Annotated in this window: 62 protein-coding genes and 2 tRNA genes (2 of these 64 running past the window's edge); 27 read left to right on the forward strand and 37 right to left on the reverse strand. The window is 62.8% G+C overall.

The annotated features are described in order from the left end of the window. Positions 1 to 118 carry the 3' portion of an urease accessory protein UreH domain-containing protein gene (locus NKJ81_RS21270; RefSeq protein ID WP_352541628.1) on the forward strand. The gene continues 596 nt to the left of window position 1, outside the view, so 118 of the gene's 714 nt are visible here — the last part of the coding sequence; its start codon lies beyond the left edge, outside the window; the stop codon is at positions 116 to 118. 74 nt (positions 119 to 192) lie between these two features. Here NKJ81_RS21270 and NKJ81_RS21275 read toward each other — a convergent pair whose 3' ends face one another. The 5 genes from NKJ81_RS21275 to NKJ81_RS21295 form a co-directional block, all read right to left on the reverse strand. After that, a complete protein-coding gene (locus NKJ81_RS21275) occupies positions 193 to 2109 on the reverse strand; it encodes a multicopper oxidase domain-containing protein (protein ID WP_352501894.1) in 1917 nt (638 codons plus the stop codon). Between the two features lie 256 nt (positions 2110 to 2365). After that, complete coding sequence (locus tag NKJ81_RS21280; RefSeq protein WP_031212005.1) at positions 2366 to 3115, reverse strand: amino acid ABC transporter ATP-binding protein; 750 nt, start codon at positions 3113 to 3115, stop codon at positions 2366 to 2368. A 70-nt stretch (positions 3116 to 3185) separates the two neighbouring features. After that, positions 3186 to 4343: an amino acid ABC transporter permease gene (locus NKJ81_RS21285; protein WP_352541629.1), complete on the reverse strand. Its 1158-nt coding sequence runs from the start codon at positions 4341 to 4343 to the stop codon at positions 3186 to 3188. Between the two features lie 4 nt (positions 4344 to 4347). After that, entirely contained in the window at positions 4348 to 5535 is a 1188-nt protein-coding gene (locus tag NKJ81_RS21290) for an amino acid ABC transporter permease (protein WP_352472636.1), read from the reverse strand. Between the two features lie 63 nt (positions 5536 to 5598). Beyond that, entirely contained in the window at positions 5599 to 6627 is a 1029-nt protein-coding gene (locus NKJ81_RS21295; protein ID WP_254820740.1) for an amino acid ABC transporter substrate-binding protein, read from the reverse strand. A gap of 427 nt (positions 6628 to 7054) precedes the next feature. On the opposite strand from NKJ81_RS21295, the gene NKJ81_RS21300 reads away from it, so the two are divergent. The 4 genes from NKJ81_RS21300 to NKJ81_RS21315 all read left to right on the forward strand — a co-directional run bounded on the left by NKJ81_RS21300 (position 7055) and on the right by NKJ81_RS21315 (position 10103). Further along, complete coding sequence (locus NKJ81_RS21300) at positions 7055 to 8224, forward strand: cystathionine beta-lyase (RefSeq protein WP_352541630.1); 1170 nt, start codon at positions 7055 to 7057, stop codon at positions 8222 to 8224. A gap of 253 nt (positions 8225 to 8477) precedes the next feature. Continuing rightward, entirely contained in the window at positions 8478 to 9149 is a 672-nt protein-coding gene (locus tag NKJ81_RS21305; protein ID WP_352541631.1) for an RNA polymerase sigma factor, read from the forward strand. Positions 9150 to 9252: 103 nt separating this feature from the next. Then, on the forward strand, positions 9253 to 9777 hold the full coding sequence (locus NKJ81_RS21310) for a DUF4142 domain-containing protein (protein ID WP_352541632.1): 525 nt from the start codon (positions 9253 to 9255) through the stop codon (positions 9775 to 9777). Positions 9778 to 9788: 11 nt separating this feature from the next. Continuing rightward, complete coding sequence (locus NKJ81_RS21315) at positions 9789 to 10103, forward strand: cupredoxin domain-containing protein (RefSeq protein WP_352541633.1); 315 nt, start codon at positions 9789 to 9791, stop codon at positions 10101 to 10103. A 108-nt stretch (positions 10104 to 10211) separates the two neighbouring features. Here the strand turns inward: NKJ81_RS21315 and NKJ81_RS21320 are convergent, their stop codons facing one another. From NKJ81_RS21320 to NKJ81_RS21330, 3 genes are all read right to left on the reverse strand, one after another. Further along, positions 10212 to 11432: an anion transporter gene (locus NKJ81_RS21320; protein ID WP_352472631.1), complete on the reverse strand. Its 1221-nt coding sequence runs from the start codon at positions 11430 to 11432 to the stop codon at positions 10212 to 10214. Between the two features lie 59 nt (positions 11433 to 11491). After that, positions 11492 to 11568: transfer RNA gene (locus tag NKJ81_RS21325), tRNA-Arg, on the reverse strand. A 50-nt stretch (positions 11569 to 11618) separates the two neighbouring features. Further along, positions 11619 to 11924 carry an ETC complex I subunit gene (locus tag NKJ81_RS21330; protein WP_352472630.1) on the reverse strand — a complete coding sequence of 102 codons (306 nt, stop codon included), beginning with the start codon at positions 11922 to 11924 and terminating at the stop codon, positions 11619 to 11621. 160 nt (positions 11925 to 12084) lie between these two features. Between NKJ81_RS21330 and NKJ81_RS21335 the strand changes: the two genes are divergently transcribed. Next, positions 12085 to 12161: transfer RNA gene (locus NKJ81_RS21335), tRNA-Pro, on the forward strand. Positions 12162 to 12285: 124 nt separating this feature from the next. Here the strand turns inward: NKJ81_RS21335 and NKJ81_RS21340 are convergent. Next, positions 12286 to 13113, reverse strand: coding sequence for an alpha/beta fold hydrolase (locus NKJ81_RS21340; protein ID WP_352541634.1), 828 nt, complete (start codon positions 13111 to 13113; stop codon positions 12286 to 12288). Between the two features lie 130 nt (positions 13114 to 13243). Here NKJ81_RS21340 and NKJ81_RS21345 point away from each other — a divergent pair, with 130 nt between their 5' ends. Next, positions 13244 to 14245 carry a GlxA family transcriptional regulator gene (locus NKJ81_RS21345; protein ID WP_352492622.1) on the forward strand — a complete coding sequence of 334 codons (1002 nt, stop codon included), beginning with the start codon at positions 13244 to 13246 and terminating at the stop codon, positions 14243 to 14245. A gap of 200 nt (positions 14246 to 14445) precedes the next feature. Here the strand turns inward: NKJ81_RS21345 and hdaA are convergent, their stop codons facing one another. The 3 genes from hdaA to NKJ81_RS21360 are packed head-to-tail and all read right to left on the reverse strand — an operon-like array spanning position 14446 to position 16878. Then, the gene (hdaA, locus tag NKJ81_RS21350) at positions 14446 to 15147 is read right to left on the reverse strand and encodes a DnaA regulatory inactivator HdaA (RefSeq protein WP_352541635.1); all 702 of its coding nucleotides are present in this window, start codon (positions 15145 to 15147) and stop codon (positions 14446 to 14448) included. 5 nt (positions 15148 to 15152) lie between these two features. Beyond that, the gene (locus NKJ81_RS21355; protein ID WP_352501884.1) at positions 15153 to 16349 is read right to left on the reverse strand and encodes an AI-2E family transporter; all 1197 of its coding nucleotides are present in this window, start codon (positions 16347 to 16349) and stop codon (positions 15153 to 15155) included. After that, the gene (locus NKJ81_RS21360; protein ID WP_352469229.1) at positions 16321 to 16878 is read right to left on the reverse strand and encodes a CDP-alcohol phosphatidyltransferase family protein; all 558 of its coding nucleotides are present in this window, start codon (positions 16876 to 16878) and stop codon (positions 16321 to 16323) included. Before NKJ81_RS21360 ends, NKJ81_RS21355 begins: the two co-directional genes overlap by 29 nt. Before the next feature lie 201 nt (positions 16879 to 17079). Between NKJ81_RS21360 and NKJ81_RS21365 the strand changes: the two genes are divergently transcribed. From NKJ81_RS21365 to NKJ81_RS21405, 9 genes are all read left to right on the forward strand, one after another. Further along, a complete protein-coding gene (locus NKJ81_RS21365; RefSeq protein ID WP_352541636.1) occupies positions 17080 to 17724 on the forward strand; it encodes a glutathione S-transferase family protein in 645 nt (214 codons plus the stop codon). Between the two features lie 135 nt (positions 17725 to 17859). Next, positions 17860 to 18501, forward strand: coding sequence for an Imm52 family immunity protein (locus NKJ81_RS21370; protein ID WP_352541663.1), 642 nt, complete (start codon positions 17860 to 17862; stop codon positions 18499 to 18501). Between the two features lie 93 nt (positions 18502 to 18594). Beyond that, a complete protein-coding gene (locus NKJ81_RS21375) occupies positions 18595 to 19002 on the forward strand; it encodes a hypothetical protein (protein ID WP_352541637.1) in 408 nt (135 codons plus the stop codon). A 110-nt stretch (positions 19003 to 19112) separates the two neighbouring features. After that, a complete protein-coding gene (purM, locus tag NKJ81_RS21380; RefSeq protein ID WP_352472623.1) occupies positions 19113 to 20177 on the forward strand; it encodes a phosphoribosylformylglycinamidine cyclo-ligase in 1065 nt (354 codons plus the stop codon). Continuing rightward, positions 20174 to 20878 carry a phosphoribosylglycinamide formyltransferase gene (gene purN, locus NKJ81_RS21385; RefSeq protein ID WP_352501881.1) on the forward strand — a complete coding sequence of 235 codons (705 nt, stop codon included), beginning with the start codon at positions 20174 to 20176 and terminating at the stop codon, positions 20876 to 20878. Before purM ends, purN begins: the two co-directional genes overlap by 4 nt. A 59-nt stretch (positions 20879 to 20937) precedes the next feature. Beyond that, positions 20938 to 21225: a type II toxin-antitoxin system ParD family antitoxin gene (locus NKJ81_RS21390; RefSeq protein ID WP_352457662.1), complete on the forward strand. Its 288-nt coding sequence runs from the start codon at positions 20938 to 20940 to the stop codon at positions 21223 to 21225. Next, positions 21218 to 21511, forward strand: coding sequence for a type II toxin-antitoxin system RelE/ParE family toxin (locus tag NKJ81_RS21395; protein ID WP_352541638.1), 294 nt, complete (start codon positions 21218 to 21220; stop codon positions 21509 to 21511). The genes NKJ81_RS21390 and NKJ81_RS21395 overlap by 8 nt, the downstream gene beginning before the upstream one ends. 18 nt (positions 21512 to 21529) lie before the next feature. Then, positions 21530 to 21658 (forward strand): hypothetical protein, encoded by a 129-nt coding sequence (locus NKJ81_RS21400; RefSeq protein ID WP_352541639.1) that lies wholly within the window; start codon positions 21530 to 21532, stop codon positions 21656 to 21658. Positions 21659 to 21870: 212 nt separating this feature from the next. Next, entirely contained in the window at positions 21871 to 22386 is a 516-nt protein-coding gene (locus tag NKJ81_RS21405; RefSeq protein WP_352541640.1) for a SixA phosphatase family protein, read from the forward strand. A 110-nt stretch (positions 22387 to 22496) separates the two neighbouring features. On the opposite strand, the gene NKJ81_RS21410 is transcribed toward NKJ81_RS21405, so the two are convergent. The 8 genes from NKJ81_RS21410 to NKJ81_RS21445 all read right to left on the reverse strand — a co-directional run bounded on the left by NKJ81_RS21410 (position 22497) and on the right by NKJ81_RS21445 (position 31681). After that, a complete protein-coding gene (locus tag NKJ81_RS21410; protein ID WP_352541641.1) occupies positions 22497 to 22769 on the reverse strand; it encodes a DUF680 domain-containing protein in 273 nt (90 codons plus the stop codon). Between the two features lie 276 nt (positions 22770 to 23045). Next, complete coding sequence (locus NKJ81_RS21415; protein WP_352541642.1) at positions 23046 to 23279, reverse strand: DUF680 domain-containing protein; 234 nt, start codon at positions 23277 to 23279, stop codon at positions 23046 to 23048. Positions 23280 to 23651: 372 nt separating this feature from the next. Beyond that, entirely contained in the window at positions 23652 to 25874 is a 2223-nt protein-coding gene (locus NKJ81_RS21420) for a cation:proton antiporter domain-containing protein (protein ID WP_502904309.1), read from the reverse strand. A 187-nt stretch (positions 25875 to 26061) separates the two neighbouring features. Further along, positions 26062 to 26760 (reverse strand): DUF2270 domain-containing protein, encoded by a 699-nt coding sequence (locus tag NKJ81_RS21425; RefSeq protein ID WP_352472615.1) that lies wholly within the window; start codon positions 26758 to 26760, stop codon positions 26062 to 26064. Between the two features lie 56 nt (positions 26761 to 26816). Further along, a complete protein-coding gene (locus NKJ81_RS21430) occupies positions 26817 to 28925 on the reverse strand; it encodes a molybdopterin-containing oxidoreductase family protein (protein WP_352541644.1) in 2109 nt (702 codons plus the stop codon). 42 nt (positions 28926 to 28967) lie between these two features. Further along, on the reverse strand, positions 28968 to 29165 hold the full coding sequence (locus NKJ81_RS21435) for a hypothetical protein (RefSeq protein WP_352541645.1): 198 nt from the start codon (positions 29163 to 29165) through the stop codon (positions 28968 to 28970). Between the two features lie 4 nt (positions 29166 to 29169). Then, positions 29170 to 31047 (reverse strand): ABC-F family ATP-binding cassette domain-containing protein, encoded by a 1878-nt coding sequence (locus NKJ81_RS21440; protein ID WP_352541646.1) that lies wholly within the window; start codon positions 31045 to 31047, stop codon positions 29170 to 29172. A 454-nt stretch (positions 31048 to 31501) separates the two neighbouring features. After that, on the reverse strand, positions 31502 to 31681 hold the full coding sequence (locus tag NKJ81_RS21445; protein WP_023677659.1) for a hypothetical protein: 180 nt from the start codon (positions 31679 to 31681) through the stop codon (positions 31502 to 31504). Positions 31682 to 31813: 132 nt separating this feature from the next. Between NKJ81_RS21445 and NKJ81_RS21450 the strand changes: the two genes are divergently transcribed. The 3 genes from NKJ81_RS21450 to NKJ81_RS21460 all read left to right on the forward strand — a co-directional run bounded on the left by NKJ81_RS21450 (position 31814) and on the right by NKJ81_RS21460 (position 34630). After that, positions 31814 to 31987: a hypothetical protein gene (locus NKJ81_RS21450; protein WP_023677660.1), complete on the forward strand. Its 174-nt coding sequence runs from the start codon at positions 31814 to 31816 to the stop codon at positions 31985 to 31987. Positions 31988 to 32081: 94 nt separating this feature from the next. Further along, positions 32082 to 34163: an ATP-dependent helicase gene (locus tag NKJ81_RS21455; RefSeq protein WP_352541647.1), complete on the forward strand. Its 2082-nt coding sequence runs from the start codon at positions 32082 to 32084 to the stop codon at positions 34161 to 34163. A gap of 164 nt (positions 34164 to 34327) precedes the next feature. Further along, positions 34328 to 34630, forward strand: a complete 303-nt coding sequence (locus tag NKJ81_RS21460; RefSeq protein ID WP_023677662.1) for a DUF982 domain-containing protein — start codon at positions 34328 to 34330, stop codon at positions 34628 to 34630. Between the two features lie 12 nt (positions 34631 to 34642). Here the strand turns inward: NKJ81_RS21460 and NKJ81_RS21465 are convergent, their stop codons facing one another. The 3 genes from NKJ81_RS21465 to NKJ81_RS21475 all read right to left on the reverse strand — a co-directional run bounded on the left by NKJ81_RS21465 (position 34643) and on the right by NKJ81_RS21475 (position 36388). Then, the gene (locus tag NKJ81_RS21465; RefSeq protein ID WP_352472609.1) at positions 34643 to 35431 is read right to left on the reverse strand and encodes a GGDEF domain-containing protein; all 789 of its coding nucleotides are present in this window, start codon (positions 35429 to 35431) and stop codon (positions 34643 to 34645) included. A gap of 130 nt (positions 35432 to 35561) precedes the next feature. After that, positions 35562 to 35861, reverse strand: coding sequence for a hypothetical protein (locus tag NKJ81_RS21470; RefSeq protein WP_352541648.1), 300 nt, complete (start codon positions 35859 to 35861; stop codon positions 35562 to 35564). Positions 35862 to 35875: 14 nt separating this feature from the next. Further along, a complete protein-coding gene (locus NKJ81_RS21475) occupies positions 35876 to 36388 on the reverse strand; it encodes a DinB family protein (RefSeq protein ID WP_352541649.1) in 513 nt (170 codons plus the stop codon). Positions 36389 to 36461: 73 nt separating this feature from the next. Between NKJ81_RS21475 and NKJ81_RS21480 the strand changes: the two genes are divergently transcribed. From NKJ81_RS21480 to NKJ81_RS21500, 5 genes are all read left to right on the forward strand, one after another. Beyond that, positions 36462 to 37172, forward strand: coding sequence for a glutathione S-transferase family protein (locus NKJ81_RS21480; protein ID WP_352541650.1), 711 nt, complete (start codon positions 36462 to 36464; stop codon positions 37170 to 37172). Between the two features lie 313 nt (positions 37173 to 37485). Continuing rightward, a complete protein-coding gene (gene bluB / locus NKJ81_RS21485) occupies positions 37486 to 38121 on the forward strand; it encodes a 5,6-dimethylbenzimidazole synthase (protein ID WP_352472605.1) in 636 nt (211 codons plus the stop codon). 157 nt (positions 38122 to 38278) lie between these two features. Beyond that, positions 38279 to 38575 carry a DUF1905 domain-containing protein gene (locus NKJ81_RS21490; RefSeq protein WP_352472604.1) on the forward strand — a complete coding sequence of 99 codons (297 nt, stop codon included), beginning with the start codon at positions 38279 to 38281 and terminating at the stop codon, positions 38573 to 38575. Between the two features lie 244 nt (positions 38576 to 38819). Then, complete coding sequence (gene ndk / locus NKJ81_RS21495; RefSeq protein ID WP_023677669.1) at positions 38820 to 39242, forward strand: nucleoside-diphosphate kinase; 423 nt, start codon at positions 38820 to 38822, stop codon at positions 39240 to 39242. A gap of 257 nt (positions 39243 to 39499) precedes the next feature. Next, a complete protein-coding gene (locus NKJ81_RS21500; protein ID WP_352472603.1) occupies positions 39500 to 40108 on the forward strand; it encodes a class I SAM-dependent methyltransferase in 609 nt (202 codons plus the stop codon). Positions 40109 to 40183: 75 nt separating this feature from the next. Here NKJ81_RS21500 and NKJ81_RS21505 read toward each other — a convergent pair whose 3' ends face one another. The 7 genes from NKJ81_RS21505 to NKJ81_RS21535 all read right to left on the reverse strand — a co-directional run bounded on the left by NKJ81_RS21505 (position 40184) and on the right by NKJ81_RS21535 (position 45790). Beyond that, positions 40184 to 40453 (reverse strand): hypothetical protein, encoded by a 270-nt coding sequence (locus tag NKJ81_RS21505; protein ID WP_352501870.1) that lies wholly within the window; start codon positions 40451 to 40453, stop codon positions 40184 to 40186. A 193-nt stretch (positions 40454 to 40646) separates the two neighbouring features. Then, the gene (locus NKJ81_RS21510; RefSeq protein WP_352541651.1) at positions 40647 to 41414 is read right to left on the reverse strand and encodes a YbaY family lipoprotein; all 768 of its coding nucleotides are present in this window, start codon (positions 41412 to 41414) and stop codon (positions 40647 to 40649) included. 85 nt (positions 41415 to 41499) lie between these two features. After that, a complete protein-coding gene (locus NKJ81_RS21515; RefSeq protein ID WP_352541652.1) occupies positions 41500 to 41979 on the reverse strand; it encodes a molybdenum cofactor biosynthesis protein MoaE in 480 nt (159 codons plus the stop codon). Positions 41980 to 41982: 3 nt separating this feature from the next. Next, positions 41983 to 42240 carry a molybdopterin converting factor subunit 1 gene (gene moaD, locus NKJ81_RS21520; protein WP_023677674.1) on the reverse strand — a complete coding sequence of 86 codons (258 nt, stop codon included), beginning with the start codon at positions 42238 to 42240 and terminating at the stop codon, positions 41983 to 41985. A gap of 1 nt (position 42241) precedes the next feature. Further along, positions 42242 to 42838, reverse strand: a complete 597-nt coding sequence (gene pgsA, locus NKJ81_RS21525) for a CDP-diacylglycerol--glycerol-3-phosphate 3-phosphatidyltransferase (protein WP_023719790.1) — start codon at positions 42836 to 42838, stop codon at positions 42242 to 42244. 100 nt (positions 42839 to 42938) lie between these two features. Then, the gene (gene uvrC, locus NKJ81_RS21530) at positions 42939 to 45017 is read right to left on the reverse strand and encodes an excinuclease ABC subunit UvrC (RefSeq protein ID WP_352452952.1); all 2079 of its coding nucleotides are present in this window, start codon (positions 45015 to 45017) and stop codon (positions 42939 to 42941) included. Next, complete coding sequence (locus NKJ81_RS21535) at positions 45014 to 45790, reverse strand: SDR family oxidoreductase (protein WP_352472599.1); 777 nt, start codon at positions 45788 to 45790, stop codon at positions 45014 to 45016. Before NKJ81_RS21535 ends, uvrC begins: the two co-directional genes overlap by 4 nt. A gap of 419 nt (positions 45791 to 46209) precedes the next feature. Between NKJ81_RS21535 and NKJ81_RS21540 the strand changes: the two genes are divergently transcribed. Beyond that, the gene (locus NKJ81_RS21540) at positions 46210 to 46860 is read left to right on the forward strand and encodes an outer membrane protein (RefSeq protein ID WP_292662341.1); all 651 of its coding nucleotides are present in this window, start codon (positions 46210 to 46212) and stop codon (positions 46858 to 46860) included. A 77-nt stretch (positions 46861 to 46937) separates the two neighbouring features. On the opposite strand, the gene NKJ81_RS21545 is transcribed toward NKJ81_RS21540, so the two are convergent. The 3 genes from NKJ81_RS21545 to NKJ81_RS21555 form a co-directional block, all read right to left on the reverse strand. Beyond that, positions 46938 to 47534, reverse strand: coding sequence for a glutathione S-transferase family protein (locus NKJ81_RS21545; protein ID WP_352472598.1), 597 nt, complete (start codon positions 47532 to 47534; stop codon positions 46938 to 46940). Positions 47535 to 48018: 484 nt separating this feature from the next. Beyond that, positions 48019 to 48438 carry a hypothetical protein gene (locus tag NKJ81_RS21550; RefSeq protein WP_352493235.1) on the reverse strand — a complete coding sequence of 140 codons (420 nt, stop codon included), beginning with the start codon at positions 48436 to 48438 and terminating at the stop codon, positions 48019 to 48021. A gap of 494 nt (positions 48439 to 48932) precedes the next feature. Beyond that, a complete protein-coding gene (locus tag NKJ81_RS21555; protein ID WP_352541653.1) occupies positions 48933 to 49463 on the reverse strand; it encodes a DinB family protein in 531 nt (176 codons plus the stop codon). Between the two features lie 62 nt (positions 49464 to 49525). Here NKJ81_RS21555 and NKJ81_RS21560 point away from each other — a divergent pair, with 62 nt between their 5' ends. Beyond that, positions 49526 to 50161, forward strand: coding sequence for a TetR/AcrR family transcriptional regulator (locus tag NKJ81_RS21560; protein ID WP_502904308.1), 636 nt, complete (start codon positions 49526 to 49528; stop codon positions 50159 to 50161). Positions 50162 to 50199: 38 nt separating this feature from the next. Here NKJ81_RS21560 and NKJ81_RS21565 read toward each other — a convergent pair whose 3' ends face one another. Then, a complete protein-coding gene (locus NKJ81_RS21565) occupies positions 50200 to 50952 on the reverse strand; it encodes a sulfite exporter TauE/SafE family protein (RefSeq protein WP_352541654.1) in 753 nt (250 codons plus the stop codon). Positions 50953 to 51069: 117 nt separating this feature from the next. Here NKJ81_RS21565 and NKJ81_RS21570 point away from each other — a divergent pair, with 117 nt between their 5' ends. Next, on the forward strand, positions 51070 to 51429 hold the full coding sequence (locus tag NKJ81_RS21570) for a VOC family protein (protein ID WP_352472594.1): 360 nt from the start codon (positions 51070 to 51072) through the stop codon (positions 51427 to 51429). 36 nt (positions 51430 to 51465) lie between these two features. On the opposite strand, the gene NKJ81_RS21575 is transcribed toward NKJ81_RS21570, so the two are convergent. The 3 genes from NKJ81_RS21575 to NKJ81_RS21585 all read right to left on the reverse strand — a co-directional run. After that, entirely contained in the window at positions 51466 to 51918 is a 453-nt protein-coding gene (locus tag NKJ81_RS21575) for a hypothetical protein (RefSeq protein ID WP_023677684.1), read from the reverse strand. Positions 51919 to 52043: 125 nt separating this feature from the next. Continuing rightward, positions 52044 to 52892, reverse strand: a complete 849-nt coding sequence (locus NKJ81_RS21580; RefSeq protein ID WP_352541655.1) for a 23S rRNA (adenine(2030)-N(6))-methyltransferase RlmJ — start codon at positions 52890 to 52892, stop codon at positions 52044 to 52046. Beyond that, positions 52889 to 53302, reverse strand: partial view of a hypothetical protein gene (locus NKJ81_RS21585; RefSeq protein WP_352541656.1) — the 3' portion only. 198 nt of this gene lie beyond the right edge of the window; 414 of the gene's 612 nt are visible here — the last part of the coding sequence; its start codon lies off the right edge, out of view; it ends in the stop codon at positions 52889 to 52891. Before NKJ81_RS21585 ends, NKJ81_RS21580 begins: the two co-directional genes overlap by 4 nt.

Raw genomic sequence — 53302 nt, forward strand, 5'->3', positions numbered from 1 at the left:
GCTTGTTCAGTTTTTCGCGCGCCAGCCACGGCTGTTCGAAACCATCTCCCGGGCCATCGAGGGCGCCGCCGGTCTCGCCCTTGCCGGCGTCGCTGTCTGGCAGATCACCTCAGCTTGAGAGAAAATTTGGCCCCAGCCACTGCATGGCGTCCGGGCCGGTGCACCGGCTGGAACGAGCCTAGGCGACGCCGGTCATGTCACATCGATCACGACCATCAGTCCGCCGCCGCCCTTCTCCTCGACATTGTTGTTCGTGGTGTGATGCGGGATGTGGCAATGGATCAGCCATTTGCCCGGACGCTGCGCCTTCCAGATCACGTCGTAGCGCTGACCCGGCCCGACGTTGATCGTGTCGGCAAGGAAACGACCCGAAGCGGGGACCGTCTCGCCGTCGCGGGCAACGACCTCGAACGGTCCGCCATGGATATGCATCGGATGGATGAAGCCGTTGTTGGTGCCGATGAACCGCACCTTGAGCGTCTCGCCGACCTTCATCGGGATCGTCTCGGTCGAGGGATAGGCCTTGCCGTTGATGGTGAAGAAATTCGGCATGCCGCCATCCATCGGCATCGACGGGTAGGTCAGCCCTTCCCGCACCAGCCATTCCTGAAGCTCGATGACGTAATCATGGTCGGCCGCGACCTCGTCGGCGGGATTGGCGGGATCGATGATCAGCGCACCGTAGAGGCCGAGCGCCTGGGTCCGGTCCGGCTTGGCATGGGGGTGATAGAAATAGGTTCCGTGCTGGGTCGCGGTGAATTCGTATGAATAGGATTGCCCGGGCTCGATCGGCGGCTGCGTGATCTCGGCCGGCCCATCCATCTGGTTCGGCAGGATCAAGCCATGCCAATGCACCGTCGTTTCCTCAGGCAGGCCGTTGGTGACGTTGATCCTGACCCGATCGCCCTGGCGAATATGAATTCGCGGACCGGGAATCTGGCCGTTATAGGCATAGGCGTCGACCGCGACGTCCGGCAGGATCTGCCAGCGGACCACTGAAGGCCTGAGCTCGAACACCTTGATGCCGTTCTCCATCCGAAACGGCAGTTCCTGGTCGCCCCTTGCCGTCAGGCCATAAGAGGCGGCCACGAGGCGTGGATCGGTAGCCGCCATGTCGCGCATTGTATCGGCTGGCGTGTCGCGATCCATGATCATGCCTCGCGGCATGATCACCCCGCCGACATCGCGTGCCGACAGCGTCAGGTTCAGCCAGTTCGCCGGCGCGACCATGCCGATGGCGAGCGCCAGCAGGGAGACGGCACCCAGGGCAGCGACCTGCGGCGTCGTGGCATCCGTCTCCATGTGATGGCCGCCGCCTTTGCCTTTGTGGGAAACCATATCGTGGTGCTGCCCGCGATGGCCGCTGGCGTCGGCCTGCTGCATTTGTATCTGCGCATGTTGCCTCGTGGCAGGCTGCTCCCGGACATCGATGCCGGCTGCCTGCGCACGCTGCGTCATCAGCCCATGCTTCAGCCCCCGGGCGACCAGCCAGACATTGGCCGGATAGGCAAGCGCAAAACCGGCGATGACGCCGATCGACATCACGCCCCAGAACAGCAGCTCCGTCGGTTCCATCGCGCGCATGTCGCGGCCCATCATCAGGAAGCTCATGACCGGCGCCATGCCGGCCATCATGAAGTTCATGGAGATGAACTCGGGCAGGAAGCTCTTGCGTACGTTTTCCCAATAGGTGCCGCCCATCATCGATTTCATGAACAGCGACTGGAAGATGAACAGGCCGAAGGCAAAGCCGGCGAGATATTCGACGATCAGGTCGATCCACATCGGCAGGCCGAGCGCCGCCGTGACGGCGGCGGCAAGAATGATGCCGGTGGCATCGCCGGCGACGCAGTGGATGGTGGAGCCGACGCCCTGCTTCCAGAGCGGCCGGGTGAAGAGTTCATGATCGCCCGGCCGGGGCTCCTTGTCGGCGAGCACGTAGAGCAGCAAGCCGAGCGGACCCATATAGAGGGTGACCAGGATGAAGCCCCATTTCATCACCACCGGCTCGGGATTGTTGCGATATTGGTCGAAGCCAACGTAAAGCGTCGAAGCCAGCGCCAGCGCGAACCAGACGACGAGGAAATAATCGATCGGTTGGATGAGCATCAGGATGAACCCGTGACCTGCCGCCGCACGCGCCCACGCGGCTCGTTATACAACTCTCAATGGCAATGAACGCAGTCGGCGCGCTTATGATCCGGGCCGGCCTTAGTTATCAGGTTGCAACGTGACCACTCGAACGGCCTGAAGCACGCTTGCTATCTTCTCGCGCAGCGCACGGTCAGCGCTCGTCGAATACGCGCGAAGCCAGCAAGACAGAGAGGTTTGATCTGCCGGTCTTGTCCCGAACCGGGGTACAGGATCAGTGCAGGATCTGCGACAGGAACAGCTTCGTGCGCTCATGGCGCGGGTGGTCGAAGAACTCGGCCGGCGTGTTCTGCTCGACGATCTGGCCTTGGTCCATGAAGATCACCCGATTGGCGACTTTGCGCGCAAAGCCCATCTCGTGGGTGACGCAGAGCATGGTCATGCCCTCCTCGGCCAGCCCGACCATCGTCTCCAGCACTTCCTTGATCATTTCCGGATCGAGAGCCGAGGTCGGCTCGTCGAACAGCATGATGCGCGGGTTCATGCACAGCGAGCGGGCGATCGCCACGCGCTGTTGCTGGCCGCCGGAAAGCTGGCCGGGATATTTGTTGGCCTGTTCCGGGATCTTGACGCGCTTGAGGAAATGCATGGCGATTTCCTCGGCCTGTTTCCGCGGCATCTTGCGCACCCAGATCGGCGCCAGCGTGCAATTCTCCAGAATGGTCAGATGCGGGAACAGGTTGAAATGCTGGAACACCATGCCGACCTCGCGGCGCACCTCGTCGATCTTCTTCAGATCGTTGGTCAGTTCCTTGCCGTCGACTATGATCTTGCCCTTCTGGTGTTCCTCCAGTCGGTTGATGCAGCGGATCATCGTCGATTTGCCGGAGCCCGACGGGCCGCAGATGACGATGCGCTCGCCACGCATCACCTTTAGATTGATGTCCTTCAGCACATGGAATTCGCCGTACCATTTGTGCATGGCAATGATGTCGATGGCGACATCGGTGGTGGAAATGTGCATCTTGGCGGCATTGACCTTGATCTCTTCCGCGCTGACGGCGTTTTCTATGGCCATGACAAGGTCCCCTTTTTTAGCGTTTGTGGCCGGTGTCGAGACGGCGTTCCGTGTACATTGAATAGCGCGACATGCCGAAGCAGAACAGCCAGAAGATGAAGGCCGCGAACACCAGGCCGGATCTGGCCGTCTGCGGCGTCGCCCAATTGGCGTCGGAGAAGTTCTGCTTGACGATGCCGAGGAGGTCGAACATCGAGATGACGATGACTAGGCTGGTGTCCTTGAACATGCCGATGAAGGTGTTGACGATGCCGGGAATGACCAGCTTCAGCGCCTGCGGCATGACGACCAGGCCCATCTTCTGCCAGTAACTGAGGCCGAGCGAATCGGCGCCCTCATACTGGCCTTTGGGGATCGCCTGCAGGCCGCCACGCACCACTTCGGCCATGTAGGCGGCGGCAAACAGCGACACGCCGATCAGCGCGCGCAGGAACTTGTCGAAGCTGACGCCGGCCGGCAGGAACAGCGGCAGCATCACGCTGGCAAAGAACAGCACCGTAATCAGCGGGATGCCGCGTACCGTCTCGATGAAGATCACGCACAGCAGCTTGACGATCGGCATGTTCGAGCGCCGGCCGAGCGCCAGCACGATGCCGATCGGCAGCGACACGGCAATGCCGACGAAGGACAGGCTGAGCGTCACCAGCAGTCCACCCCAACGCGACGTCTCGACATGCGGCAGGCCGAACATGCCGCCGACCAGCAGAACGAAGGCGACGACCGGCAGTACAAAAAAGAGAAGAATGGCATTCAGCCCCTTGCGCGGTACGCGCGGAATGAGCAGCGGCACCAGCAGTGCCACGAACAGGATGGCCACCACGATCGGCCGCCAACGCTCCTCGATAGGATAGGTGCCGAACATGAACTGGCCGAACTTGGCGTTGACGAATGCCCAGCAAGCACCGGTCCAGCCATCCGGCTGGATGCCGCCTTGCGCCACGGTGGCGCAGACCGAGCGGTCCGGGCCGGTCCACTGGGCGTTGATGAAGGCCCAATTGATGATTTGGGGCAGGATCACAGCGACCAGCGCGATGCCAACGATGGTGAGAATGGTGTCGCCCGTGGTGGCAATCAGGTTCTTGCGGATCCAGGCGGTGAGGCCACGCTCGCTCGACGGTGCCGGTTGGGCCAGCGCCATCTCCGTCCGCACCCAGGACATGTCGTGTTCCTGCATGGCTCTACCTCTCCACCAGCGCCATCCTGGCATTGACGACGTTCATGATCGCCGACGTGATCAGGCTGAGCGCGAGATAGACAGCCATCATGATCACCACGCCTTCAACCGCCTGCCCGGTCTGGTTCAAGACAGTGCCGGCAGTCGCCGTCAGGTCCGGATAGCCGATGGCGATGGCGAGTGAAGAGTTCTTGGTCAAGTTCAGATACTGGCTGGTCAGCGGCGGAATAACGATGCGCATCGCCTGCGGCACGACGACAAGCCTGAGGATCGATCCCGAGCGCAGCCCGAGTGCCGCGGCCGCCTCGGTCTGGCCCGTGCTGACGCCCCTGATGCCGGCGCGCACGATCTCGGCGATGAAGGCGGCCGTATAGCAGGACAACGCCAGATAGAGTGACAGGAACTCCGGTCTGACCTGAAAGCCACCGACCAGGTTGAAAGTCGATTGTTTCGGGAATTCGAAGGTCAGAGGAAAGCCGCTCAGCGCGTAGGCCAGCAGCGGCAGGCCGACGATCAACGCTATGGATGTCCAGAGCACCGGGAACGGCTGGCCCGTCGCCATCTGCCGCTGCCGCGCCTTGCGGGCGACGAACCAGGCCATGGCAAGGGCGAGGAGCAGGGCGACCAGGATCAGCCAGGAGCCCTCGCCCCAGACAGCGCGCGGAAAATAGAAGCCGCGCTGGTTGAGAAAGGAGCCGAACGGCAAATTGATGCTCTCGCGCGGCGGCGGCAGCACGGCGAGCACGCCGGAATACCAGAAGAAGATGACCAGCAGCGGCGGGATGTTGCGGAAGACCTCGACATAGACCGTGCAGATCTTCCTGATCAGCCAGTTGCGCGAAAGCCGGCCGATGCCGACGATGAAACCGATAATGGTGGCGGTGATGATGCCGACGACGGCAACGATCACGGTGTTGATGAAGCCAACCAGGATGGCTCGGAAATAGGTCGAATCCGACGAATATGCGATCGCGCTTTCGCTGATGTCGAAGCCGGCGCGGCCCCTGAGGAAGCCAAAGCCGGAAGCGATGTGCAAGCGCGTCAGATTGACGATGACGTTGTGGGTAACCCACCAGACCCCCGCTACCAGCAGGACGAGGACCAGCGCTTGAAAGAATATTCCGCGGACACGAGGATCATTGATGAAGGAACCGCGGCTTGGCTCCTCGCGAAGAACTTCCTGCGATGCCATTCGACAGTCCCCTGGAAAGAGAGACCGGAAGGCAGACGATCTGCCTTCCGGATCCATTTTCGATCAGCGGATCGGCGGAGCGTACTGCAGGCCACCCTTGGTCCACAGCGCGTTGATGCCGCGCGCGATCTTCAGCGGGCTGCCCGAGCCGACATTACGCTCGAACATCTCGCCGTAATTGCCGACGGCCTTGACGATGTTGACGACCCAGTCGTTAGAGACGCCGAGATCGGTGCCGATCTTGGTGTCGGCTTCCTGGCCGAGCACGCGCTTGATCTCTGGACTGTCCGAGTTCTTCATCTCGTCGACATTGGCCTTGGTGATGCCGAGTTCCTCGGCGTCGAGCAACGCGAAATAGGTCCACTTGACGATGTGGTACCATTGGTCGTCGCCCTGGCGTACGGCCGGCCCAAGCGGTTCCTTGGAGATGATCTCGGGCAACACGACGTGGTCGGCCGGCGCACCGAGCGTCAGGCGGATGCCATAGAGGCCCGACTGGTCGGTGGTGTATACGTCGCAGCGGCCGGCGTCATAGGCGGCGTTAACCTCTTCCAGCTTTTCGAAGACGACAGGATTGTACTCCATCTTGTTCGACTTGAAATAGTCGGCAAGGTTGAGCTCGGTCGTGGTGCCGCTCTGCACGCAGACCGCCGCGCCCGAAAGCTGCAGCGCCGAGTTCACGCCCGGTAGCTTCTTGGCGTTGATCATGAAGCCCTGGCCGTCGTAATAAGTCGTGCCGATGAAGTTCAGGCCGAGTGCGGTGTCGCGATTGATGGTCCAGGTGGTATTGCGCGACAGGATGTCGATCTCGCCCGACTGCAGAGCGGTAAACCGCTCCTTGGCGCTGAGCGGCGTAAACTTCACCTTGGTGCCATCGCCGAACACGGCGGCTGCCACAGCGCGACAGAAGTCCGCGTCGATGCCTTGCCACTCACCCTTGTCGTCCGGCGCCGAGAAGCCGGCCAGACCGGTCGAGACGCCGCATTGGATGAAGCCCTTCGCTTTGACATCGTCGAGCGTGGCCGCCGAAGCCGCCGAAGCCGCGAATCCAAACGCGGCGGCGCCCAAAACGCCGATTGCAATGTGTTTCATGACCCACAGACCCTTTTCTGTTTTTTCCAGGCGAACCTGACTTTTTCCCGTGTGAACGCAGCTATGTATCCCGGCCCATTACCGGAATCCCGCATCGTAACCGACGCGCTGCCTCCCATTCACGAACAACATCGAAGGCGATTATTCCTGTGAGGTCAAGGGAAATGACCAAATCCGAAAGACTTTGAAAACCAACTGCCTGAAATGCCTGAAATTGCAGACAAACGCGCTCGCAAATCGGCCAGCGCGCCAATAAAGCCGGCAAAGTCCGACCGTGAGTTGCCAAGCGCACTTGGCAGCCTTCCCGCAGGTCCACGGCTCGTTGCTGAATTGGCATATTCAAGACCTTGGCCTGGCGACTGCGGTGCGGTTGCGCGGCCAATGCCGCCGCACTATGGCTAACGACCAACCCATGGGACGAAAAGCAATGGCAAAAGACGACAGCGAGATGGGCGTCAACACACGGCTCGCCCATTCCGGCAACAACCCGCATGACTATTTCGGCTTCGTCAATCCGCCGGTGGTGCATGCCTCGACCGTGCTCTATCCCAATGCGGCGACAATGGCGGCGCGCAGCCAGAAATACACCTACGGCACGCGCGGCACCCCGACCACCGATGCGCTGACCAGCGCCATCGATGCGCTGGAAGGCTCCGCCGGCACGGTCGCGGTGCCGTCCGGCCTGGCGGCCGTGGTGCTGCCGCTGCTCGCCTTCCTGTCGGCCGGCGATCATCTGCTGATCGTCGATTCCGTCTATCATCCGACCCGCAATTTCGCCGACACGATGCTGAAGCGGCTGGGCATCGAGGTCGAGTATTACGAACCGCGCATCGGCGCCGGCATCGCGGCGCTGATCAAGCCCAACACCAAGGTGGTGTTCACCGAATCGCCGGCCTCCAACACCTTCGAGGTGCAGGACATACCGGCCATCGCCAAGGCAGCGCATGCCGCCGGCGCCATCGTCATGATGGACAACACCTGGGCGACGCCGCTCTACTTTCGCCCGCTCGACCATGGCGTCGACATCTCGATCCACGCGGCGACGAAATACCCGGCCGGCCATTCCGACGTGCTGCTCGGCACCGTGTCGGCCAATGCGGACTGCTGGAAGCAGCTTTTCGAGACGTTCAACACGATGGGCTGCTGCGCCGGGCCTGACGACGTCTACCAGGTGCTGCGCGGCCTGCGCACGATGGGTGTGCGGCTGGAGCATCATCAAAAGAGCGCGCTTGCCCTCGCCGGCTGGCTCGAGGGTCAGCCGGGCGTAGCGCAGGTGCTGCATCCCGGGCTGCCCAGTCATCCCGACCACGCCATGTGGAAGCGCGATTTTTGCGGATCGAGCGGCATCTTCTCGATCGTTCTCGCGGGCGGCGGACAGAAGCAGCAGCACGCCTTCCTCGACGCGTTGAAGTTTTTCGGCCTCGGCTATTCCTGGGGCGGCTATGAGAGCCTTGCCGTGCCGGTATTCCTTGGCGACCGCACCATCGCCAAGGGCCCGTATGACGGGCCGCTGGTGCGCCTGCAGATCGGGCTCGAGGATGTAGGGGATTTGAAGGCCGACCTGGCGCGCGGGCTGGCGGCGGCCGCACAGGCCTGAGCCAAGCACCTTTCCAGGCTGAGTCAGGAAATCGGCGTAACAGCTTGGAAAAATTGCGATCCTGAGTGATGTCATGGCGACCGATCAGCCGATGACACGGCGTCTACAAAATAGAGACGCCGGTGTGGTGGAGGCGTTAGAATAGCCTCTGCCGGCGCTTGAAACGGATCGAGGCCGGCCGGCGGATCGGTCGGGAACCTTTTGTCGGCCGATTCATCCAATGTCCGATGAGAAGCCTATCAGGAGATCGGCCATGCCTGCTGCGTTGACGGCAACGCCCGCCGCTTCCGGCGACATGCAGCTTGTCGGCCGCGCGCTGGCACGTGATAGCGATGCATTCCGCACCATCATCAAGACGCACAACCAAAGGCTCTACCGCATCGCCCGAGGCGTCGTGCGTAACGACAGCGAGGCCGAGGACATCGTCCAGGAGGCCTATGTCAGTGCCTTTGCCCATCTCGAGTCCTTTCGCGGCGATGCCTCGCTCGCCACGTGGCTATCGCGTATCGTCATCAACGAAGCGCTCGGCCGTTTGCGCAAAAGGCGGCGAATGGTAGCGATGCCTGAAAACCCGCAAGCCGAAATCATCCGGTTTCCCCTCAACCCGAGCGACGATCCGGAGCGGACGATGGCGCAACGGCAGATCCTTGAGCTTGTCGAACGGGCAACCGACAGTCTTCCCGATGTCTACCGGATGGTGTTCGTGGCGCGCGTCATCGAGGGATTGAGCATCGAAGAAACCGCCGAACTGCTTGGCGTGCGACCAGAAACCATCAAGACCCGGCTGCACCGCGCCCGCGCGCTGGTGCGCAAGGCGCTGGACGACCAGATCGGCCCGGTGCTGCTCGACGCCTTTCCCTTCGCGGGCCGGCGCTGCGAACGGCTGACCAATGCCGTGATGCAGCGGCTCGGTGTTTCCGGATAGGCCGCGCCGATTTTCGCGGGAACGTTTTCCCGTGACCTGCATCCAATGAGCATCACTGAAACGAAGCCCGATGCAGTTCCGCGTCGGGGCGAAGGAGAGCATCATGTTCATTCGATCGACCACGGCACTGGCCGCATTTTTCCTGCTTAGCGCAGCGCCCTTGTCGCAAGCTGCCGACAAACCGACCGATCCGCAGATCGCACATATCGCCTACACAGCAGGCGTGCTTGACGTCGAGGCGGCCAAGCAGGCGCTGAAGAAATCGAAGAACAAGGAGGTCGTGGATTTCGCCAAGGACATGGTGCGAGATCACGAGGCGGTCAACAAACAGGCTCTCGACCTGGTCAAGAAGCTCAAGGTCACGCCTGAGGACAATCCGACCAGCAAGGCGCTGACCAAGGCGGCGGCCGAGGAACGTGCCAAGCTTGCCAAGCTCAAGGGCGCGGCGTTCGACAAGGCCTATGTCGCCAACGAGGTGGCCTACCACAAGCAGGTCAATGGCGCGCTCGAAACTCTGCTGATCCCGTCGGCCAGCAATGCCGAGCTGAAGAGCCTGCTGGAAACCGGTCTGAAAATATTCCAGGGCCACGAACAGCACGCCGAACACGTCGCCGGCATGCTGAAGTGAGGATCGAGCCAATGGCGTCGGGGCGGCATCTGTGGGTTGCGCTGGCATTGGCCATGGGTGCCCAGCCGGCCAAGGACGACACCATCGAGGTGACGATCGAGAAGCTTGTGTTTTCGCCGGCAGAGATCGAGGCGAAGGTCGGCGACACGATCAGGTGGGTGAACAAGGACGTGTTCGCCCACACGGCAACCGTCAACGGCGCCTGGGAAGTGATGATCCCGCCGAAGAAGGCGGCGAGCCTGACGGTGAAGAAGGCGGAATCGGTCGATTATTTCTGCCGCTTCCATCCCAACATGAAAGGCCATCTGACGGTGACATCGCCCTGACTGGCTGATGCATGTCGCGCAAAAGCGTGCAGCGGTTTTGCGATAACGACATGCATAAAAAAAGAGCCTGAAGCGCGCCGCACGAGGCCGGTCTAGTGCGACGCGCTTTTAGGCTGCCAGCCATGCCGTCCCTACAAGCAGCGTGACCAGCGTCAACGGCAGGCCGACCTTGAAGAAGGCGATGAAGCCCAGCGGTTTGCCGGAGATTCGCGCGTGCTCGGCAACGATCAGATTGGCGACCGAGCCGAGCAGCGTGAAATTGCCGGCCAGCGTCGAGCTCATGGCGACGACCAGCCAGGCCCGCTCGGGGTTTTCCAGTCCGGGCACGAACGGCTTCAGCGCCAGCACGGCCGGGACATTGCTCATGATGTTGGACAGCACCGCGGTGAAGCCGGACAGCCGCCAGACATCATTCAGTCCGAGGTCCTTTGCCGAGGCGACGATGTCGGGCGTCAGCAGCGTCTTCTCCGCCCCGGCGACGACGATGAACAGCCCGGCGAACATGAACAGCAGCGGCCCATCGATCTCGCGATAGATGCGCTCAGGTTTGATGGCGCGGGTCAAAAGAAGAATGGCACCGCCGATCAGCGCTGCCTTGGCGACTGGAACGCCGGCGAAGAAGGCGATCGCCAAACCGACACAGACGACCACCGCCTTCACCACCTGACCCGGCAGCATGCGGCCGCGGTAGACTTCGGGGCTGAGCTCGGCCTTGCGCGAAAATTCGGCGCGGTAGACGATGCGGATGATGACGATGACGGCGATGAGGCCGAACGCCGCGACCGGCGCCAGCGCCGCAGAGAAGGCCGGATAGGAAATCCCCGACAGCGCGCCGATGACCATGTTCTGCGGGTTGCCGGTGATGGTGGCGACGCTGCCGCAATTCGAGGCGGTGGCGGTGGCGATCAGATAGGGAACCGGGTTGCGGTTGATGACGCGGGTGACATGGACGACGATCGGCGCCATGACCAGGCAGATGGCGTCGTTGACCAGGAATGCGGACAGGAGGCCGGTCAACAGCGTCACCATCACCAGCAGCATGAACGGCGCATGCGCATGCTCGATGGCGAACCCGCCGAGCGCGCGAAAGGCGCCCGACACTTTAAGATGCGCCACGACGATCATCATGCCGAGCAGAAGCGTGATGGTGTCGAAGCTGATGGCGCGGTAGGCGTCCTCCATGTCGAGCGCGCCGATGGCGATCATCGCCGCACCGCCGAGCAGCGCGATCCCTGCCCGGTCGAGGCGCAGCCCGGGTATCCTGCCGATGGCGACGCCGGCATAGGTCAGGACCAGGATCAGCAGTGCCGCCGCGCCCATCGCTGTCATGTGTTGGAAATCCTGTGCGACTGGCGAGTGAACCTGTCCGGAATGGACCCTGAAAATATTGGCGATCCCGACAGGATTCGAACCTGTGACCATCGGCTTAGAAGGCCGGTGCTCTATCCAGCTGAGCTACGGGACCGCTGGCCGGCCGCATGACCGGCGGATTGTGCCGGCAGGGCCGGTATGGGATCAATGCGTCCAGGGCGTCCTGCGGTCATAGCGGAAATTCTCCGCATAGGAAATCTGGCGGCGCTTGATTTCCTTCGGCTCCTCGACGCGGAAAGCCAGCCCTTCCTTCTCAGCGTAGGCGACCGCGTCCTCTCTTGTGTCGAAGGTCAGCCTGATCTGGCTTCGCATGTCGCCGGACGTGGTGTAGCCCATCAGCGGATCGATCTTCTTGCGCTGCTCCGGATCGAATTCCAGCACCCAATAGCCGGTCTTGGCCTTGCCGGACTGCATCGCGGTTTTGGCTGGGCTGAAAATGCGGGCTGACATGACCACCTCATTGCTGGTTGCAAGCACACGACCCCGAGACCACATTACTGTTCTCTGGCCATGCACTAGCCCGTCATTACTGCGCAATGCCGCCGGCAGCAAGGCCGATGGCTTTTTACGCTTGCTTTGGCGGACTGAAATCACTAGGCAACAGACCGTTCGGAGTGTAGCGCAGCCTGGTAGCGCATCTGGTTTGGGACCAGAGGGTCGGGAGTTCGAATCTCTCCACTCCGACCATTCATCAAGCAAATCTCGTCGACAGGGCAAGCGGATCACGCTCGAGTGTGTCTCCCGTCGCCGGTCATGTTTAAGCGACGGACGGACACCACGAGCCCGCGCTGCCCGTCCGACATGTAAGCCGTCAGCCCTGGATGAAGGCCAGCAGATCCGGATTGATGATCTCCGGATGCGTGGTGCACATGCCGTGCGGCAGGCCCTTGTAGACCTTGAGCGTGCCGTGCTTCACCAGCTTGGCCGCAAGCAGCGCGGAATCGGCGATCGGCACGATCTGGTCGTCGTCCCCGTGCATGATCAGGACGGGCACGGCAATCTTCTTGAGATCGTCGGTGAAGTCGGTCTCGGAAAAGGCCTCGATGCAGTCGTAATGAGCCTTGGCGCCGCCCATCATGCCCTGGCGCCACCAATTGTCGATAGCCCCTGGCGAGACCTTGGCGCCCTCGCGGTTGAAGCCATAGAACGGGCCGGCCGGCACGTCCCTGTAGAACTGGGCGCGGTTAGCGGCCAGAGCCGCGCGAAAGCCGTCGAAGACTTCGATCGGCAAGCCGCCGGGGTTGCTGTCGGTCTTGACCATAATCGGCGGCACGGCGCCGATCAGCACCGCCTTGGCAACACGGCCGCCGCCGCCATAAAGCGCGACGTAACGCGCCACCTCGCCGCCACCGGTCGAGTGGCCGATGTGGATCGCATCCCTGAGATCGAGATGCGCCGCCAGCGCCGCAACATCGGCGGCGTAGGTGTCCATCTCATTGCCGGTCGCGGTCTGCGACGAGCGGCCGTGCCCGCGGCGGTCATGGGCGATGACGCGGTAGCCCTTTTCGAGGAAGAACAGCATCTGGTTGTCCCAGTCGTCTGAGCTCAGCGGCCAGCCGTGATGGAACACGATCGGCTGGCCCTTGCCCCAATCCTTGTAGAAAATCTCGGTGCCGTCATGGGTGGTGAATGTGCTCATCGTCCTACTCCTTAATGGAAAAGTTGGGGGTAACAGGGAAGCTTTTAGCCCCCTTCTGCTGGACAAATTATAACAGTGCGGCCAGGGTGAGCATTGGCAAAACGGACATTCAACGTGGCAAAACTGACAAATGGCGGCTGCGCTTGATCTGATCGAAATCGGCCTTGTCTTGTATCCCGGCGTGCAGGAAGCGGCCGTGCTCGGCCTGACCGATCTCTTTCTGCTGGCCAATCGGCTGGCGGCCGATCGGTCGCCGGACGCTTTGAGGCTTCGCGTCAGCCATTGGCAATTGGAGGACGCGGGCCAGACCGTAGTCTGCACTTTCGACAGCGACCCCGGCGCCGACAATGAACCAGCCATGGCTATCATCCCGCCAACCTTGGGAGATCCGATCGCTCGGGAAGCAGCCGCGCCCTATGCCGGCTGGCTCAGGGGCCGTCATGCGGCAGGCGCGACCCTCGGCTCGGTCTGCGCCGGCGCCTTCGTGCTTGCCGAGACCGGCCTGCTGTCGGGTCGTGCTGCGACCACGCATTGGGCTTATCGCGACGCGCTGGCGCTACGCTTTCCAGACATTCTGCTCGATGCCGACAGGCTGGTCATCGACGATGGCGACATCATCACCGCGGGCGGCTACATGGCCTGGACCGATCTCGGCCTCAAGCTGGTGGACAGGGTGCTCGGGCCGACCGTCATGATGGACACGGCGCGTTTCATGCTGGTCGACCCGCCGGGCCGCGAGCAACGCTTTTACAGCCCGTTCGCGCCGCGGCTGACCCACGGCGACGAAGCGATCCTCAAGGTGCAGCATTGGCTGCAGGCGAACGGCGCCCGCGACGTGACGCTCGGGGCCATGGCCGGGCATGCCGGACTGGAGGAGCGGACTTTCCTGCGCAGGTTCCGCAGCGCCACCGGCCTCAAGCCGACCGAATATTGCCAGCACCTGCGCGTCGGCAAGGCGCGCGAGATGCTGGAAACCACGATGCGGTCGATCGACCAGATCGCCTGGGAGGTCGGCTATGACGATCCCGGCTCGTTCCGCAAGGTATTCGCCAGGATAACCGGCCTGGTGCCCGGCGACTATCGCAAGCGCTTTGGCACGGAACGAGCGGTAATTGCAGGCGGAGAGAGCTGAGGCCTGCCGCGCAATGGCGCTATCGATTCGATGCTGCCAAAGGCAAGCTCGCCGGGCGAGAACCCCAACCACCCATCTCCCGGCGAGCCTACTACCTGATTTGATACGCAATCAGGACCGGGATTAGCCGGCAAGCTCGTTGCTGCAAGACAGATGCCAGCTTTTGTTCCCGAAATGGGACAGTGGCGGAACTGGAATCGTCAAATCTCGAACTCGCCCTGCCCTTCATCCATGGCGCTGACGGTCTCGGCGGCGAGCGCGCGGGTGATCGGCGTCTTGCGCTCGAGCGCGGTGCGGTCGAGCCGTTCGACCACCCGCATGGCAGTGGCCAGCGAGCGCTCGATGCGGCGCACCAGATATTGCACGACATGCGGCTCGACCTCGACCTGGCGGTCGGCGAACAGCTTTGTGATGACGCCGGCCAGCAGAAGATCGTCGGGTTCGTGGATCTCGACGGTCGCCGCCGCCTTCAGCCGCGACGCCAGGTCGGGCAGCCTGACGCCCCAGGCGGACGGGAAGCGCCGCGCCGTCAACAGCAAGCTCGAGCCGGCGCCGCGCACCGCGTTGATCAGGTGGAAGAGGCCGTGCTCATCGATCGGGCCGGCATCGACATCGTCGATCAGGGCCGGATGCGCGCCGAGATTTTCGATGCAGTCGCCGATGCGGCCGGCCTCCACCTTCACCACGTCGGCGCGGGTCCGCCAGATCGAGGCCAGATGGGTTTTCCCCGAGCCGGCCGGCCCGGCCAGCACAACGACCGGCGACGGCCAGTCCGGCCAGCGGTCGACAAGCGCCGCCGCCTGGCTGTTGGTGCTGGAGACGACGAGCTCGTCGCGCGAATAGCCGGTGCCGTGGCCTAGATCGAGCGGCAATTGACGCGGCGGATCGATCTTGTCCGGCATCTGGCTCAACCGCGCGCGCCCCCGCGGCGGCGCACCTGCAGCGGCGGCACCGGCTCGTCGGCGTGGCCCTTGTAGAGCGGCGATTCGAGATAGCGGGCGATGGCGAAGCGCACCAGAACGGCAACGGCGGCGGAAGCCGGAACGGCGATCAGCAGGCCGACGAAGCCGAACAGCGCGCCGAAGGCAAACAGCGCAAACATCAGCCATACCGGATGCAGGCCAACGCTTTTGCCGACCAGCCTTGGCTGCAGGATGTTGCCCTCGATGAACTGGCCGACGAAGAACACACCGGCCACCGCTGCGATCATGGTCCAGTCCGGCCAGAACTGGACGAAGGCGACGCCGACGGCCAGCACCAGGCCGGTCAGCGAGCCGACATAGGGGATGAAGGAGATCAGTCCGGCGAACAGACCGATGAGGATGCCGAAATTCAGGCCAGTCAGTGTCAGGCCGGTGGCATACATGGCGCCCAGCACCAGGCACAGCGTGCCCTGGCCGCGCACGAAGCCGGCGGTCGCCGTGTTGATGTCCCTGGCGATCGTCCTGACGGTCTTGACATAGTCGCGCGGCACCCAGCTGTCGACGATTGTCACCATGCGATCCCAGTCGAGCAGCATGTAGAAGGCGACGACCGGCGTCACGACGAACAGGCTGACCACCGAGACCAGCGCCACGCCGGAGCTCCAGATCGAGGTGAACACGGTGGTCAAGAGGCCGAAGCCGGAGGTCAGCAGCGAGTTCAGGCCTTCGCGCAGGCCGTTGGCGTCGACGCCGAATTTCTCTTCCAGCCATTTCGGGTCGAAGCTGGTGATCAGGCCCTGCAGCCGGGTCAGATAGTCCGGCAGCTTGCTGGCGAAATCAGCCATCTGCGAGGCGAGCACCGGAACCAGGATGACGAAGGCCAGTACCAGGACGACGATAAAGGCGATGAGGATGACCACCGTCGCCATCAGCCTGGACAGGCCAAGCCGCTCCAGCCGGTCGGCGACAGGGTCGAGGAAATAGGCGAGCACCATGCCGGCGACGAACGGCAGAAGGATGCCGCTGAAGACATAGAGGAAGACGGCGAGGATGATGGCGCTGACCAGCCAGAAGCGGATCTGGCGGCGAAACGACGCCGATGCCGCAGCTTCCGCTGCCGCAGCCTCAGCTTCAGCGTCGATGGACCGTTCGTCAGGTGCCGGGTGTGGAGCCTTCGCCATAGCCGCTCATATGCCTCAGCCAAGCCACGAGATAGGCCGCGGCCGAAGCCACGGTCAAGACCCCGGACAGCAATATGAGGGCCGGCCTCAGCGGATCGAGACGGATGTCGAAGGCGAGTTCGCCCAACACCACTGCCGCCAGCACGATCTGGATCGCGGTGTTGGCCTTCGACACCAGGAGCGGCTTCATCTCGACCGGATGCGCCATGACGGTGGATAAAAGCACGGCGCAGACGATCAGTGCGTCGCGCGACACCATGGTAACGACCAGCCACAGCGGCAGTTCGCCGCTGAAGCCCAGGACCACGAAAACCGAGACCAGCAGCAGCTTGTCGGCCATCGGATCGAGATAGGCGCCGAGCCTGGAAAACTGATTGAAATGGCGGGCGATGAAGCCGTCGACGCCGTCGGAAATGCCGGCAATGAGGAAGCCCGCAAAGGCCCAGTCCCAGCGGTCCTGCAGCATGGCCAGCACCACCGCCGGCACCAGCACGAAGCGCATGATCGTGATCATGTTGGGGATGGTCAAACGCATATCCCGTCGCTCTTGTTTGCCGATACATGATGGAGATGGAGGGTTACGGCAAGTGAGAAGCGACACAGAAGCTGCCAATCTCCCCACGAGGGCGCCAGCAATGAAATAGGTCAAGACAGATGTCGATTTCGGGGAGGCTCATTCGTCTCACGATAGGAAGCCAAGGAAATTTGCCCAGGCAAGGAAACGGACGCGATGACAATCACTATCACAGCATTTGAACGATCGCCCGATGGCGGCAAGGGACTGGCGCGTGATACGCGCGTTCGCTGGGCGCTCGAAGAAGTGGGGCAGCCGTATGAGGTTCGTCTTGTTTCCTTCGCAGAGATGAAGGCGCCTGAACATCTGGCGATCCATCCCTTCGGCCAGATCCCCACCTATGAGGAAGGTTCTCTCTCGCTGTTCGAGACCGGCTCGATCGTCTTTCATCTTGCTGAGCAGCATGCGGGATTGCTGCCGAAGGATCGCAATGCCCGCGCGCGTGCGATCACGTGGATGTTTGCCGCACTTAACACCGTCGAACCACCGATCCTCGAATTAACGACGGCAAGAATATTCGAACGTGACAAGCCTTGGAGCGAGGAGCGCTTGCCGTTGGTAAAGGACCGTGTTCGCGCTCGGCTGGACAAACTCTCGGCTCACTTGGGTGTCGCCGACTGGCTCGATGATGCGTTCAGCGCGGGCGATTTGTTGATGGTGTCGGTGCTGCTGCGACTAAGAATGTCAGGCATTTTGGACGAATATCAAAACTTGGCTGCCTATGTAGCGCGCGGGGAAGCACGGCCGGCCTATATCCGGGCTTTCGCCGCGCAATTTGCGATCAACGCAGAGGGGGCGTGAAGATTAGCCAGCATTGAACTAACCAAATGGAAGCGAGCCCGAAGCGCGCGCGCTCTCCTTTGGCGACGCCAGTCAAGAAAGCTGGTACGTCTCCCGTATTCGAGGGGACGCCATGTCGATCAACATCTATGTCTACTGGGGGCGAGGAGAAAGGACGCCGAAGAGCTGGTCCCGCAGCTGCAGGCGCATTTCCGGGCCTTGGACGAAGCCGACGACAGGTTCGCGAGGTGGGCCCCGCGCGGCAGATCGCTCAAAAAAGCAATCGCCTCCAAGCCGGTCAACACCTCGTCGTGCGAGGTTCTCCATCGCTGGCTGTTAAAGGGCCGGAACAAGACGGACATGCCTCCGAGACAGCCCGTTCCTGAACTGGGATACAATGTGTCGCTGTGGAACCAGCGCCAGGCAAATATAGAGGCGTCCACATCAGTCCATTGCAGTTCCTGGTCCAAATATCTGTCGGAAGACAGCCAGAACAATGCTTCGCTGGAGTTTAGCTACATAGCTGGAGCCGAACCGGTGAATACAAAGGTTTTGCTCGGCCTATTTCTCAAGTTCATTGATATCTGGGAACCCAGTTGGGGTTCGATCTGGCGGCACGTTCATGAGGGACATCCAGCCGGGGCGCGTTGGAACCCAAGACATGTTCAATATGCCTTCTTCCAGTCACCGGGAGGACGCGGGCACGATGAACGATTTATGGGACAGCAGCAGACCCTCCCCAAGGGCGGTCGCCTCTGGACGGACGAAACGGCGGTGCCTTTCCTGGAAGAGACGTAAGTGCCCGGTATTCCGCTGCCGTCCTTGCAAGACGCTGTTGCCCATGCGAAGAGCCCGTGAAGCGACAGCCTATTTCCCCACTGCTGAATGACGATGGCGCAGAGAATCACAATCGCTTGGCGAGTAACGCTTTGTTATCTGGCCGGACTGACAGAAAGTCTTTTGGTCTTCGCATTTTTGGGAGCCCCGCACCGCAAGGTGGCGACGCAAGATCTCCTGTGGGCCTTCGCTCTTGAGCTGGCCGTGGGCGTGGTCGTCTCTTGGCCCCTCTGGCTGACCGCCGCTGTCGTCGCGTTCGTTTTCTCAAGATCAGTCGTTGCAAATCCAGGTCTGTGGGCTGCCGCGGCGGCGTTGATCGCCGCCGGCTTCTCGTATGGGACCCTGCCCTTCGACGGTGAGATCAGGTCTCTTGCCACCGTCGGAGGCCTCGCCGCAATTCTGGCAGGGATTTCTTTTTATTGTTGGAGTGTATCGCGCCCAGTTCCCCCGGCATCCAACTGAAAACACCCTCATCGCGCGCTTGCCTTGCGGGGCAAAACCGTTCATGCGAAGAGCCCGCACGCGAATGAAACCAGCGACAGGCAAGCGCAACAGATGAGCAGGCGCCGGAAATGAGCAAGCGCAAGAACGGGCTCACCTATGCCGAAGCGGGCGTCGACATCGACGCCGGCAATCTCATGGTCGAGAAGATCAAGCCGCTGGTGCGCGCCACCCGCCGGCCGGGCGCCGATGGCGAGATCGGCGGCTTCGGCGGTTTGTTCGACCTCAAGGCCGCCGGCTTCACCGATCCCGTGCTGGTGGCCGCCAACGACGGCGTCGGCACCAAGCTGAAGATCGCCATCGATGCCGGCAAGCACGATACGATCGGCATCGACCTCGTCGCCATGTGCGTCAACGACATCGTCGTGCAAGGCGCCGAGCCGCTGTTCTTCCTCGACTATTTCGCCACCGGCAAGCTCGATCCCGACCAGGGTGCCTCGATTGTCGGCGGCATTGCCGCCGGCTGCCGGCAGGCCGGTTGCGCGCTGATCGGCGGCGAGACGGCGGAGATGCCCGGCATGTATCACGACAAGGATTATGACCTTGCCGGCTTTGCCGTCGGTGCCGCCGAACGCGGCCAGTTGCTGCCGACCGACGACATCGTCGAGGGCGACGTGCTGCTCGGCCTTGCCTCGTCGGGCCTGCATTCGAACGGCTTTTCGCTGGTCCGTCGCATCGTCGCCGTAAGCGGCCTTGGCTGGGGCGATCCGGCGCCGTTCAATGACGAGGCGACGCTGGCCGAGGCGCTGCTCGAACCTACCCGCATCTACGTCAAGTCGATCCTCAAGGCGATCCGCAACACCCACGGCATCAAGGCGCTGGCCCATATCACCGGCGGCGGCTTTCCCGAAAACATCCCGCGCGTTCTGCCCAAGGATTTTTCGGCCGAGCTCGATCTCGGCGCCATCGAGGTGCCGCCGGTGTTCTCATGGCTGGCCAAGACCGGCGGCGTCGCGCCGGAAGAGATGATGCGGACCTTCAATTGCGGCATCGGCATGATCCTGGTCGTCGCCTCCGGCCAGGCGGCGCAGGTCGCTGCCGTTCTGCAGGAGGCCGGCGAGACGGTGACGCCGATCGGCCAGATCGTGCCGCGCCGCGATGCCGGCGTCATCTATCGGGGCTCGATTGGCCTATGAGGAAACGGACGGTCGTACTGATCTCGGGGCGCGGCTCCAACATGACGGCGCTGGTTGCGGCGGCGAGCAACCCGGCCTATCCGGCCGAGATCGTCGGCGTCATCTCCGACCGCGCCAATGCCGCCGGCCTTGGCATCGCCGCGGCGCGCGGCATCGCCACCAGAGTGATTTCGCGCTCCGACCATGCCAGCAAGCAAGCGCATGACGAGGCGATCGATGCGGCCCTCTTGTCGTTCGGCGCCGAGATCGTCGCGCTGGCCGGCTACATGCGCATCCTCGGCGCGCGCTTCGTGGAGAAGTGGCAGGGCCGCATGATCAATATCCACCCTGCCCTGCTGCCTGCCTTCAAGGGGCTGGATACGCATGCGCGGGCCCTCCGCGCAGGCATGCGCATCCATGGCTGCACGGTGCATTTCGTCACGCTCGACATGGATGACGGGCCGATCATCGCCCAGGCCGCCGTGCCGGTGATGGTCGGCGACAATGAGGACACGCTGGCCGCGCGCGTGCTCAAGGCCGAGCACCAGCTCTATCCGCTGGCGCTGGGGCTGGTCGCCGAAGGCAAGGCGCGAATGGAAGGCGGCCGCACGGTGTTTTCGCGCTTCGCCGACGATGCCGACAACGCCACGTCGGTGGTGATCGCGCCCGACCCGCTGCGCGAAGAGACCGATCTCGAGCACCTGGCGCGGATAACGCCGTAAGAGTCAGTTCTTGAATTTGGTAGCAAATTTTGCTACCGTTTTCGTGAGGAGACGGCTTGATGGCGACAGTCGAAAAAGTCAGCGTAGCGCTTTCCCCGGAACTGCTGGACATGGTCAAAGGCGCGGTGGCCAGCGGGCAGTACGGTTCGGCAAGTGAAGTGATCCGCGAGGCACTGCGCGAATGGCGGCTTCGCCAGCCCTTGCGCGAGGCCGAAGCGGAGCGGTTGCGGAAAGCCTGGACGGAAGGGCTGGAGAGCGGTCCGTTTGCGCCGTTCGACATCGAGGACATAAAACAGAAAGCCCGCAGCCGGTTGGGCAACACCAGCAAAAACCGGCGGAATGGCTGACATCCGCATTGTCCGCAGCCCGGCGGCAGAAGACGACCTGATCGATATTTGGTTTGGCATTGCAAGGGACAACCCGCTTGCCGCGGACCGCTTTTTGGATGCTATTGCCGTGCGCATCGTGCAATTGGGCACATTCCCGGGATCCGGTCCCAAGAGGCCCGACATCGCTGCCGAGGTGCGGGCGTTGACGATCGGCAACTATCTCGTGCTTTATCGCCTGGCCGAACAGCGCGTCGAGATCGTCCGCGCCGTACACGGCGCACGCGATGTCTCGGCATTGTTTTGATAGATTGCGGACAAGCAAATGGACGTTTTCGACAGCGCGATCCGGCAAAAGCGTGATCTCGCCGGCGTCTTCGAGTACGACGCGGCGGACGATCCGAAAAGTGCACGGCATGTTTTTATCTCTGTCGGATCGAGGACGGAGGAGTAGGTCCCGTCGTCGGTGCAATTCACGTTCGATCGGGCGATTGGGCCATCACTGAAGCAGACATTTTGGTCAGATGGGATAAAGATGAAGGGCGTGTAGGCCTGTTCATCTTTGGTGCACTTTGGGCGAGTTTTGATACCGTCACAGGTGCAAGACATGACGGCGGATATGGGAAAGACTTTCAGCCCGACATCCCTTGGACTTGAGTTGAATCCATGAAGCAACTGCTGCTCCTGCGTCACGCCAAGTCGAGTTGGGACGATCCCGACCTCATCGACTTCGACCGGCCGCTGTCCGCGCGCGGGCTGAAGGCAGCACCACTGGTCGGGCGCGAACTGGCCCGGCGCGGCTGGCTGCCGGAGCTGGCGCTGGTGTCGCCGGCGCTGCGCACCCGCGACACGTGGCGGCTGGTCTCGGCGGAATTGCCGGCGAAGGTGCAGGCCAAATTTTCCCAGGCGCTCTACGAGGCAGCGGCGGCGGACATCCTCGCCAAGGTGCGGCAAGTAAAGGCGGGGACTGGAACGCTGCTGGTGCTTGGCCACAATCCCGGGCTGGAGGAGTTCGCGCGCGGGGTTGCCGGGGCTGGATCGGACCAAGCGGCGCTGAAGAAGCTGGCGGAAAAATACCCCACCGCGGGCCTGGCTCGGTTCGACGTCGACGGCGATTGGACCGGTCTCACCTTCGGCAGCGCCCGACTGACGCACTGCATTTGGCCGAAGGATATTCGCTAGCGACTGCCTGACAGGCCGGGGGATCGCCGACCTTTCGACCAAACCCGGCTTCGCGCAAACAAAAGCGGCGGGCCAAGCCCGCCGCTCTTCGTGCTCCGGGGTTTGAGGAACTATCGGCCCCAGTTGCCCCGGCCAGATTGGGGCACTACGGGTTGATCCGCGCCGAACCGGGTCGTCGCCTCGGTGTCGACAGCGTTGTGCTCGGTCGTCAGCGGCTTGCGGATGGAACCGGTAAACCCGCTGTCGATGCTGCCGACAGGCGCGTTGCCAACAGGCGCGGCCGGCTGGTTGACGCCGTCCGAACCATAGTGATCACTGCCTGCAAAGGCGCTGCCCGTGGCGACGAGGACGACGGTGGCGACGGTAAGAGCAATCTTGGTCATTTCAGGTACTCCAGTGTACTGGTCATTCGTGAGTTGTCGTTGCTTTCGACGCATTCGAGATGAGAGCGCTGTCCGCGCCGACGAATACGCACCCGGCTTTTTCCGATGTGCACGTTGCTGGACGATTTCAGCAACCGAGATTGTGGCTACAGATGAAACCTGCAAATCAAAGTATTCGATTGGCGCAGGATGCTATTCGGCGCACACGCCCGTTGATACGCGAAAGCAAGAGTAGCGGGCCAAGCCCGCCGCTCTATGTGTTGCAGGCCGTGATAATCAGCGGCCCCAGATGCCTTGGCCGGATTCAGGCGCCACCGACTCGGAGGTTATCTTGGCACCGGTATGCTCGGAAGTGACCGGCTTGCGGATCGAACCGGTGAAGGTGTTGTCGACGTTGGCAGCAGTAGCAGCCGGCTGGTTGACGTTGTCCGAGCCATAATGGTCGCTGCCGGCAAAAGCAGTGCCGGTGGCAACGAGGATGGCGGCGGCGGCAAGAGCGAGCTTGGTCATTTCGGGTACTCCGGTAGTTCTCTGGTCTGTCCGTCAAGTAGCGTGCCTCGGGAGGAATTCGCGTCGCTCGGACCACCCCGAGATGGGTCGGCAAGTCTGTCGTTTCCAATCACGAAAATTTTGTGCCGGTGCGCCAAATTGGCCGCTTGAAATCCGGCATAAGGTCCCCTTCTGCCACAATATTCTGTTTTATTTCAATTAGTTACGCGGTCAGTGGTGATTTGCCGCGCGAACATTCTTTGAGCCGGCGTTCACCCTTTCCTGTACGCTCTGTCAGCAGAACCGAACCGTTCGGTTCGAGTAGTTTTACGGTTGGCTGATCAGCGCTTTCAGAGGCTCGATCGACATTCCTGCCGACGGGCGCCGTGAAATTCACGCTGCCAGCTCAGCGCCGGCGGCATCGTGCTTGGGCCGCGCGCTGGCCAGAAGCACGACCGGGCAGTTGCAGGCGGCTAAAACAGCGCCGGCTGTTTCACCGAAGAACAGGTCCTCACCCGGACGTTGGGTGACGCCCATCACGACGATCGCCGCTCCTTTGGCCGCCTCCCGGGTGATCGCCTTGTCGGGTGTGACGCGGGTATGGAACGCTGTGTCGATATGCAGGCCGTAGCGGCCCGCCAGATCAGCGATGTCTTTCAGGACGGCCTCTTCGCGGCTATGCGACACCGATGTCGACCTGCGGCCCTTGGCTGCCTTTTGCGAGACGTAGAGAACCTTGATCCGCGCCCGGTTTGGACGGGCCAGCGCCAGCGCCAGGTCGGCGGCGCGACGCGCCACCTGGGTACCGTTGACGGGGACGAGAATGCTGGTGCCGGCCTTCAGCGTCGGCATCTTTTCGCCAGCATTGCCGCCGTTCAGGACCAGGCAAAGCGGGCCGTCAAATCCTGCGGCAATATCGTTGAGGGCCGGCGCGAAGGCGCCATCGGCGGTCAGCACATTGTCCAGGCCGACCAGCAACAGGCCGTATCCCTTGCGGGCCTCTTCGGCGATCGTCTCACCCGTGGCTTCCAATTCGGTGCGGGCCGTCAGATGGACTTTGTCGACAAGCGTATCTTCGGTCCGTTTCACCGCCTGAGCGCTCTTTTTTGCACCCTTTTTGATTTCCTGGAGGGCGCGCTCCTGTCCCTTGCTGTCGGTCGGCCTGTCAACTCGGCCGTCTTTCGGCTGAAGCAAGGTGGTGGGCAGGCGAAGCAAGGTGGTGGGCATGCCGCTGCCTCCGCCGACCAGTCCGGCGAGATATGCGGTGAACTTGCCGATCCTGCTGTCGTCGACCAGCACCAGCAGCCTCTCCAGCCTGGAAATGAAGCCGTATTCGTCCAACGCCTCGCGCTCGACACGCTGCTGCTCGTCGTGCCCAACCGGCAGCCGGCCGAGCGCCCAGCGCAGCATCGGCGGCATGGCCAAGGTGGTGATCACGGCCATGGTGACGATCATGGTGAAGAGATTGTGCGACAGGATGTTCATCGACAGGCCGATGCTGGCGACGATCACCTCGGTCGAGCCGCGTGCGTTCATGGCACTGCCGACGGCGATTGCTTCCTTGAGCGACATGGCGGCGAGCTTGGCGCCGATGAACGCGCCGCCAAACTTGCCGATGCTGGCGATGATCACGAGAGCGCCCGTCAGCATGGCAAGGGTTGGATCGGCGAGCACTGTGAGATCGGCGGAAAGCCCCGCCATGCCGAAGAAGATCGGCATGAACAGCGCGGTGATGACGCCGCGAAGCTGACCTTCGATATGGCTGGAGAGGATGGGCGATTCCCCGACCAGGATGCCGGCGACGAACGCCCCCAGCACGGTATGGACGCCTATCAGATTAGTGATCAGCGCCATCGCTCCCATGATGATGAGGATCATGGTGATCACCGCAAACTCGCTGCGGAATTGATCGTTGGTCCAGCGGATCAAGGTGAAGACAAGACGGCGGCCAATGGTGAAGGAGAACACCATGAACAGTGCCACCGCGGCGATGGTGGTCACCAGCGGCGCGAACTGTAGCTTGCCATTGGTGGCGATGCCGAAGGTTACGGCGATGACCAGCCAGCCGATCGTGTCCTCGATGATCGCCGAGGAAATAATCACCTGTCCGAGGTTGCGGCGCATGAAGTTCATCTCGCGCACCACCATGGCGACGACCTTGACCGACGAGATCGACAGCGCCGTGCCCAGGAACAGCCCGGCGACGGTGCGCTGCGTGGGGTCAGCCAGCAATGCGTCCGGCAGGAATTGCGCCAGCGCAAAACCGAAGATGAAGGGCACCACGACGCCGGTAGCCGAAATGGAAAAACAGGCCGCGCCAACCCGGCGCACCAGCCGCAGGTCCGTCTCCATGCCGGTCAGCAAAAGCAGCATCAGGATGCCGAGCTGCGAGACGGCGTCGATCATGCCCTTTTGCGCAGGATCACTGGGAAAGATCAGGTGCTGGGCCGACGGCCACAGCCAGCCGAACAGCGAAGGACCGAGCAGGATGCCGCCGATCAGTTGGCCCATGATTGCCGGCTGGCCATAACGCTGCAGCACTTCGCCCAAGCCGCGCCCGACAAGCAGCAGAAGCACGATCTCGGCGACGAAAGCGCCTTCGCCCGAACCACCCATGCCGGAGGCCCGGGTACCGGCAACGAGCGTCTGCGCTGCCCAGGCCGCCCCCGGGACGAAAGCGCAAACCAGCAGCGCCAGGCTGGAACGTGTCGGAGCCTGCCAAGCCATGAAACCCCCATCGCCCAATGCACGTGTCCAACAACGCGCGACAGGGCGTTGCGTTGCTAGACAGGGCGTTGCGTTGCTAGACGTGGACGTCACCGAAGGAGAGTTCGCCGTCGTCGCTCTCTGTCAGAAATGCTGTCACCAGCAGGCCCGCATAGAGGACGGCGACCAGCACGACGATGACGGCGCCCGGAATTGGACCCAAGGCAGCACTGGCGACCGCCTCACGCATCGACCCGACGAAGCCGATGCGGACACCTTCGGTCAGAAGACTGGGGGTCGACAGTTTGAGGATCCAGGCCAGCAGCAGGATCAGCAGCATGTAGATGTAATTGCGACGCAGGCGGCGCGCCAAAGCCATGCGTTGCGAAATCAGGAATTTCGGCGCGCGCAGGCTCTCGCCGACGATCAACAGCCAATCGGACGCGAAGTCCGGCTGCGGCGAGAATATCTGCGCGAAATAGTGCCGTTCGAACTGGCGCACGCGAGCCCGGTAGAAGTCGAAGAAGCGATATCGGCGGGCCTCTATCCACAGCAGCAGCAGAACAAGCAGCATGGCAAACAGCAGCACGCCATGGTGAGCGCTGGCTGTCGAAAGCGAAACGGACAGCATTGCTGCGACAACGGTTATCGCCCAGTTGCTCGTCCGGTCCAGGCGGTCACGCCACCCAGCCATGCGCGCAATCTCGGCGCGATGAAAGTGGGACATCGTGGTTACGAGTTCGCCGGACGACAGTGTCCTTCCGATGGGATCCGGCGCCGGCAACACTTCTGCCATGACAATGCCTCCACCCGCCACGCGAAAACGGCCGGATGGAGATATCGTTCCGACGCTCAATCCGCCGGGCGCAGCCAGACCTTGTTGTCGTGGAAGGCGGCGCCGCCATAGGGCGCCGGCGCATCGGCGCCGGTCAGCACGTTGATGCCCTCGCCGCGCTCATGGGCGCTGTTCGGCCAGATGCCTTCGGCGACGACGACGCCGCGCTTGATGCCGTCGAACAGCTTTGCGTGCAGCACCACCTCGCCACGCTGGTTGCCGACTTCGACACGGCCGCCGTCGGCGACGCCGAGTGCCGCCGCATCATCGGGATGCAAGAGCAGCTCCGGCCGGCGCTCTTTTGCCTGCGATACCGGCGTTTCGGCAAAGGTCGAATTGAGGAAATTGCGCGCCGGCGAGGTGGTCAGCCGGAACGGGTGCGCCTCGTCCGCCACTTCGATCAGGTCGACATGGTCGGGGAATTCCGGCAGGCTCGCCACCGGCCCGAACAGGCCCATGCTTTTCGGTGGCCGGTTGGGCGCGGCCTGGCCCGTCCAGTCGGCGCGAAAATGGAACTTCTTGTCGGCATGGCCGAAGCCGTCGAGGAAATGCGCGGCCGCGAAATCCGGCTGCAAATCGACCCATTTCTGCTCTTTCAGGCTCGAAAAGCTGCCCAGCCCGCGCTTGCCCAGAATGATGTCGATATGCTGCTGCTCGGTCATGCCGAAGCCAGGACGATCGGCGACACCGAGCCTTTTGCCGAGCTCCTCGATGACGAAATGGTTGGTGCGCGGACCTTCCGGCGGGTCGATCAGCTTCGGCCCGAGTGTGATGTGCTGGTTGCCGCCACCCTTGTAGACGTCGTCATGCTCGAGAAACATCGTCGCCGGCAGCACCACATCAGCGAGCTTGGCGGTGTCGGTCATGAACTGCTCGTGCACGCAGGAAAACAGATCATCGCGCAGAAAACCTTGCTTCACCAGCCGCTGCTCCGGCGCGACATTCACCGGATTGGTGTTCTGGATCAGCAGCGCCGTCACCGGCGGGCCGCCATAGAGCGCATCCTCAGCCCCGGTCAGCACCGGGCCGATGCGCGAATGATCGAGATGACGGATCGCGGGGTCGCGCATCCGTGTGCCTTCGAGCAGTTCCTGGTTGAGCTTGAAGATGCCCGAATTGGAATGGAAGGCGCCGCCGCCCTCATATTGCCAGCAGCCGGTAACCGCGGCGATCGCGGCCGCGGCGTGCATGTTGACCGAACCGTTGCGCTGCCGCGAAAAACCGTAGCCGAGGCGAAAGTAGGTCTTCTTCGTCGTGCCGACGAGACGGGCGAAGGCCTCGATTTCGTCGACGGAAAGCCCGGTGATGTCTGCGGCCCATTGCGGCGTCCGCGTATTAAGATGCGCTTCCAGACCGTGCGGATCGTCGGTGTATTTTTCCAGATAGGCGCGGTCGGCCATGCCGTCACGGAACAGCACGTGCATCACCGCGCAGGCCAGCGCGCCGTCGGTGCCGGGCTTCAGCACCAGGCCGAGATCGGCCTGCTTCATCGTTGCATTTTCGTAGACGTCGATGACGACGATCTTGGCGCCGCGTTCCTTGCGCGCCTTGATGGCGTGGGTCATGACGTTGACCTGCGTGACCACGGCGTTGGTGCCCCAGATCACCACGCAGTCGGACTTTGCCATTTCGCGCGGGTCGGGGCCGCGCAGCGCGCCGGCGCCCATCATCCAGCCGGTCCAGGCCAGATTGGTGCAGATCGAACCGAAGAAGCCGGAATATTTTTTGGCGTGCCTGAGCCGCTCTATGCCGTCGCGCTGCACCAGCCCCATCGTGCCGGCATAGTAATAGGGCCAGACCGTCTCCGAGCCGTATTTTGCCTCCGCCGCGATGAATTTTTCAGCGACCAGATCGAGCGCCACCTCCCAGCTCGCTTCCTTCCAGGCGCCGTCGCCCTTGGCGCCGGCCCGCACCAGCGGCTTCAGCAGGCGGTCGGGATGATGGACGCGATCGGCGTAACGGGCGACCTTGGCGCAGATGACGCCGGCCGTATAGCTGTTGGCCTTGGCGCCATGGACGCGGCCGATGCGCCTGGCGTCGAGCAGCTCGACCTCGAGCGCGCAGGTCGACGGGCAATCATGCGGGCAGGCCGAATGGCCGATTTTGAGCTTGGCATACTGATTCATGGGTGCAAACTAGCCGTTTATGGCGGCGGCGTGTAGGGCCAGTTACCCGCCATCAATGCGCTTGAGCAAGGCGTTGTAGGCGCCGCATTTCGGGCAATGTATGTGGCGCTCGACATGCGATGATCCGGCTCCGGCGTCGATGACCAGCAGATTGCCGTCTCCACACTCAGGGCATTTTACGACAGCTTCGGAATTGACAACCAAAACCTTGGCAGCTTCGATCCAAAGTTTTGTCGACATCGTCCTACTCCGCCGTGCCTTCCTCGTACTCCGCCGACATCGACAGCCATTTTTCCTCATGGCCGGCCAGCTGTTGCGCAAGTTGTGAGCGCTCCTTGGCCAGCCTTGTCGCGGTCGACGGGTCCTTTTCGTAGACGGCCGGGTTGGCGAGTTCGTCCTCGATCAGGTCGATGCGCTTGCGGAGGCGGTCCATCAGCGCTTCGGTGGCGCGGATTTCCTTGGCCAGCGGCTCGAAGGCTGCGCGGCGCGCGGCTGCGTCGCGGCGGCGGTCGGCCTTCGAGGCTTTGTCCGCCTCGCGCTTGCCGCGGCGGTCGCCGGAGACGCCGGTGACCAGCGTCTTATAATCCTCGAGATCGCCGTCATACGGATTAACCGCGCCGTCCTTGACCAGCCACAGCCGGTCGGCGGTCGCTTCGAGCAGATGGCGGTCGTGCGAGATCAGGATGACCGCGCCGGGAAAATCGTTCAGCGCATGGATCAGCGATTCACGGCTGTCGATATCAAGATGGTTGGTCGGCTCGTCGAGGATGAAAAGGTTCGGCCCCTCGAAGGCCGACAGGCCCATCAGGAGCCGCGCCTTCTCGCCGCCGGACAGATCCTTGGCCGCGGTATTCATCTTTTCGGTGGTCAGGCCGAACTGGGCGACGCGGCCGCGCACCTTGGATTCCGGCGCGTCCGGCATCAGCCGGCGGACGTGTTCATAGGCGTTTTCATCGGGCCTGAGGTCGTCGAGCTGGTGCTGGGCGAAGATTGCCACCTTCAGCCCGGGCGCCACGGTCATGGAGCCGGTCTCCGGCTTCAGCCGGCTGGCCAAAAGCTTGGCGAAGGTCGACTTGCCGTTGCCGTTGGCGCCGAGCAGCGCGATGCGGTCGTCGGCATCGATGCGCAGCGTCATCTTCTTCAGGATCGGCGCACCCTCGACATAGCCGACATTGACGTTGTTCAGCGCAATGATCGGCGAGGCCACCGTCTTCATCGGCTCCGGAAAGGAGAACGGCCGCACCGTGTCGTTCACGATCGCGGCGATCGGCTTCATCTTCTCCAGCGCCTTGATGCGGGACTGCGCCTGCCTCGCCTTCGATGCCTTGGCGCGGAAGCGCTCGACGAAGGATTCCATGTGCTTGCGCGCGGCTTCCTGCTTGACGCGGCCCTTCTCCTGCAATTCACGCTGCTCGGTGTATTGGCGCTCGAACTGATCGTAGCCGCCGCGCCAGAAGGTCAGCTTCTTCTGGTCGAGATGGACGATCGAATTAACGGCGCGGTTGAGCAGGTCGCGATCGTGCGAAATCAGCAGCACGGTATGCGGATATTTCGACACGTAGTTTTCCAGCCACAGCGTGCCTTCGAGGTCGAGATAATTGGTCGGCTCGTCGAGCAGCAGCAGATCGGGCTCGGCAAACAACACGGCGGCCAGCGCGACGCGCATGCGCCAGCCACCGGAGAAGGACGAGGCCGGGCGCCGCTGCGCGGCATCGTCGAAGCCGAGGCCGGCGAGAATGGTGGCCGCGCGTGACTCGGCCGAGTGCGCATCGATATCGGCCAGCCGCATGTGGATGTCGGCGATGCGGTGCGGGTCGGCCGCCGTCTTTTCCTCTTCGAGCAGTGCACTCCGTTCGAGGTCGGCCTTGAGCACGATCTCGATCAGCGGCTCCTCGGTGCCCGGCGCTTCCTGCGCCACCTGGCCGATGCGCGTGTTCTTGGGCAGGCTGATCGAGCCGGTCTCGGAGGCGAGATCGCCGGTGATCGCCTTGAACAGGGTCGTCTTGCCGGTGCCGTTGCGGCCGACAAGGCCAGCCTTGCTGCCGGCCGGCAAGGTCAGCGAGGCATGGTCGAGAAGCAGGCGTCCGGCCATGCGGAGCGAAAGGTCGTTGATGATCAGCATGGCCGGGCTTTTGCACGGGACAACCATGCTTCGCAAGGGCTTGAGCCCCGGTTCGCCGCATAAGCCGCGAAAACCGACAAGGCTGGTGATGTCGACCCCGCGCGCCGCGACTTCCCGCAAAACGCAAAAAGAACCCGCTATCCTGAGGGGGGACAAGGAGAGCGGGCTCTTTCGTGAACGGCGGCCTTGGGAGCGTCCGATCGACATCCAAACACGCAGCAGCTTGGTTTGTTCCATGGGAAGAACGAACTATGTGATGAACAAACGCTGCTGTGGCCGGCAGGTTTGTCCACAGGGGCGTGCCGTCTGTACGCTATCAACCATGACGCTGCGGAAAGACTCGGCTATCCTTGGATGTGCGGCGGGCCTGATCTCCGCCTGGCCGGCGCCATCAGCTTCCTCCCAAGCGGCGCCGGCCACCTTCCTTGACCGGCGCCGACGCCATTTGAGGCGGTCATTGTTTCGGCGGCGTGCCGGGCTGATCGCCGCCGGTCGTCGACTTCGGCACCGGATTCTTGTCGACCTGCGGGTTCTGATCGACCGTGTCGCCAGGGGCCTTGGTCGGCTGGATATTGTTGTCGCAACCCGCAACGGTCAGAGCTGCCATAAGCAGCAGGATTGAGCGCTTTTTCATCGCAGTCTCCTCTCGCCCGACAACGAGGCGTCGGCGATTTGGTTGCGCGGCCGGCGTCGTTCTCGCATTCGCCGAGGAGCCCGGGAACAAAATGCCGTGTCTCCGGTTGCTGCACAATCAATGGAGGATGGCATGATCCGTCTGCTCATCGCCGGGGCAATCGTCTATGTCGCCTATCGCGTCGCCAAGAAAGTGATCGACGAGGTGCCCGACGATTTCGATCCGCTGCTGCTGCCGCCGCCACAGGACGATCGCGAGGCGCTGCGGCGGCAATCGGCAAGGATGGGCGTCGAGCCCGAGCGTTAGTCGACAGGCCTGCCCGCAAGGCTTCTTCGTTCACGAGCCCTATTCCGGCTCCGCAAACCGTTGCGAACAAAGCAGAAACGATGCTTGATGGGCGATGAACCTCGCCGCCCGTGATTCGTCCTTCCAGCCGGCCTATCTGGCGAAGCTCAACGCCGAGCAGCGGCTTGCCGTCGAACATGGCGACGGCAAGATCGCCGGGCCGTTGCTGGTCATCGCCGGCGCCGGCTCCGGCAAGACCAACACGCTGGCGCACCGGGTCGCGCATCTGATCGTCAGGGGTGCCGACCCGCGCCGCATCCTTTTGATGACATTTTCGCGCCGTGCCGCAGCGGAAATGGCCAAGCGGGTCGAGCGCATCGCCGGCGAGGTGCTGGGGCGCGATGCCTCGGTGATTACCGATGCGCTGAGCTGGGCCGGCACGTTCCACGGCATCGGCGCCAGGCTGCTGCGCGATTATGCGCTGGAGATCGGTCTCGATCCGGCCTTCACCATCCACGATCGCGAGGATTCCGCCGACCTGATGAACCTCGCCCGCCACGAGCTTGGGTTTTCAAAGACCGAAGCCCGCTTCCCGACCAAGGGCACCTGCCTTGCGATCTATTCGCGCGCCGTCAACGCACAGGCGCCGCTCGGCGAGGTGCTGGGTTCGGTGTTCCCGTGGTGCGCCGGCTGGGCCGAACAGCTGAAGCAATTATTCGCACGATATGTCGAGGCCAAGCAGGCGCAGAATGTGCTCGATTACGACGACCTGCTGCTCTACTGGGCGCAGATGGCCGGCGAGCCGGAAATCGCCGCGCATCTGGGTGCACGTTTCGACCATGTGCTGGTCGACGAGTACCAGGACACCAACCGGCTGCAGGCATCGATCCTGACGGCGCTCAAGCCCGACGGATCGGGGCTGACGGTGGTCGGCGACGACGCGCAGTCGATCTATTCGTTCCGCGCCGCGGAAGTGCGCAATATCCTCGATTTTCCCAAGCAGTTCGCGCAGCCGGCGGAAGTCGTCATGCTGGAGCGCAATTACCGCTCGACCGAGACCATCCTGGCGGCCGCCAATGCGGTAATCGGCGAAGCGTCGGAACGTTTCACCAAAAATCTCTGGACCGAGCGCAAATCTGCGGAAAAGCCGAAGCTGGTCAGCGTGCGCGACGAGACCGAGCAGGCGAGCTATGTCTGCCAGGCGATACTCACCGAACGCGAGGCCGGCACTGTTCTCAAATCACAGGCGGTGCTGTTTCGCGCCTCGCACCATAGCGGCCCGCTGGAGATCGAGCTGACGCGCCGCAACATCCCCTTCGTCAAGTTCGGCGGGCTGAAATTTCTCGATGCAGCACACGTCAAGGACTTGCTGGCCGTGCTGCGCTTTGCCGAAAACCCGCGCGACCGCGTCGCCGGCTTTCGCGTGCTGCAACTTCTGCCGGGCATCGGCCCTTCGGCCGCCAATGCGATCGTCGAGACCATGGCAAATTCGCTTGACGAGACGATGGGGCTTGCCCGCTATCGGCCGCCGCAGCGTGCCGCCGACGACTGGCCGGGCTTTGTCGCGCTCTATAGCGGCCTGCGCGCCGGCGCGCAAAAATGGCCGGCCGACATCGAACAGGTCAGGCTCTGGTACGAGCCGCATCTGGAACGCATCCACGAGGATGCAACGACGCGCCGGGCCGATCTCCTGCAGCTCGAGCAGATCGCTTCCGGCTATGCGTCGCGCGAGCGCTTCCTTACCGAGCTGACACTCGATCCGCCGGACGCGACCAGCGACGAGGCCGGCCCGCCACACCGCGACGAGGATTATCTGATCCTTTCGACGATCCATTCGGCCAAGGGCCAGGAGTGGAAGAACGTCTTCGTGCTCAACACCGTCGACGGCTGCATCCCGATCGATCTCGGCGTCGGCAGCAAGGAGGATGTCGACGAGGAGCGGCGGCTGCTCTACGTGGCGATGACGCGGGCCAAGGACAGCCTGCACCTGGTCATGCCGCATCGCTTTTTCGTCCATGGCCAGGCGGCGCGCGGCGACCGCCATGTCTATGCCTCGCGCACGCGCTTCATCCCGCGCTCGATCCTCGGCGCCTTCGAGCAGGTGGCATGGGCCAGCGTCCAGGCCAGAGACGATCCGCGCCGCCAGCCGCAGGTACGTGTCGACCTCGGCGCCCGCATGCGCGGCATGTGGAAATAGGCACCCGCCTCGACGTCGGCGCTGCTCGCCCGGCGACCGCTCCCGGAGCCGGCGAAAAAACAATCCCGGCAACATGGAACCTCGCGCCGTGATCCGCGTTTCTGCCCGACCCCCAGACCGGAGAACGGCGTCCGCCGTGACCTCCGCCCATTCGAGAGGCCAGAATGCACGACAGGACGTTTTCCACCCCGGTCGCCCTAACCGTTGGCGCCGGCTACAAGCGTACGATCGCTTCGTTCTCCGAGATGCACGAATTCCTGACCGAGTTCCCGCCTTCGCGCCGCCGGCTGAGCTATGGCGCCGCGGTGAAGGCCTGCGAGGCGGCACGTGCCGGCGATATCTCGGCCGAAGCGGCACGCGACGCCCTGATCACCTTTGCCGTAACGGCAGGCATCCTCTGGCCGGCCGCCCAGCCGGCGGTCTCGGTCAAGCCGGTCGCCCGGGGCCTCGGCGGCTACGCCGCCTGACAGAAACGACCATCAATGGACCGTCATCGGGCCGCCGCCCGGCGGGTCGCCCGCTGCCGCGGTTTCGAAACTGACCTGATCGCGGCCGTTCGATTTGGCCTTGTAAAGGTGCTTGTCCGCCACCACGAACATCTCGGCGTAGGTGGTCGGCCCGCTGAAGGCGACGCCGCCGATGCTGACCGAGAGAGGACAGGGCCGGCCGCCAGGCGAGAACTCCGCCTCACGGACGCGCCGGCGAATTGTCTCCGCCACCAGCCAGGACTGCGAAGGATCTGCGCCGGGAAGGAAAACCGCAAATTCCTCGCCGCCGATCCGGCCGACGATGTCGGCGCCGCGCAGCTGGCCCTGGATTGTCCTGGCGATCAGCTTGAGCGCCTGGTCTCCGCAGTCGTGGCCGAGGCGGTCGTTGACGGATTTGAAATGGTCGGCATCGACGATCAGCAAGGCTCCGGCATTTACGACGGAATGGCTGCGGGCCTGTTCGAGATAGGCCTCGACGAGCATGGAAAATGCACCCCGGTTGAATACCGCCGTCAGGCTGTCGGTCGCCGCGACGACGGCCAGTACCTTCTGCGCGATCGCCAGCTGGCGCATTTTCCACATGAGGAAGAAGAAGAACGAGCTGGCCAGGACAAGCGGCAGCAGCAGGTCTGTGAGCTGCGCCCGCCACAGCGCTTCCGGCGACAAATATGGGAAATTAAAGGAATCGACGAGGAATGCGGCTGCAATGCAGACCGCCGTGCCCGCGACGGTAACGGCCACGACCCTGCCCCAGCTCGTTGGGGACAAATCGATCTGCATGCTTTTGCTCCTGCTTCAGCAGGCTACCTTGAAGCAACAGCGCAAACGAAGTCCTAAGACTTTGCTTTCAATTCGATCGCAGTCGAAGCGAACCAGCCGTCGAGATGGCGGCCAGATAAGAAGATCGGTCCTAAATCAGCTGCCGTCTGATGCTCATCCGGGTGACCGCGGTCACAAGAATGGCGCCGATCATGAAATAGATGGTCGCGACGATGTCGCCCTGGTGGAAATAATAACCGGAGTTGAGGAGCGCCAGGACCACGGCGAAGAACGCCACGAGGCGCAAGGGTTCATTGGGCATGCGTGCCAATTCTCGCTGTTGCTGCTGAATGCTGCTGAAGCGGCCGCCCTCACGACCATCCGCTCCATAAAATGTTTCGGTGCGTTTTGCAATCTCGGCAGATCGTCCTCTATCCTCCGTCCGCTTCACCAGCCGCCCCAGGTTCAGGCGAAAGCCCTGCCCTCCTCGCTGCGCTGGAACATCGTCAGGTCCAGTCCGAGGCTTGGCTTGCCCAGAATGGTCAGGATCGCATGCGCCTGGCCGCGGTGGTGGGTCTGGTGGTTGAAGAAGTGGTCGAGCGCCGGCGCCAGCCGCTGCGAGACGGTGCGCATATCCGAGACGGTCATGTAGGAGAAGCGGCCCGACAGCGCCTTGTCGCTCAGGCCGTCGACCCAGTCGATGATCCGTTTGTCCTCGGCCTCGCGCGCCAGCCGCAAGCCTGGCAAGGCGCGGTGCAGGATCGTGTCGAGCCTTGCCGGCGCGTCGCCCTCGCCGGTGAAGCGTTTCATCCAGATACGGTCGGCTGCCAGGAGGTGGTTGAGCGTTCCCATCATCGAACCGAAGAAGACGCCGACATTGCGGTCGAACTCTTGCTCGTCGAGATCGGCGGCGGCATCGTAGATGCGGCCGTTGGCCCATTGATTGTAGGCCGCAAACATCCTGAAATGCTGTTTCATTTTCTCCCGACCTGCGAGACCCCCTGCGCGGGTCTGTTTCGGGCATAGTTAGACTGCAAGGACGCTGCCGCCAATGACCATTCTGCTCTATGACCTTGTCGGACGCGATGCCGCCCGCCCATTCAGCCCACATTGCTGGAAGGCGGCGATGGCGCTGGCCCACAAAGGGCTCGACATCACCAGCGTGCCGACCCGTTTCGTCGAAGTGCCGAAGGTGGAAGGCGGCGTCTCGAAGCTCGTTCCGGTGATCCGCGACGGCGAGACGGTGGTCGCCGATTCCTTCGCCATCGCGCTCTATCTCGAGGAGACCTATCCCGAGCGGCCGACATTGTTTTCCGGCGACGGCGGCAAGGCGACGGCGCGCTTCATCGAACGCTGGTCGCAGCTGACCATCCATCCCTACGTCACCACCGCTGCGATACTGGACCTGCACGCCATGCAGGACGAGGCGAACGCCGCCTATTTCCGGCAGAACCGCGAGCAGCGCTTCGGCAAGCCCCTGGAGGCGGTTTACGCCACCCGCGACGCCGGGCTCGCCGGCTTCCGCGCCTCGCTGGAGCCGCTGCGCTCGATGCTTGGCTATCAGCCCTTCATCGGCGGCCGGTCGCCGCTATTTGCCGACTACATCGTTTTCGGCGCGCTGCAATGGGCGCGCATCGCCACGCCCTACCGGCTGCTCGACGACAGCGATGTCATGGCGCAATGGTTCGAACGATGCCTCGATCTGCATGGCGGCCTCGGCCGCACGGTTGCGGCCGCAGCGATCGCCCCGCTCGAGAGTTGAAATCGGCAGTTTTTATCGGAGGCGCCACATTTTGTTCTTGCTTTGTGCCGGCAGCTATGCTACTAATCTCGATATGGTGATGTTTCGCACCGACGCCCGCCCGGCCTGCCGAGGCGGGTTTTGTTTTGCCGATCGAGGTCCAACGGCGTTGCCGGCAGGGATGTCGTCCGGCCTTAGCTGCAAGTTGCCAGCCGGCGAAATGCGACAATGCGGGTAGACGAAGTGTCGCTCGAAGCGCCTCATCAGCGCCTGGATCGAAGCAAACAAGACGAACATCCGGCGAACCGGGCAATCACAACAAAGGCAACGCGCCATGACGGCAAACCCAGAGTTCCCGGCCGATTTTCGCGCTGCGCTCGCCAACCTTTTCCTGTGGCGGCGCGACGTCAGGCGGTTCAAGCCGACGCCGCTCCCCGATGGAGCGCTGGAGCGGCTGCTCGAGCTTGCCAGCGCCGCGCCGTCCGTCGGGCTGAGCCAGCCCTGGCGCTTCGTCGTCGCCGAGAGCGAAGCATGCCGCGCCGCCGTCAGGGCCTGCTTCGAGCGCTGCAACGCGGAGGCACTCCAAACCTTTTGCGGTGAACGCGCCGCCCTGTATTCGCGCCTGAAGCTTGCCGGCCTGAATGAGGCGCCCTGCCAGCTTGCGGTTTTCGCCGACCGCGCAACCGAGCAAGGGCATGGGCTTGGCCGCCTGACTATGCCAGCCACCATAGACTATTCAGCTGTCATGGCGGTCCACACGATGTGGCTGGCGGCGCGAGCCGAAGGAATAGGCATGGGCTGGGTCTCGATCCTCGATCCGGCCGAGATGGCGACGATCCTGGACGTGCAGCCGGAGTGGACACTGATCGGTTACTTCTGCATCGGCTACCCCAGCGAGAACCACAGCGTGCCGGAACTGGAACGGGAAGGCTGGGAGGTCCGGCGCGCTTCGATCGTGATAAGGCGGTAGTGCAATGGCGGCGCTGCCATCCTCTTTGCGCTGAAGAATGACTCCTCCCCCTGCAGGGCTGTGGATGTCATGGATGGTTTCGCCGATCGTCATCATTGCCAGCAAGACACCATGGCAAAGCCAGTCGTGACGGCCTTGACCTGAGGAAGGGCATAGAATGTTTCGCTACGACATGCAGGCCGAGATCTGGGTCTATCCGGGCAAGGGCGGCTGGCATTTCGTGACGCTGCCGCCGGAGTGTGGGGCCCGGATCAAGACGGCGACGGTGGGGATGGCAAGGCCCTGGGGCTCGCTTGGCGTGGAAGCCGTCATCGGCCAGACCAGATGGCGGACATCGCTGTTTCCCGACAAGAAATCCGGCAGCCTGCTCTTGCCGATCAAGACCGCGGTGCGGGTTCGCGAAGGCCTCGGGGCTGGCGACACGGCCAACCTGACGATCGAGATGCAGTTATGACGACGTAGTCTCAGGCTGGCGACGACGCGCTATAGGGCGGCCAGTCGATCGGACCCAAAGTGAGTACGGTTTCTGGAAAATCCGATGCTCAGCAAAAAGATGGAGCGGCGGCATGGTTCGACTTGAAAGTCCGCCGCCCCAGCGCAGAAATGCGTGCCGGGCCGGCCTCCCCTTGGCAAGGCAGCGGGCGGCTTGTATAGAGCCCGCCACCCTCAATTCCACTCTCCATCACAAGGACGATCCCATGGCGCTCGAACGCACCTTTTCCATGATCAAGCCCGACGCGACCCGTCGCAATCTCACCGGCGCTATCACCAAGATACTGGAAGATGCCGGCCTGCGCGTCGTCGCTTCGCGCCGGGTGTGGATGAGCCGCCGCGAGGCGGAAGGTTTCTATGCCGTCCACAAGGAGCGTCCGTTCTTCGGCGAGCTGGTCGAGTCCATGTCGTCGGGCCCGACAGTCGTGCAGGTACTGGAAGGCGAGAACGCCATTGCCAAGAACCGCGAAGTGATGGGCGCAACCAATCCGGCAAGCGCCGCCGAAGGCACCATCCGCAAGCTGCACGCGCTGTCGATCGGCGAGAATTCCGTGCACGGTTCCGATGCGCCGGAAACCGCCGCGCAGGAGATCAAATACTGGTTCTCGGACACCGAGATCGTCGGCTGAGCCGGCATCCCGAACCCCATCAAAGAGGCCGGCGCAACGCCGGCCTTTTTTGCTAAAGCGCGTCGCGTTCGACCGGTCTCATGCGACGGGCTTCAGGTTCTTGTCTTGATGCATGTCGTTATCGCAAAACCGCTGCACAGTTTTGCGCGACATGCAGTGGCGGACATTTTCAGCTTCAGGCTCCTCGACGGGTCACGGGTGCGTTAAGCTCGGAGGGGCGGATCAAACGCGGTCCCGACAATGGAGCCGACCAGGCCATGACCAGCACCATTCCCGGTTTCTTCCAAGGCACCGAAATGCCAACCGGCGGCTGGTGGGAAGCGCTGTGGCCCGAGCCTGCCAGTGTCCTGGCGGCAGTCGGCATGAAGCCCGGCACGGACGTGGTCGACCTCTGCTGCGGCGACGGCTGGTTCTCGCTGCCAATCGCCAGGGTCGCCCGTCATGTAATCGCTATCGACATCGATGCCGATCTGCTCGAAGTCGCCAGGCGGCGGCTGGCCGAAGGAGGCGCGAGCAATTGCGAGTTTTTGGCGGGCGACGCCTATGAACTTGCCAGGCTGGTGCCTCAAACCGTCGACTTCGTCTTTATCGCCAACGCTTTCCACGGCGTTCCGGATCGGCCGCGGCTTGCCCGCGCCGTGCGCGCGACGCTTGGCCCTGCCGGTCGTTTTGCCATCGTCAACTGGCACCAGTATCCGCGCGAGCAGACCACGGTCCTGGGCGAGCCGCGCGGGCCAAAGACCGAGCTGAGGCTGTCACCCGAACAGACCACCGCGTCGGTGGAAGCGAGCGGGTTCAAGCTCGCCGAGCTGGTTGATGTGCCGCCCTATCACTATGGCGCGGTATTCAAACTCGCGACGAATTGAGAAATATCGCATGAGATGCGGCATCGTCGCCCGATACATGTCGCCCGCCGCCCCCTAGCGGCGGGTTCTGCCAGTCTATTTCGCCTCGCGTTCCTTCACGTTCGCATGTTCATTCGCCGCTGCCGTGTCGGTGGACGGGGTCTTGGTCTCTTCACCTGAAAACGGGCTGCCCTGCCCCGGTGCGAGATCGCCGCTATGGCCGGCCTTGTTGGTCTGGAACGGTTGGCTGTCCGCTTTGAGACCGTGGTCAAGAGCATTGACGAGATGGTCGTCCGCCTTGGCAAGGCCGGTAAAGGCAAGGAGCGATGCACCGGTGGCGGCAAGGATAAGCGTGTGCGTTTTCATGTCTGGACTCCTTTGAGTTAAGGCCAGAACGAGCCGCAGCCATTCTGGCGGCTTCAACGAAGGGACAAACGTCCCTTTTGCCTTACCCGCCATTCATGAAGAACTAACGCGCCCCCTGCCCGGCCTATTCCCGCTGAAACACAACGTGATCGGCATGCGGCTGCCGCGCGGGCCAATCGGCGCGGACTAAGCGCTAGCTCGCGGCGTTGAAGCGCAGGATGTCGCGGCCGTCTCTGTCGGCGATGACAAGCTTGCCGGCGTCGACGTGGTAGGATGCTGCTTTGGCCAGCGCCTCGAACAGCGCCTTTTCCTCGGCCATGACCTGAGGCGCGCAGGCCTTGAAGGTCGAGCCGATGTCGCTGATGGCGATCGTCGAGCCGTCTACCTTGGCAGTGGCAAAATAGACGTTGCAAGGGCCGCTGCCGCCGGCCTTGCCGGCTTCGCTGATCCGGAATGTCGCCCGCGGCTCGGCAATCACGCCGACACCGTCGATATATTCGACCAGCCAGCTTTGGCCGAACACCGAGGCTGCCGCCGGCGCATCGCTCGGCGCCGCCATTTTCAGCATGATGGTCTGTGGCGCGTCGCTGAGCGGGTCGACCTGATGGCGCGTATCGGTGACGAATAGCAGCCGGTCGTCGACAGTGATGCGCGCCTGCAGCGCGTAGGTCATATCAGGCCGGATCACCCGCGGATCGAAGCTGATCTCGAACTTGATCGGCACCTGGCCGGCCGGCACCACCTTGCGCTCACCGATGATTGCGGCCGGCGCGTCGGCCAGCGACACGTCGGCAAGCTGCACGGAAAGCACGGCATTGGGCGGCAGCGCGATGCGCTCGCGATACATCACCTCGCCCTTGAGGGTCTTTTCGGCAGCCGCGGAATGATCCGGAACGGCCAGGATGCCGACGGCCAGCGGCACCAGTCCGAAGATGAAGAACTCGGCGATCCTGTCCAGCATGATCCTGTTCCCCTTCCGGCCAAGGGTCTCGCAGGATTGCGGTCAATGAATGGCCGGCCGGGTATGGGATGGCTGTCGCAGGGATTTATTTGGACGGCGGCTGCCTCCAGCGGCCCGCCGCCTTGTCGTCGGCCTCCTTGGCATCGACCCAGCCGCCCTCGGAACCGTCGCTATGGTGTTCCTTTTTCCAGAACGGCGCGCGTGATTTCAAATAGTCCATCAGGAAATTCGCGGCCTCGAACGCCGCTTGCCGGTGGGCGGAAGCCGCCACTACCAGCACGATGTTTTCGCCGGGCGCGATCTTGCCGTGGCGATGGATCGCGGTGAGCCCCTGCAGCGGCCAGCGATCGATTGCCTCGCCGGCGATGCGGGATATCTCGGCTTCCGCCATGCCGGGATAATGTTCGAGCTCGAGCGCCGAGAGCCTGCCTTGCTCGTCGCGGCAAAGGCCGGAGAAGGTCACCACAGCGCCGATATCGTTGCGACCCCTGGTCAGCCTGGCGATCTCGGCGGCGACGTCGAAATCCTCCGCCTGGATGCGCACGACCGGCACCACCGCGGACATGGTTCAGCCACCGGTCATCGGCGGGAACAGCGCGATCTCGCGCGCGCCGGCGATCTTCTCGCGGTGCTCGACATGTTCCTGGTTGATGGCGACGCGGATCACGTCAGGATATTGCAGCGCGTTCTCGTACTCCTCGCCGCGCGATTTCAGCCAGCGCAACAGGTCGGCGACCGTTTCGATGCCGGCCGGCAGTTCGACCTCTTCCTCCGGTCTGCCGATCCGCTCGCGCACCCAGGCGAAATAGATGAGCTTCGTCGACATTTTATTCATCCATGATGTGCTTGAGGCCGGCGCGGAAATAGTCGTAGCCGGTGTAGAGCGTCACCAGGGCTGCGATCCACAGCAGCACCAGCCCGGTCTGGGTGGTCAGCGGGAAGATCTTGTCGCCGGCGGGACCTGCAAGCAGGAAGGCGATGGCGATCATCTGGATGGTGGTCTTCCATTTGGCGAGCTGCGTCACCGGCACCGAGACCTTCAAGGCCGCCAGATATTCGCGCAGGCCCGAGACCAGGATCTCGCGGCACAGGATGATGATCGCCGCCCATAGCGACCAGCCGGCGATGCCGGCATGGCGGTCGGTGTCGGCGGCAAGCAGCAGCAGGCAAGTGGCGACCAGCAGCTTGTCGGCGATCGGGTCGAGCATCTTGCCGATGTTGGAGGTCTGCTGCCAGGCGCGCGCCAGATAGCCGTCGAAGTAATCGGTGATCGAGGCGAGCAGGAAAATGATGAGCGCCGACCAGCGGGCGAAGTCGCTCGATTTCAGATGCCCTTCCAGGAAGAAGCACAGCACCACCAGCGGCACCGCCAGGATGCGGGCGTAAGTGAGCATGTTGGGCAGGTTGAATGCGCGCTGGGACATGTTTTGGGAACTCTTTCTGCCTGCTTAGTCAAATCAGAAGCGAATGTGGGGGGTCAACAGGCCAGAATCGATTAGCCAGCCGAAATATCGGCAATAGGTCTTAGCTCTCGTGAAAATGATTGTAGACCAATTTCGCCACCTGCTCCGAAATGCCGTCGACCTTGACCAGGTCCTCGACGGCGGCACGGCTGACCGCCTTGGCCGTACCGAAATGCATCAGCAGCGCGCGCTTGCGGCCGGGGCCGATGCCGCTGATCTCGTCGAGCGGGCTCTTGACCATCTCCTTCTTGCGGCGGGCGCGGTGCGAACCGATGGCGAAGCGATGGACTTCGTCGCGCAGCCGCTGGACGAAATAGAGCACCGGATCGCGAACGGGCAGCGAGAATGGGGCCTTGCCCTTGACGAAGAAGCGTTCGCGGCCGGCATCGCGGTCCTGACCCTTGGCGATGCCGATGGCCACGACGCGGTCCTCGATGCCGAGATCGGCGAGAATCTTGCGCACCGCCGTCATCTGGCCCTGGCCGCCGTCGATGAGGATGACGTCGGGCCAGGCGGGGAAGCCGCCCGCGTCCTCGATATCGTCGCCCGGTTCGGTAGGGCTCGCCTCGTCCGCGCCCTCGGTTTGCGGGGCGTCACCATGTTCCTTCAACAGCCGCGAAAAGCGCCGCTGCATCACCTCGCGCATCATGCCGAAATCGTCGCCCGGCGTGATCTCGGTCGAGCGGATGTTGAACTTTCGATACTGGTTCTTCACAAAACCTTCCGGCCCAGCGACGACCATGGCGCCGACGGCGTTGGTGCCCATGATGTGCGAGTTGTCATAGACCTCGATGCGCACCGGCGGTTTTTCCAGGCCGAAGGTCTCGGCAAAGCCAGTGAGCAGCCGCGCCTGGGTCGAGGTTTCGGCGAGCCGCCGGCCGAGCGCCTCGCGCGCGTTCTGCAGCGCGTTGTCGGTCAGGTCCTTCTTCTCGCGGCGCTGCGGCACGGAGATCGACACCTTGCGGCCGGCGCGGGTGGAGAGGGCCTCCGCCAGCAATTCCTGGTCCTCGACGCCATGCGACAACAGGATGGTGCGCGGCGTCGGCTTGTCGTCGTAGAACTGCGCCAGGAACGATCCCAGCACCTCGCCGGCTTCGAGCGCCGGATCGGCCTTGGGAAAATAGGCGCGGTTGCCCCAGTTCTGGCCGGTGCGGAAGAAGAACACCTGGATGCAGACCTGGCCGCCCTCCTGATGGATGGCGAAGACATCGGCCTCGTCGACGGTCTGCGGATTGATGCCTTGATGGCTCTGCACATGCGACAGCGCCGCCAGCCGATCACGATAGATGGCGGCGCGTTCGAAATCGAGGTTCTCCGAAGCCTGCTGCATGGCGGCGGAGATCTCCGTCTTCACCTTCTGGCTGCGGCCGGAGAGAAAATCCTTCGCCTCGGCGACAAGCCTTGCATAGTCGCCGTGCGAGATTTCGCCGGTGCACGGGCCGGCGCAGCGCTTGATCTGGAACAAAAGGCAAGGCCGGGTGCGGTTCTCGTAGAAGGAGTCGGTGCAGCTCCTGAGCAGGAAGGCGCGCTGCAGCGAGTTGATGGTACGGCCAACTGCGCCGGCCGAGGCGAAGGGGCCGAAATAGTCGCCCTTGCGCGAGCGCGCGCCGCGGTGCTTGTAAATACCGGGCGAGACATGGTCGCCGGTCAACAGGATATAGGGGAACGACTTGTCGTCGCGCATCAGCACGTTGAAGCGTGGCCGCAAGCGCTTGATGAGGTTGGCTTCAAGCAGCAGCGCTTCGATCTCGGTGCGGGTGACGACGAACTCCATCGTCGATGTCTCGCGCACCATGCGGCCGATACGGCTGGTGTGGAACCGGCCTTGCGCGTAGCTGGTGACCCGCTTCTTCAGGCTGCGTGCCTTGCCGACATAGAGGACGTCGCCGGCGGCATTCATCATGCGGTAGACGCCGGGCGCATTGGGCAGCCGCTTTACCAGCGTCTGGATCACCTCGGCGCCGACCATGCCGTCGGCGTCGCCGGCATGCGGGGTCCAGTCGATGGCGGTGAAGGTAACGTCCGGACCGCTGGCTGCAGGCTCGACGACCTCCTCGGCCGCCTCGTCCTCGAGGTCGATTTCGGGCGGCAGGTCGTCGGCGCCACCGCGCGTTTTTTGTTTCTGGTCCATGGGGCTCATTCCGTCATGCCTGTCACATCGGGCGTCTGCCATGCAAGATGCTGGCCGCCGTCAAGCGCGATCATCTGGCCGGTGACCGAGCGTGCCGCCCAGAGATAACGGATAGTGGCACCGAATTCCGGCAATTCCGGGCCGCGTTTCAGGATCAGCCCGGCAATCTGAGCATCGAAATCGCTGTCGTGCTGGCGCGTGTTCTTCAAGGTCGGGCCAGGACCAATGGCGTTGACACGGATGCGGGGACCCAGCGCCTGCGCCATCATCTCGGTCGCCGCCCACAACGTCGACTTCGACAGCGCATAGGAGAAATAACGCGGCGTCGGCCGCCAGACGCGCTGATCGATCATGTTGACGATCAGCCCCTCACTGTTCTGCGGCAAGGCCCGGGCGAAAGTCTGTGCCAACAGCGCCGGCGCCTTGACGTGCATGGCGAAATGGCGATCCCAGGCCGGCCAGTCGAAATCCTCAACGCTGTCGTGCTCGAACAGCGAGGCGTTGTTGACCAGCAGCGACACCGGCCCGAGCGCCGCCGCCGCGCGACCGACCAGGTTGCTGACGGCGTCCATCTCGGTCAGGTCGGCAGCAATCACTGCGGCCCGGCCATGTCGACCAAAATGACCACTGTTGATTTCGGCCGCCAGTGCCTCCGCCTCGGCCAGCGAGCGATTGCAGTGAATGGCGACGGCAAAACCATGCGCGGCAAGATCTTCGACGATCGCCCTGCCGATCCGTTTCGCACCGCCCGTCACCAGTGCCGTCGCGGCGACCTTGCTCATCTGTCAATCCTTAATCCGATGCCGATTCCGGCCTGCCGGGATCGCGCCGGCAAATTATGGCCCGCCAAGCGTTAAATCCCATTTCCACCTGGGGCAGGATTGTGGCAAAGTGCCCGGTGGGCGTTTTGGCTCGACCGGAATTCGGGCCAGCCCGCCCGCAATATAGGGCTCTGGAGCCCTTACACCAAGCCGTGTGCAGTGCAGCACGGCGAACCTGCTGACATTCGCTGTTGCGAAGATGCAACGTCAAGGTTCTGCCTCATTCGTGCCAGGGAATGACCCAAGTTCAGGTTCGCTTCAGCCGCATTTCCACACGACATTTGGAACCGTTGAACGCCGGATCCGTTTCATCCCCCGGACGGGTTGAGGGCGCTCATAAACAACAAGCCTGTGTCCTGTGGCTTAAGGAGTAAAGAACAATGCAAGCCAATCTTAAATTTGCGCGACCGCTCGCGGTGGCGTTTGGGCTGTTCGCCCTCGGCGGAACCGCCTATGCCGCGGACGTGGTTCAGGAAGAGCCGCCGGCACCTGCCCCGATCGCAGAACTTCCGGTCGCATCCTGGGCCGGTCCCTATGCCGGTGTGAGCGTCGGCTACGGCTTCGCCGGCCACGCCAAAGCCAAAGACATTGGTGTCGACGTCGACACCAAGGGTTTTGTCGGCGGCGTCTTCGGCGGCTATAACTGGCAGCAGGAGAACTTCGTCTACGGTGCCGAAGCCGATATCGGCTACAACGGCGTCAAGGGCGACGATGCCGGCATCGAGGCCAAGGGCGGCTTCGAGGGCTCGCTGCGTGCCCGCCTCGGCTACGCTGTCACCCCGGACATCCTGCTCTACGGCACCGCCGGTGGCGCGCTGAAGAACCAGAAGATTGAAGCTGCCGGCGTAAGCGATACCAACACGCAGTTTGGCTGGACAGCCGGCGTCGGTACCGACATCAAGATCACCGACAATGTGTTCGGCCGTGTCGAGTATCGTTACACGGACTTCGGCAGGAAGGACTTCGACGGTATCGGCAAGGTCAAGTCGACCGACAATCGCGTCACTTTCGGCGTCGGTATGAAGTTCTAAGTCGTCCAAGCCACGACACGAAAAAGCCGGGCCTCGCGCCCGGCTTTTTTTGTGGCACCGGTTGAGGCCGCCCGCCCTCAAGCCGGGATGGCGGGCTTCAGCTCCGGGAATTTCTCGTCGAAGCGTGCCGCCCAGCGCGTCAGCCGGCCGCGGCCCTTTTCCCATTTTCCAGCGAAGCGCAGCGAGAGATAGCCGAGGCAGGCGCGCAATGCGATCTGGCCGAGGGTGATTTTCTTCGGCAGCTTCGGCGGGTTCGCGTTGAGCAGATCGAGCGCGTCCGAAATCTTCGTCCACTGGCGCTCGAGCCAAGGCTGGTAGACCATCTCTTCCGGCCGTGTGCGCCGCTCGTAGACCATCGACAGCGCGCAGTCGCAGATGCCGTCGGCCAATGCCTCCAGCACCTCCGCCTCGAGGCGCTTGTCGGGATTGCGCGGAAACAATGCGTTCTTCGACATCCGGTTGAGATGCTGGGTGATGGCGCGACTGTCATGGACCGAGCGGCCGTCGTCGAGCACCAGCACCGGGATCTTGCCGAGCGGATTGGCGCCGATCAGCGCGGCCGGTCTTTCCTCGGTCTTTATCGGCACGAGATCGACCGCGATGCCGGCATGAAGTGCTGCCATGCGCACCTTGGAACTGTAGGGAGAAGTAGACGCGTAGAGCAGTCTGGGCATTGTCGATTCCTGTTTGCCGGCTACAGCTCCATATGCCCCATTGGACGCGCAAAGGATGCGGTAGCATTGTGACTTCGTGCATGACCCTCATCGAAAATCGATTCCGACAGGGGCTCGTGCATGGGCACCGTTGACCGATCATGCAGGGTTCATCAACGGCCAGAGGCGGAAAACCGCGCCGCCAGCGTACAACCATTGTCTCGCGTTCGGATGCGATGAATCGGAGGTGCGTCGGCAGACGCGAGCGCGTCGGACAATCCAGATCCGAGCAACTACCAACTAGGCCTTGCACCGAAGGTTTGGTTTTGGCAGCCACGAAAATCCCACCGGACTTCGCCGCACGGCGAAGTCCGGGAGCTGCGAAAGATGTCTTCCTCCCGCCTCTTTCTCGTCCTGCCCGACCGTCAGCCAGCAAGCGAGGCGCCTATTAGGCATCCCGCCATGGCTGTCTTGAGTACTGTCCCCGGCGATCGGAGAACGGCGACTACTTCTTGGCCTTCGCCTTTGCGGGCGCTGCCTTCGGCTTGGCCGCGGGCGCTGCTTTCTTCACTGCTGCGGAAGATTTCGCAGCGGCGGCCTTTGCCGGTGCTGCCTTCTTCGCAGCGGGCTTCGCCACGGCCTTTGCAGCCGGCTTCTTGGCCGGTGCAGCCTTGGCCTTGGCCGGTGCTGCTTTCGCCTTGGCAGGTGCTGCTTTCTTCACGGCCGGTTTTGCCGCGGCCTTGGCGGCCGGCTTTTTGGCCGGCGCTGCTTTTGCCTTAGGCGCAGCGGCCTTCGCTTTGGCCGCGGGTGCTGCTTTCTTCACAGCAGTTGCGGCCTTTGCCGCGGCTGCTTTTGCCGGTGCTTTCTTTGCCGGTGACTTTGCCGGTGCCTTGGATGCCGGCGCTTTGGATGACTGCTTAGCCATATCATGCCCCTTCCGTTGTGCCGACGGCCGTTATTGACCCGGCGCGCATTGCATATCTGACTCGCGGCTTGCTAGCCAGCGAAGCATTAGAATGATTTTTGCAGCTTAAGTTTCGGTTACGGCGAGCGCGCGACCATTTTACCCGCGCAAAAACCGGCTGCGAATCTTTGTGTCCCGCAGCGAAGTTCTGCGACAGAAATTCTGCTCGCTCTATCTCGACCGGTCTTCTCGTCAAGCTCAGGACCTTTTCGACCAGCTTTGCGCTTCAACGTCCGACGCTCAGCGCGAACATTGTCAAGAGCGAAGGCGGTCGCCCGCCTCGTCTTGTTCGAAACGATAAACTACAGGTAAGTAGGAAGCAACGCGACGAGCACGCCGCTGCACTATCTTGCACGACGCGATGAAAGTAAGCAGACAGCTCGCATTTCTGAAGGACAGGATATCGTTCGATAGATCCGGTCGAGCCGACCGCGTGATCGAATGCGCTCGGCCGTTCAGGCGCCGAGCGGCTCACGGCTCATCTGCAGCCGGCGCGAAGGCTCGGCCCTGTGGAGATGGACGGCGAAGGTATCCCATGGCGGCATGACCGAAATCTGCGCCAGGATGCGCCCCGCTTCACCGCGATGATAGCCGCCGTGGAGTACGACGTGGGTCAGCATTTCCTGTCGCGACATCAATGCTTTATCCCCGTCGGTGAACACGAATGCGACGGGCTCGGACAGCTGCCGCGACGAGACGGTTTCGAGATAATCGAGATACCAGCGATCGGTCGCTGCGACTGCGGCGCGAAGTTCGTCGAACGCCGGCGTGTCCTCGGTGGTGTCGGCGGAGTAGCCATGGCTTGCGTCAACCAGGTGCGCCGAGAATATCCGCGACACCACATGGCTGTGATCGACGAGCCGTATCACGGCCTGCCGTTCCTTGCCGTGAACATGCGGGTCGAGATTCGCGAGCTTTTCCAGCAGTTCCTCATTGGCCCAGACCTGATAGGCAAACAGGCTGCGAAGCAGAGCGAGCGCATTCATGGTCGGTGTCCTTTTCCGGAAATGCGAGTATGTTGTTTATATTTTCAGGAGAATGGGCGAACGTGTCTACTCGCATTGCAAAACCGCATCCGCGCATGCGCAAACAGCCGCGCCAGGCGCGTTCCAGGGCAACCGTCGAGGCGATCATAGAGGCGGCGGCTCATGTTCTGAGCGGGCTGGGGTGGGCCGGCTTCACCACCAACAAGATTGCCGAGACAGCAGGTGTAAGCATCGGCACGCTCTACCAGTATTTTCCCGACAAGCTTTCCCTGCTCGCTGCCGTCCGGCGCCGTCACTTCGATCATGTGCTGTCGGTCATTCGCGATTCGGCGGAAGACCAAAAGCCGCTTAGGAAATTCGCGCAGGAGCTGGTGCGCGGCATGATCGCGGCGCACAGCATTCACCCGACACTACACCAGGTGCTGCTCGACGAGGCGCCGGGCGATCGCGGCTCCAGGGCCGCCCATGCTTCGTTCCAGGCACAATACCTCAACCACTATGCGACTGCTGTCGCCACTTATCGCAAGCCAAGGAAAGGCGCCGACACGGAGACCGTGGCGCGCGTGCTATCGTCAGCGATCGAAGGTGTGATCCACAACGCGGCACGCCGGAACATGCTCGCCGCGCCGGAGCTGCAAAAGCAACTCGTCGAACTGATCTGCGCCTACCTATCGGGAGCAGGCCGCATCGGTCGATAGCGCATGGCACGGCGGAAGTCGGGATTTCTGTGTGTCGTTCAAACCCGGTCTATGAGGTGCGGCAAGGACGATACCAACAATGCCCCACCTGATGCGGCCAAGAGTGTGAGGACGATCTTTCGAAAAGTCGCTTCGCTAACGCCGACGTAGAGTCTCGCGCCAAGGAGCGTCGGTATCAACATCGCCGGCGCGACGACGGCAAACATCGGCAGCATTTCGAGCTTGATCTTTCCGGCCGCAAGATAGGCAGCCATCGTCATGGAGAGGGTCACCAGGTTGAAATTCTGGATGACAATACGCTGCCTGTCCTTTTCCCATTGGCGCAGCACGCACCACAGCGTTGGAACCGGGCCGGTGAAGCCGCCAAGTCCACCCATGATGCCGCCGACCAGACCTATTGCGCCGTCTGCAACAGGACCTCCGACCGTGATGGGAGGGAGGCGACGCGCAAAGAGCATCAAGGGACACCAAACGACCAGCAGCGCGCCGAAGACCAGCTTGAACAACTGCACATCCAGCAAGGGCAGGATGGCGACACCGACCGGAATCCCTAAGGTCCCGCCGATCAGGAAGGGCAGCAGAAGCCTGAGATCAAAACCCCGGCGGACGGTGACGGCGGCGATGATCTGGCCGGTGAGCGCCCCAAAGACCGCCATGGCGGCAGCAAGCTGGGGCTCCACGGTCCAAACCCAAATGGACATGGCAACCAGGCTGAAAGCGAACCCGGAAAGCCCCTGGACGAAGCCTGCAACGACCGCGCCGAGAGTAACAATATAAACAAGCGAATCCATGTGGTGCTGTTTCCCCCGCAAAATGATCGATGTGGTCGGTTGGCGTTGACATGCATGGAAGTCTCCGATTTTCGCAACCTCGTCCGACCTTGGACCCTCAACACCAGAGAGGTATGAATGTCCTCCTTGCCGAGCTTGGCATTTGTCACATGGTTTTCGGCTGATCCCAGATCAGCCGCGGCTTTCTACGCGAATTTTGGAATTGTCTTCAGGCAAGAGCAGCATGGCTCCGGTCCGATACATTTCGCGTTCCAAGGTGAAGGGCTTGCGATCGAACTCTACCCGGCAGAAGCAACGACGCCGGAAGGAGCGGGAACGATGATCGGCTTCGAAGTCGCCAACGCAGATGAAGCTGCTTCTGCCGCCAAGGCCAACGGCTTTGGAATCATTGCGGACGTCAAGGCGACGGCTATGGGCCGACGTGTGATCGTCCGTGATCCTGATGGCCGTCAGGTGTTCCTTTTCTCGACCACCTAAGTGACGCAACAATCCGTCGGGATCGGAAAGCGCTGGTCAGCGCAGGACGCGGCAGCGGCCGTTGTAGACCATCCAGCGGTCGAAGCCCGAGACGCAGAATTCGACATTGTCGCCGATCGAGGCAAAGCCCTGGCCTTCTTCGATCAGGTACCAGATGGTGCGAGCGCCGCCGTCGGAGAGGCTGACGGTGGCGCCGCAATAACGGCGGCCGATCGGCCAGGTGTCGTCGGCCGGCAGATAGCGATGCTGGTGGATGCGCTGGAAGTCGACGATCTGCACATCCGGCAGATGCGGCACGTGATGCACCTGATAGGAGAAGCGGTCGGTGATCTTGTTCAGCACCCAGGCCTCGCCGCAGACGCCGCTATCCTCGTCGGTATAGATTGCAAGGTCGGCCGCCTGGACTGCCTGGGTGACGCCAAGAGGCGCAGCCAGCGGCGTGCAAAAGGCGAGCAGTGCGGCAAGGGCGGATTGGGCGAAGCGAGTCATGGCAGCCTCTCAAGGTCGACTACGCGCACTGTGCGGATTCGCTGACGCGCGGTCAAGCGGTTGTAGCGACCGTGGTTGTGGTGACGATGGTTGCGCTGACGGAACGGCAGGGCCGCGCCCTCAAACTACTCTCCCGCCAGCCAGTCCAGCGTCCAATGCGACGGCTGCTCAAGTGCAAGCAGCCGGTGCAGCGCCGGCAGCAGCGTCCGTAACTCACCCTCCAGCGTGAAGGGCGGATTGACCACCACCATGCCGCAGCCGTCGAGGCTCGGCTCGACGGCGTCCGGCCTGATCTCAAAACCGATGTCGAGCAGCTTCGAAATGCCCGTCTGCTTCAGCGCCTTGCGGAAGGCGGCGACCGCCCTGCGGTCCTTGAGCGGATACCACAGCGCGTAAATCCCTCCTGGCCAGCGCCGATGGGCTCTTTGCAGCCCGTCGACCAAGCGACCGAATTCGCCCTCTTCCTCGAAAGGCGGATCGATGAGCACGAGGCCGCGCTTTTCCTTTGGCGGCAGATGCGCGCCGAGCGCCAGCCACCCGTCGAGCTCGATCACCCGGGTCTGGAAGTCACCGTCGAACAGCGACTTCAGCCTGGCGGCATCCTTAGGATGCAGCTCGACCGCCGACAGCCGGTCCTGCTTGCGCATCAGGTGCCGGGCGATCAGCGGCGAACCCGGGTATTTTTTCACGCCGCCGTCCGGATTGAGCGAGCGGACGGCTTCAAGATACGGCGCCAGCAGTGCTGCCGCCGGCGCATCGAGGGCCGCATCGACGAGCCGGCCGATGCCGCCTTGCCATTCGCCGGTCTTTTGCGCTTCGGTCGAGGACAGATCGTAACGGCCGATCCCGGCATGGGTGTCGATGACCCGAAACGCCTTGTCCTTCTGTTTCAGATATTCAATCAGCCGGCTGAGCACGACATGCTTGACGACGTCGGCGAAGTTCCCGGCATGGTAGGCATGGCGATAGTTCAATTGGAGCCCCTGCCCCAGCGCGGCGGTGGCGGCTGCGAGTTTGGATTTTGCGGCCGGCGGCCGCCGAAACGGAATGCCAGCACCAGCCCGACCAGGCCGGCCGCCATCAGGGAAAAACCGACCGGGTGGGCCCGGCGGTCGACCTCGCCGGCACCCGAGCGCAGGACGAGATCGACGGCCCGCATCGGAATGCCTTCGGCGTCGCCCGGACCGACGGTGAAGATGTAGGAACCAGGGGTAATGGTCGGGATCAGGCCGGCCTCGTCGCGAAAGATCCTGTCCGGCAGTTGCGGGCTGACCTGGCGCGGATTGTCGGAGTGGTTGAACTGCAGCGTCGAGGCGAGCACCGTCCTGCCGCTGGCGGCGGCAGTCAGGGTCAGCACAGTGCGCTGTTGCGAGACGATGCGCTC

Source organism: Mesorhizobium sp. M0018 (genome assembly GCF_040323955.1).
GTDB lineage: Bacteria > Pseudomonadota > Alphaproteobacteria > Rhizobiales > Rhizobiaceae > Mesorhizobium.

Coding starts and splice junctions, on each gene's coding strand:
- NKJ81_RS21550 (WP_352493235.1), bottom strand. CDS start 48,438: ATGGCTAAGCAGTCATCCAAAGCGCCGGCATCCAAGGCACCGGCAAAG.
- NKJ81_RS21315 (WP_352541633.1), top strand. CDS start 9,789: ATGGCGTCGGGGCGGCATCTGTGGGTTGCGCTGGCATTGGCCATGGGT.
- NKJ81_RS21480 (WP_352541650.1), top strand. CDS start 36,462: ATGACCATTCTGCTCTATGACCTTGTCGGACGCGATGCCGCCCGCCCA.
- ndk (WP_023677669.1), top strand. CDS start 38,820: ATGGCGCTCGAACGCACCTTTTCCATGATCAAGCCCGACGCGACCCGT.
- NKJ81_RS21400 (WP_352541639.1), top strand. CDS start 21,530: ATGGACGTTTTCGACAGCGCGATCCGGCAAAAGCGTGATCTCGCCGGC.
- NKJ81_RS21420 (WP_502904309.1), bottom strand. CDS start 25,874: ATGGGTGGTTCGGGCGAAGGCGCTTTCGTCGCCGAGATCGTGCTTCTG.
- NKJ81_RS21395 (WP_352541638.1), top strand. CDS start 21,218: ATGGCTGACATCCGCATTGTCCGCAGCCCGGCGGCAGAAGACGACCTG.
- NKJ81_RS21500 (WP_352472603.1), top strand. CDS start 39,500: ATGACCAGCACCATTCCCGGTTTCTTCCAAGGCACCGAAATGCCAACC.
- NKJ81_RS21445 (WP_023677659.1), bottom strand. CDS start 31,681: ATGAAAAAGCGCTCAATCCTGCTGCTTATGGCAGCTCTGACCGTTGCG.
- NKJ81_RS21510 (WP_352541651.1), bottom strand. CDS start 41,414: ATGCTGGACAGGATCGCCGAGTTCTTCATCTTCGGACTGGTGCCGCTG.
- NKJ81_RS21570 (WP_352472594.1), top strand. CDS start 51,070: ATGTCCTCCTTGCCGAGCTTGGCATTTGTCACATGGTTTTCGGCTGAT.
- NKJ81_RS21555 (WP_352541653.1), bottom strand. CDS start 49,463: ATGAATGCGCTCGCTCTGCTTCGCAGCCTGTTTGCCTATCAGGTCTGG.
- NKJ81_RS21310 (WP_352541632.1), top strand. CDS start 9,253: ATGTTCATTCGATCGACCACGGCACTGGCCGCATTTTTCCTGCTTAGC.
- NKJ81_RS21405 (WP_352541640.1), top strand. CDS start 21,871: ATGAAGCAACTGCTGCTCCTGCGTCACGCCAAGTCGAGTTGGGACGAT.
- NKJ81_RS21455 (WP_352541647.1), top strand. CDS start 32,082: ATGAACCTCGCCGCCCGTGATTCGTCCTTCCAGCCGGCCTATCTGGCG.
- moaD (WP_023677674.1), bottom strand. CDS start 42,240: ATGTCGACGAAGCTCATCTATTTCGCCTGGGTGCGCGAGCGGATCGGC.
- NKJ81_RS21275 (WP_352501894.1), bottom strand. CDS start 2,109: ATGCTCATCCAACCGATCGATTATTTCCTCGTCGTCTGGTTCGCGCTG.
- NKJ81_RS21465 (WP_352472609.1), bottom strand. CDS start 35,431: ATGCAGATCGATTTGTCCCCAACGAGCTGGGGCAGGGTCGTGGCCGTT.
- NKJ81_RS21450 (WP_023677660.1), top strand. CDS start 31,814: ATGATCCGTCTGCTCATCGCCGGGGCAATCGTCTATGTCGCCTATCGC.
- NKJ81_RS21425 (WP_352472615.1), bottom strand. CDS start 26,760: ATGGCAGAAGTGTTGCCGGCGCCGGATCCCATCGGAAGGACACTGTCG.
- NKJ81_RS21435 (WP_352541645.1), bottom strand. CDS start 29,165: ATGTCGACAAAACTTTGGATCGAAGCTGCCAAGGTTTTGGTTGTCAAT.
- NKJ81_RS21285 (WP_352541629.1), bottom strand. CDS start 4,343: ATGCAGGAACACGACATGTCCTGGGTGCGGACGGAGATGGCGCTGGCC.
- pgsA (WP_023719790.1), bottom strand. CDS start 42,838: ATGTCCCAGCGCGCATTCAACCTGCCCAACATGCTCACTTACGCCCGC.
- NKJ81_RS21330 (WP_352472630.1), bottom strand. CDS start 11,924: ATGTCAGCCCGCATTTTCAGCCCAGCCAAAACCGCGATGCAGTCCGGC.
- NKJ81_RS21460 (WP_023677662.1), top strand. CDS start 34,328: ATGCACGACAGGACGTTTTCCACCCCGGTCGCCCTAACCGTTGGCGCC.
- NKJ81_RS21430 (WP_352541644.1), bottom strand. CDS start 28,925: ATGAATCAGTATGCCAAGCTCAAAATCGGCCATTCGGCCTGCCCGCAT.
- NKJ81_RS21545 (WP_352472598.1), bottom strand. CDS start 47,534: ATGCCCAGACTGCTCTACGCGTCTACTTCTCCCTACAGTTCCAAGGTG.
- NKJ81_RS21415 (WP_352541642.1), bottom strand. CDS start 23,279: ATGACCAAGCTCGCTCTTGCCGCCGCCGCCATCCTCGTTGCCACCGGC.
- NKJ81_RS21280 (WP_031212005.1), bottom strand. CDS start 3,115: ATGCACATTTCCACCACCGATGTCGCCATCGACATCATTGCCATGCAC.
- NKJ81_RS21345 (WP_352492622.1), top strand. CDS start 13,244: ATGGCGGCTGCGCTTGATCTGATCGAAATCGGCCTTGTCTTGTATCCC.
- NKJ81_RS21410 (WP_352541641.1), bottom strand. CDS start 22,769: ATGACCAAGATTGCTCTTACCGTCGCCACCGTCGTCCTCGTCGCCACG.
- NKJ81_RS21575 (WP_023677684.1), bottom strand. CDS start 51,918: ATGACTCGCTTCGCCCAATCCGCCCTTGCCGCACTGCTCGCCTTTTGC.
- NKJ81_RS21390 (WP_352457662.1), top strand. CDS start 20,938: ATGGCGACAGTCGAAAAAGTCAGCGTAGCGCTTTCCCCGGAACTGCTG.
- NKJ81_RS21355 (WP_352501884.1), bottom strand. CDS start 16,349: ATGGCGAAGGCTCCACACCCGGCACCTGACGAACGGTCCATCGACGCT.
- hdaA (WP_352541635.1), bottom strand. CDS start 15,147: ATGCCGGACAAGATCGATCCGCCGCGTCAATTGCCGCTCGATCTAGGC.
- bluB (WP_352472605.1), top strand. CDS start 37,486: ATGACGGCAAACCCAGAGTTCCCGGCCGATTTTCGCGCTGCGCTCGCC.
- uvrC (WP_352452952.1), bottom strand. CDS start 45,017: ATGAGCCCCATGGACCAGAAACAAAAAACGCGCGGTGGCGCCGACGAC.
- NKJ81_RS21475 (WP_352541649.1), bottom strand. CDS start 36,388: ATGAAACAGCATTTCAGGATGTTTGCGGCCTACAATCAATGGGCCAAC.
- NKJ81_RS21505 (WP_352501870.1), bottom strand. CDS start 40,453: ATGAAAACGCACACGCTTATCCTTGCCGCCACCGGTGCATCGCTCCTT.
- NKJ81_RS21340 (WP_352541634.1), bottom strand. CDS start 13,113: ATGAGCACATTCACCACCCATGACGGCACCGAGATTTTCTACAAGGAT.
- NKJ81_RS21565 (WP_352541654.1), bottom strand. CDS start 50,952: ATGGATTCGCTTGTTTATATTGTTACTCTCGGCGCGGTCGTTGCAGGC.
- NKJ81_RS21515 (WP_352541652.1), bottom strand. CDS start 41,979: ATGTCCGCGGTGGTGCCGGTCGTGCGCATCCAGGCGGAGGATTTCGAC.
- purN (WP_352501881.1), top strand. CDS start 20,174: ATGAGGAAACGGACGGTCGTACTGATCTCGGGGCGCGGCTCCAACATG.
- NKJ81_RS21320 (WP_352472631.1), bottom strand. CDS start 11,432: ATGACAGCGATGGGCGCGGCGGCACTGCTGATCCTGGTCCTGACCTAT.
- purM (WP_352472623.1), top strand. CDS start 19,113: ATGAGCAAGCGCAAGAACGGGCTCACCTATGCCGAAGCGGGCGTCGAC.
- NKJ81_RS21440 (WP_352541646.1), bottom strand. CDS start 31,047: ATGCTGATCATCAACGACCTTTCGCTCCGCATGGCCGGACGCCTGCTT.
- NKJ81_RS21490 (WP_352472604.1), top strand. CDS start 38,279: ATGTTTCGCTACGACATGCAGGCCGAGATCTGGGTCTATCCGGGCAAG.
- NKJ81_RS21365 (WP_352541636.1), top strand. CDS start 17,080: ATGACAATCACTATCACAGCATTTGAACGATCGCCCGATGGCGGCAAG.
- NKJ81_RS21290 (WP_352472636.1), bottom strand. CDS start 5,535: ATGGCATCGCAGGAAGTTCTTCGCGAGGAGCCAAGCCGCGGTTCCTTC.
- NKJ81_RS21300 (WP_352541630.1), top strand. CDS start 7,055: ATGGCAAAAGACGACAGCGAGATGGGCGTCAACACACGGCTCGCCCAT.
- NKJ81_RS21305 (WP_352541631.1), top strand. CDS start 8,478: ATGCCTGCTGCGTTGACGGCAACGCCCGCCGCTTCCGGCGACATGCAG.
- NKJ81_RS21375 (WP_352541637.1), top strand. CDS start 18,595: ATGGCGCAGAGAATCACAATCGCTTGGCGAGTAACGCTTTGTTATCTG.
- NKJ81_RS21540 (WP_292662341.1), top strand. CDS start 46,210: ATGCAAGCCAATCTTAAATTTGCGCGACCGCTCGCGGTGGCGTTTGGG.
- NKJ81_RS21295 (WP_254820740.1), bottom strand. CDS start 6,627: ATGAAACACATTGCAATCGGCGTTTTGGGCGCCGCCGCGTTTGGATTC.
- NKJ81_RS21535 (WP_352472599.1), bottom strand. CDS start 45,790: ATGAGCAAGGTCGCCGCGACGGCACTGGTGACGGGCGGTGCGAAACGG.